The sequence below is a fragment of the bacterium genome, assembly GCA_035380285.1.
Taxonomy (GTDB): Bacteria; Auribacterota; Erginobacteria; order Erginobacterales; family DAOSXE01; genus DAOSXE01.
In genome coordinates, this window is sequence record DAOSXE010000011.1 from 1 (window position 1) to 57312 (window position 57312).

Below are 57312 nucleotides of genomic sequence, written 5' to 3' on the forward strand. Positions count from 1 at the left end.
GAAGTGTCACCTATGTCCTGAGACTAATCTGTTACCTATGTCCTGAACCCGTACCCTATGCTCCCCCCCAGGGGCCGAGGCGGGGGCGCCTCCTTCCTGAACCCCGAACCCTGAACCCTAAGGGGTCCGTGGCGGAGGGGTTTTTCTCTATGCCCTATGCCCTATGCTCCATGCTCTCTGCTCCCCCCAGGGGCCTAGGCGGGGATGTTTCTTACTGAATTCTGAATACTGTATTCTGAATTCTTCCCCAATCAGAGTAATCAGGTGCAAAAATCCCCAGGGGCCGAGGGAGGATTAGCCACAAGAGGCACAAGCGAGCACAAGTGGGAAAAGGGGCGCCCTGAAGATGCCCAGCGGCGGCTAGTGGAAGCACCCTACCGTTTCCCAATCTGTGAAACCTGCCTGCGGCAGGCAGGTCTGTGGACCCTTCCCTAATCTGCGTAATCTTAGTTTCTGAATTCTTCCCCTGAACCCCGAACCCTGAACCCTAGGGGGGCCTGCGGCGGCCTCTATGCCCTATGCTCTCTGCTCTATACTCCCCCCAGAGGCCGAGACGGGGGCGCCTCCTTCCTGAACCCTGAACCCTGAACCCCGAACCCTGAACCCTAGGGGGGGCCGGCGGCGGCCTCTTACTCTCTGCTCTCTGCCCCCTCCCCTACATCCTGGCGGCAGACCAGGGTGCGCAGGCGGTTGATGGCGGCGGCGATCTCGAAGCGGCGGGGACGGGCCAGGTCCCCCCGCAGGTAGGGGGAGACGGCGTCCAGCCCCTCCCGGTCCAGGTCGGCCTCGACCAGGTCCAGGATCTCGGCCAGGGTGCGGCGCCCGTCGATGTAGCGCTTCTGGGCGTAGTAGACGATGTCGGCGATGGCCCGGGTCTGGCTGACGTCGACCAGCTGCTCCACCTGGAAGAGGTCGATGAAGTGGGTGCCGTAGGCGATCTGGCCCCGGCTCTTGGCGCCGACCTTGGCCTCGTGCTTCCCCCGGCGGGGGTCGAAGCCGCGCTGGAGGGGGATACGGGAACGGATGGAACCGAAGCGCTCCCCCCCTTCCCGGGCCCGGCGGGTGGCGAAGTCCGCGGCGATGCGCTTGGCCTCGGCGGTCCGGTCCCGGGGCCGGTACTCGTCCATCATGATCACGGTGTCGGCCACGTCGAAGTAGTCGCCGCTCCCCCCCATGACCAGCACGGTCGAGACCCCGCGCTCCAGGTAGAGCTGGCGGACCCGGTCGAGGAAGGGGGTGATCGGCTCCTTCTCCGAGGCCACCAGGGCCTGCATGCGCTCGTCCCGGATCATGAAGTTGGTGGCCGAGGTATCCTCGTCGACCAGAAGCACCTGCGCCCCCGCTTCCAGGGCCTCGACGATGTTGGCCGCCTGGGAGGTGGAGCCGCTGGCGTCCTGGGTGGAAAAGTCCCGGGTATCGAGCTTGAGCGGAAGGTTTTTGATGAAGGGGCTGATGTCGACGCCGGCGACCGCGCGGCCGTCCTCGGCCCGGATCTTGACCGCGGAGGCGGCGGTGACGACCAGCTCGCGTCCGTCGCCGGGGATGTGGTTGTACACCCCTTTTTCCAGGGCGGTGAGGAGCGTGGATTTTCCGTGATACCCGCCGCCCACGATCAGGGTGACCCCTTCCGGGATCCCCATTCCCCTGACCTCGCCCCGGTTGGGGCAGTCGAAAGCGACCTCCAGCTCGGGCGGGGCCTGGAAGAGGACCGCCTTGGCCGCGGCCAGGGGGCGGTCGTCGATCCCGCTGGCGCGGGGGAGCAGGGCGCCGTTGCCGACGAACGCGGCCAGTTTCCGGTCGCCCAGCCGGCTCCGGACGAAATCCGCGTCCTCGGCCTGTTCCACGAAGCGCCGGAGCGCTTCGGGGTCGAGGTTGCGGTAGCGGAGGACGGCGTCGATCAGGCCGGGGATCTGGTTCATGAAGATCTCCTCCGCTTCCCGGCCGAGAATGGTCCTCCCCCGCGCCGGCAGCCCCACCACGAAGCGGGCTTCCACGAAGTCGGGCCCGATCACCATCGCCGTCCGGGAAAGCACTTCCTGAGACGGCCGGTCGATGGCCAGCTTGCCGCTGTGACCGGTGCCGCTTCGCCCCTCCGAGGCCTTCGGGGCCCGGCGGTGGAAGTAGCGCACCAGGCAGTCCTCCAGGGCGGTTTTACGGACCGGGGTGGAGTGGAGTTCGGGGGGGAACCCGGCTTCGGCGGCGGCGAGCCGGGCCGCGACCTGGCTGGGGGGGGCGAAGGGGTCGGGCTGAACGTAATCGACGGTGAGGCGAAAGGACCCGAAGTCGTAGACCCCCTTGAGATCCTTGTAGAAGCCGTAGGGCTTGCGGTCGATCCGCCGGAGGTCCCGGCGGAGATCTTCGGCGGTCTTCACGATACCCTCCTCGGCGGCCGGGACGCGGACCTTTCTTTTCCCGCCCCGACGGTCACAGCCGGGAAGCGCTTCACCGTTCATCTCCCTTGCGGCGGGGAGCGACCCGGGCGCCGTCGGTCAGGGAGGAGTCGGGGGCGAGAACCACCACATCGCCTTCCTTGAGCCCCTTCAGCACCGCCACTTCATCCGCGTTGCCGATGCCGGTGACCACCGAGGTCAGCCGGACCCGGCCGTCTTCGACCCGGTAGACCTCGCGCTCGGAGCCGGCGCCGCCGAAGAGGGCGGTGCCGGGAACCAGCAGGACCCCGGCGGCGGAGGCGGTGTAGATGCGGACCCGGACCCGGTACCCGTTCCCCAGCCGCCGCCCGTCTTTCTCCAGGCGCCGCAGCTCCCCCGGGGCGAAGGCGACGACGACGTCGACCCGCTGCTGCTCCACTCCCAGCGAGGAGAGCTTGGTGAAACCGCTGGGCTTGACCCGGAGAACGGTTCCCCGCAGCGAACTCTCCCCCACCGTCTCCCCGAAGATCTCGACTTCGTCGCCGGCTTCGATCCGGGCGGCGTCCTCGGTCAGGACCTCTACCGTGACCTGGAGCCGGGAGAGGTCGCCTATCTCCAGCAGCGGCTCCCCCGGCTGCAGCACGGTCTCGTCCCGGACGTAGCGCTTGAGGACCACTCCGTCGATCGGCGACTCCAGAACGGTGCGCTTCAGGCTCCGGTTCACGTAGATGGGGAGCAGCCGGCTGACCGAGTCGAGCGCCTTCCAGGCGAAGGAATCGGCGGTGGTCGCTTCCGTGTCCATGGCCGCCTGGAGGTAGGCGGACCGCGCCTCCCGTTCCATTTTCTGGCTGACGACCTGGCTCTTGTAGACGCGGTCGATGGCCTCCCAGAGCCATTTCAGGTAATCGGTCCGGGTCCGGCTGGCGCGGACCTGGGCCTCGGAAGCCGCGACCACGTTGGCCATCGCCTGCACGACCGCGTCCGCCTCCTTGAGGGCGTCGAGGAGGTCGGCATTGTCGAGCCGGGCCACCACCTGGCCCCGGGTCACGGCGTCCCCCTCCTCCAGGGTGATGGGAAGGACGCGGCCCGGCTGGGGCATGGTCAGCTTGCAGATGTCGGGGAGGGAGGTGCGGGCCCTCTCCTCGACGTAGCTGCGCGCGGTGCCGCGTTCGATCGCGGCGGTCAGGACCGGCGCGCCCTTCCCCCTTCCCAGGACCACGGCGAGAACGATCAGCACCGCGACGGCGGCGCCCAGCTTGATTTTCAGGCCGCCTTTCTTTTTCATGACGCTTCCTCCTCTTTTTGACGCTCGATCCGGGCGTTCGCCCGGGTTCACTCCTTGATGCTCAACGCCTCCACCCAATCCATCGACCTGATGCTGCGCATGACCACCCACTGCGAGATAAACACGAAGAGCGCGGCCAGGACCACGGTGTAGACTACCGAGATCGGCGAGATCACCGCCGGGAAGGCGTAGAAGTCGTTGCGGAAGGACGTCATCATCGCCCCGATGCCCAGGTAGGCCAGGGGGATGCCCGCCAGCGTCCCCGCCATGTTCGTGGCCAGGCTTTCGCGGAAAAAAAGCGCCCCCACCTGCCGGGGGGTGTAGCCGAGCACCCGCAGGGTGGCCACTTCCCTGCGCCGTTCCTCCAGGGAAATGAACGAACCGTTGAGGATGGAGCCGAAGAAGATGACCGCGGCGAAGACGATCATCACCGCCGCCATCGTCATCATCCCCTGGCTGAACTGCCGGGAGAGGACCAGTTTCTCGGCCCGGGTGTCCCCCACTCCCTCGATTTCCGGCATCGCCGACACCTCCCGGAGAAACTCCCGGCGCTCCGGCTCGGAACCGTCGGTCTTGATCTCGATCGTGTCCATGGCGCCGGTTTCGCCCATGATCCGGTTGAGGTAGGAATAATCGGCGTAGACGGTCAGGCCCAGCATGCTCCTGATGATCCCGGCCACCGGCAGGGAGACGGTCCCGGATGCGCCCCGGACGGGAACGACCGCGAGCCGTTCCCCCGCGTTCACCTCCAACTGCTCGGCCAGGCGCTCGGGAACCAGCAGCCCCGAGGGGGGGACGAGCACCCGGCGCCCGTCCGCGGCGCAGGGCACGGTCAGGCTCCCCCCGGGGAGGATGCCGGCGATCGTCCCTTTTTTGGAGTGGTTGCGGTTGAAGAAGGTGCAGTCGAGGTTGAAGACCGGCTCCGCCGCCGCCACCCCGGGCAGGGCGGCCGCTTCCAGGAGCGCGCCCCCTCCCCGGTAGTCCCGCAGGCCCAGGTGGAAATCGGCGCGCATGACCTTGTCGAACTGGAAATCGATCAAAAAGTCGAGGGAATCAACGAACCCCAGGGCCAGCAGGAGGATGAACGCCCCCAGGGCGCCGGCCACCACCGCTCCCGCCGTCCGCAGACGGTTGCGGAAAAGGTTGCGGACCGTCACCCGCTGCAGCGCGGTCAGCCGGTTCCAGAACGAGGGGATTTTTTCCAGGGCGATCGCTCCCCCCACCGCGGGCGGGGGCGGGTGCATGGCCTCGGCCGGCTCCAACCGGGCCACGCTGCGGATCCCCCGCGCGGCGCCCAGCACCGCGAACAGGAGGGCGATCCCCCAGGACAGCCCCCAGAGCCCGGGATAGACGTCGTCGATCAGGATGGGGAACGTGAAGAAGTTGCGGTAGTACCCGGTCAGCGAACTGCCCAGGGCGTGTCCGATCAGGCAGCCGGCGACTCCCCCGGCCAGCCCCACCACCACGCTGAAAAGCAGGTAGTGGCCCAGCAGCGTCCGGTTCCCGTAGCCCAGGGCCTTGAGCGTCCCCACCACCGTCCGCTGTTGCTGGGCCATCCGGGAGAGGAGGACGTTGAGGACGAGGGCGGCCACCCCCAGGAAGAGGAGGGGAAGGATGGTGGCGAGGCTCTGGAGCCCCTGCATCTCCGAGGAGAGCATCATGTTCGAAAACTGGTTGCGGCGCGTCACCGAGGAAAACACCCCGTACGGTTCCAGGCGCGCGGTCAGTTCCTTCAGGGCCAGGCGCCTCTCCCCGGGACCCGAACCGGGCCGGAAAATGCCGACGACGCCGTTGCAGGCACCGGCGAAGTCGAGAGTATCCTCGGCGTACGAGCGCTTCACGAAAAACACCCCGTAGGCGCCGGGTGTGTCCATGAGGGTGCCCGGGGCGGTCAGGTAGATGAATTCGGGACTGATGGCGGTGCCGACCACGCGCAGGGACCGCTGCCGTCCGGCCACGATCAGGTCCAGCGTGTCCCCGGGTCCGAGACCCCGGGCGTCCGCGAACTTCTCGGAGACGATGACCTGGTTGCTGACCCCGGGAGTGAAGTAGCTTCCCGACCTGACCACGATATCGTCGATGGCCGCGCCGGCTTCCTCGGGCATCGACATCAGCAACCCCCCGACGGGTCGGTCCGCGCCGGGGATGACGACCCGGACCGCCGCCGTCACCCGGGTGCGGACCCGGGCGACGTCATCGAGCGAGGCCAGGCGGGCGACCTCGGGCACCGGCGCCTTTTTGACCTCGATCCAGAAATCCGCCATCCGGCAGGCGTCGTAGTAGGCCGCCCGGGACTTTTCCAGGTTGGCGTAGGCGGTGAGCATGGAGACGAAGGAAGCGATCCCGGCGGCGAGGATGGCCACCACCGCGCTTAGCAGCCGCCAGCTCGAAGCCAGGTCGCGGAGCAGTTTGCGGTCGAGAATCCTCACCCTCTTCCCCGGCCTGCCGCCCGTCTCACCATTGCAGCCGGTCGGCCTCTTTCGGACTGTCCCGACGGTCGACCTTGACGATCTTCCCGTCCTGGAGATGGAAGACGCAGTGGGCCAGTTCGGCGATGGCGGGCGCGTGGGTGATCATGACGGTGGTGGTGGAGAATTTCCGGTTGAGGTCCTGGATCAGGGAGAGGACCTTGACCCCGGTTTCCCGGTCGAGGGCGCCGGTGGGCTCGTCGCAGAGCAGCAGCCGGGGCTGTTTGGCCAGCGCTCGGGCGATGGAGACCCGCTGCTGCTGCCCGCCCGAAAGCTGCGCGGGGAAATGCCCGGCGCGGTCCCGGAGGTCGACCAGGTCCAGGGCTTTCAGGGAGGGGATCGGGTCCCGGACCAAGTCGGCGACGACGTCGACGTTCTCGGCGGCGGTCAGCGTGGGGATGAGGTTGTAGAACTGGAAGACGAACCCGACGTTTTCGCGCCGATACAGGGTCAGGGCCGCCTCGGAGTAGCCGGTGATCTCTTCCTTGTCGAACCAGATCCGGCCGGCGGTGGGGCGGTCGACGCCTCCGATCATGTTCAACAGCGTACTTTTGCCCGAACCGGAAGCCCCCAGAACCACGCTGATCCGCCCCCGGGGGATCTCGGCGTCGACCCCGCGGAGGACCGGGACCTCGACTTCCCCCATCAGGTAGGTCTTGGTCACTCCCTCCAGGCGCAGGGCGCACCCGGAATCCGCGGGCGGAGGAGGAGGCGTCGTTTCCGGTTGGACCTGCTCTGGCATCGTTCCCGCGGACAAACGCCGCCTCGGCTCCTCGGGTTAATCCCCGGATTCTTTCTTAGCGCTCTTTTTGGAAGCGTCCGGGGCCGGAACGCTCGCCGGCGCGGCGTCCTTTTTCTTGGCCTCGCCGTAGCCGGGTTTGCGGTAGTCGGTGGCGTAGAAGCCCGACCCCTTGAAGATGATTCCCGCGCCGGTGCCGAGCAGACGTTCCAGCTTCCCGCCGCAGATCGGGCACTTCCTCAGCTTGCGGGCCGTCATCGGCTGAAAAACCTCGAACGTGTGCCCGCAGTCGCGGCATCGGTAATCATAGGTGGGCATCGGTCGCTCCTTGCCTTCGATCCGTCCTGGAGACTTATGTCTTGATACCCGATCGGCGCGAAGAAGGCAAGCTCTATCCCCGGGTCCTTTCCTCTGGCGGGCGGCGGCGGCGGCGGCTATTATTGCAGCCATGGACTCCGCGGCCCTGAAAACCTACCTCGCCGAGCGGGCGGCCCGGATCGACCGGGCCCTGGTCGAAGCCATGCCCGCCCCTACGACCTTCCCCGAGCGCCTGCATCGGGCCATGCTCTACAGCCTGACCGCACCGGGCAAGCGCATCCGTCCCATCCTCTGCCTGGCGGCGGCCGCCGCCTCGGGGGGCCGGGAAGAGGACGCCGTCGCCCCCGCCTGCGCGGTGGAGATGATCCACGCCCACTCCCTCATCCACGACGATCTCCCCTGCATGGACGACGACGACCTCCGCCGGGGCCTTCCCACCTGTCATGTCCGGTTCGGCGAAGTCACCGCCCTCCTGGCCGGCGACGCCCTGATCTCGGCGGCCTACGCCGTCCTGGCTCGGGCTCCCCTGGCCGACGAGACGGTCCGGCGCCTGGTCGCCGCCCTGGCCGCGGCCGCGGGCAGCGAGGGGATCTGCGGGGGGCAGGAAGCGGACATGGCGGCCGAGGGAACGGAAGCCGGCCTGGAAGCCGTGGAGACGATCCACCGCTACAAGACCGGGAGCCTCCTCCGGGCGGCGGTGGTGATGGGCGGAATCGCCGGCGGTGCGGCCCCTTCCCGGCTCCGGGCCCTGGGCGACTACGGCTCGCGCTTCGGCCTGGCCTTCCAGATCCGCGACGACCTCCTGGACGTGACCGGAAACCGCGAACAACTGGGTAAGACCCCGGGCAAGGACGCCTCCAAGTCCAAGCCCACCTACGCCTCCCTTCTGGGAGCCGAGGGCTGCCGGAACGAACTCGACCGGCTGGTCGGCGAATGCGCCCGGGTCCTGGAAGAGTTCGGCACCGAGGCCGACCCGCTGCGGGCCCTGGCCCGGCTGCTGGACGCCCGGGAACCATGAGCCGGGAGGAAGAGCTCATGGAGAAGGGGCTCGACGACGTCTACCGGATCCCGGAGCGCCCCCCATCGCGGTTCGGACGGAAGTTCCCCACCGTTTACTTCCTCGAACGCCTGGCGGAGGCGATCGCGGCCACCGCCCGGCTGACCCGCAAGCCCGGTCTGACCGACCGGGAGTTCGTCCTTTCCTGCCGGCGCCCGATGGAAGCGATGCTCGCCGTGGGCGCCCGTCTCGAGATCGACGGCTTGGAAAACTTCACCGGCCTGCCCGGCCCCTGCGTCTTCATCGGGAACCACATGAGCACCCTGGAGACCGTCACCCTCCCCTGGCTGATCTGGCCCTGGCGGAGGGTGAGCTTCGTGGTCAAGCGGGAACTCATGGGCTACCCGGGGATGGGCCGGATCCTCGCCTTCATGCGCTCCATCCCGGTGGAAAGAACCAATCCGCGCCTCGACCTGAAGACGGTCATGTCCCGCGGGGAAGCCCTTCTCGCCGAGGGATGGGCGGTGGTGATCTTCCCTCAGGCCCATCGCCGGGACCGCTTCGATCCGGGAGCCTTCAACACCATCGGAGTGCGCCTGGCCGCCCGGGCCGGGGTCCCGGTGGTCCCCGTCGCCATCAAGACCGACGCGTGGGCCCCCGGGCGCGTGCTCAAGGACTGCGGGCGCGTCCGGCCCGACCGGCCGATCGTCTTCAGTTTCGGAGCCCCGATCCCCGCCGCGGGCAACGGCCGCGAGGCCCAGCGACGGGTGGTCGGCTTCATCGCCGACGTGCTGGCCCCCTACGGGCTGGCCGAACCCGAACCCGGAGAAACGCCATGAACCGCCGCCGATCCGCCGTTCTCCTCATTCACTGCCCCGACCGCCAGGGGCTGGTCGTCGCCGTCACCGGCTTCATCCAGGAGCATCGCGGCAACATCGTCCATCTGGACGAAGTCGTGGACGGGGATTCCGGAACGTTTTTCATGCGGGTGGAGTGGGAGCTGGAAGGGTTCACCATCCCCCCGGAACGGATCGCCGAAACGTTTCAAACCGCCGTGGCGGCCAAGCTGGCCATGGTCTGGAGCCTGTATTTTTCCGAGGACGTCCCCCGGATGGCGATCTTCGTCTCCCACCTTCCCCACTGCCTCTACGATCTGCTCGCCCGCAGACAAGCCGGGGAATGGCGGGTCGACATCCCCCTGATCGTCGGCAACCATCCCGACCTCGAAGACGTGGCCCGGCGCTTCGGAATCGATTTTTACTGCTTCCCCGTCGACGCCGGCAACAAATCCCGGCAGGAAGCGGCGGAGCTGGAGCTGCTCGAGCGCAACCGGATCGATTTCATCGTCCTGGCCCGCTACATGCAGATCCTCTCCGGCGGTTTCGTCGCCCGCTACCCCAACCGGATCATCAACATCCACCACTCCTTTCTCCCGGCTTTTCCCGGCGCCCGGCCTTACCATTCCGCCTACGAACGCGGGGTGAAGATCATCGGGGCGACCAGCCACTACGTTTCCGCGCAGCTGGACGAGGGCCCGATCATCGCCCAGGACGTGATCCATCTTTCCCACAAGGACCAGGTCGCCGACCTGATCCGCAAAGGCCGGGACCTGGAGAAAACGGTTCTGGCCCGGGCGGTCTGGCATCACCTGCAGCGCCGGATCCTGGTCTTCGGGAACCGGACGGTGGTATTCGACTGAACCGAGGTCTTTGCTCTTTCCTTCCCGGGATCTTTGTCCGATAGTATGCCATGCGCGCGCTCAGGAAAATTCCGGGGGTCCCTCTCCTGCTCCTGGGCGTCTTCTCCTTCCTCCTGCCTTCCTCCGCCCTCTCCTGGGGATCGTGGGAGCACCAGGTCTGCGGGGAGGTGGCCGAACTGGCCCTGCTCCCGGCGGCGCGCCGCCAGATCGATCTCCTCCTCGGCCCCGGCGTACGCCTCAGCCAGGTGGCCAACTGGGCGGACGAGATCAAACGCGCCCGCCGCGAAACCGGTCCCTGGCATTACGTCAACTACCCGCTTCGGGATAGCGAGCCCGGCTTCAGCGTGTACGAGGCCGACGAGGGCAACGTCGTCACCGCCCTCGAGGAGCAGCTGCGCCGCGCCGGCGACTGGACCCTTGAAACCGAAAAGCGGGCCGAAGCACTCAAGTTCGTGGTCCATTTCGTGGGCGATATTCATCAGCCCATGCACTGCGCCGCCGGTGAAGACCGGGGAGGCAATACCGTGGTCGTCTTCTTCGACGGGTCCCGGACCAACTACCATTCGGTCTGGGACAGCCGTTTCAGCGGGTTCCGGGACCGGTCCCCCGAGCTTTTCGCTCTCCGCCTGTGGGAGCTGAGCACCCCGGGCTTCCGGGAGCGCGCCGCCGCGGGTTCCCCCTACGACTGGATGGTCGAGTCCCACGTTCTCGCCCGGGACTTCGCCTACCCTCTGCTGGAAAAAGCCCGCTCCTGCCAGCGCACCCGCCGCCCGGAACTTTCCGGCGTCTGGGCCCGGGCGGCCCGGCCGCTGATCATGCGCCGGCTCTTCGTCGCCGGGGTCAGGCTGGCCGCCGCTCTCAACCGCACCCTGGTTCCGCCCCCCCCCACCCCGGCGCCCCCGCCTCCGTCCCTGGAGAACTCCGCGCCTGATTACGCTGACTAACTCTGATTAGGGGGGTGAATTCAGGGTTCAGGGTTCAGGCCCTCCGCCTAGTCCCCTTAATGGGTCCACAAACCTGCCTGCCGGCAGGCAGGTTTCACAGATGAGAGAAAGAGGATTCAGAATTTTTTCTCTATGCACTATGCGCCATGCTCTATGCTCCCCCCAGAGGCCGAGGAGGGGGCGTCTCCTTCCTGAACCCTGAACCCCGAACCCTAAGGGGTCCATGGCGGAGGGGTTTTTCTCTATGCCCTATGCTCCATGCTTCTCTTCCCCTGAACCCCCTCTTTCCCCCTCTGTGACCTCTGTGGTTCAGTTCCCTTCCCCCTACCTGTGAAAGGCGTATCGAAGCCGGATCAAACTTCCTTGTAGATCCGCCAGACCGCCCAGAGAATGGAAAGAGAGGCGACGAAGAAACAGATCCTCAGAAAATCCTGGCTGACGGAAAAGGAGAAGAGGTGGGACAGGTCATAAAAGACATACACGGCGAAGGTCAGCGTCAGACCCGCCCCCCAGGTCTTTTTCTTGTGGACCAGCAGAGACAGCCCCAGCAACGCGACCAGGACCTCGAAACCGATCGACACGATCTGCACTACATTCACACCGCGCCTCCGATGTTGCGGTTTTCCGCGGGCCGCAGCCAAGGCCGTTTCCCTCGGCCGACTCGGCCCTGGAATTTTTGCACCTGATTACTCTGATTAACTCTGATTGGGGGTGATTCAGGGGTTCAGGGTTCAGGGTTCAGGGTTCAGGGGGGGCATAGAGCATAGAGCCCGGCATTCCCAGGCCGTATTCATCCCCTTAAATCCTCTGTGCCTCTTGTGCCTTTTGTGGCTAACCCTCTCCCCTTCATGATCTTCATGCCCTTCATGGCCGAACTAAGATTACGCAGATTGGGAAATAACGGAGTGCTCCCACTATCTCCACCGAGACACTTTCACCCCGCCTTTAATCCTCTCTAAAATCTCTGTGACCTGTGGTTCAGTTTCCTCCCTCTACCCCCCCGAGATTGCTTCGTCGCCCCGGCTCCTCGCAATGACCTCCGATATCCCGTTCCCCCTGCTCCCCCCAAAAACCTCTCCTTATCTGTGTAAACCTGCCTGCCGGCAGGCAGGTCTGTGGACTCCTCCTTCCTGAACCCTGAACCCCGAACCCTGAACCCTAGGGGGGGCCGGCGGTGGCCTCGTGCCCTATGCTCTCTGCTCCCCCCAGGGCTACTGAATACTGAATTCTGACTCCTGAATTCTATTCCTGCCCCTGAACCCCGAACCCTGAACCCTAGGGGGTTCGTGGCGGAGGGGTTTTTCTCTATGCCCTATGCTCCATGCTCTATGCTCTCTGCTCCCGTATCCTCCGGGCCGGAGGCGGGCTTGGCCTGCCAGGGCCAACGATGCTCGACCTCCATCTGGAGAGCCATGCTCAGGAAAGTCCGGATCAGTACGATCAGCCCCAGGGTGACGACGTTGGCCAGGGTGGGAGCGACCACCACCGTCCGGATGATGTCGCCCGCCACCAGGAACTCCAGCCCCAGGAGGATGGCCCGCCCCAGGTCCTGGCGGTACATTTTGTAGCCCTCGTCGGCGCTGCGCCGCCGGAAGAGAAAGCGCCCGGTCGCCGCCAGGGCGCCGACGACGATGATCAGAACCCCGACCGCGTCGATGCCCGTACCCGCCGCCGCCATCACGTCCCGGTAATAGTGCATGCTTCCTCCTTTTCGATCACTCCGGCGAACGGGAACGCGGAGCCCCGCTCCGGCCCAGCCCCAGGAACCGCTGCAGCCGTTTGAACACGTTTTCCCGGCGCAACGACTCCGAAACGATCTTCTCTCCGATGTCCTTGAGCCCGGCCAGGGCCTGGGCGTTCTCGGACCGGCGTTTTTCGACCAGGTCGGCCAACAGCCCCGGGATCTTCTCGTCCATCCCCAGGAGGGCGGCGAAGGCGTCGGAGCCGAAGCGCAGCACCGCCGCTTCGCCCCGGGCGGTCACGGTCGCGGTGCGGGGGAGCCCGGTGATCAGGCTCATCTCCCCCACCAGCGCCCCCGGACCGAGTTCGAAATCGAGGGGTTCCTTGCCGTCGTACTCGATCCGGCAGGCCAGGGTCCCCGAGGTTATGATCAGGCACCAATCCCCTTCCTCCCCCTGGCGGAAGAGCACCTCTCCGTCGGTGTAGCGCTGCCGACGCAGCAGGGGGGCCAGGGCGGCGGCTGCCTCCTCGCCGACCACGGGGCGCCCGGCCCCGTCGAGCAGGAGGGAGGCCAGGTCGCTGCGGGCCAGGTCCCGGGCGGTCGCCCGCAGGTCGGCGTCCTCCGGGGGCATCGTCCGCTGCCGGTAGACCACGGCCATAAAGTCGTTGAGGAGCTTGTCGCTCATGGGGAACGGAATCTCGATCCCGTTGCGTTTGAACTCGTACCAGATCATCCGGCAGACGTCCCCTTCGATGGGGACCCGGTCCTGGTAGCGGTTGCTCCAGAAACGGAGCACGTAGTTGATGCCGTAGTCCTGGTAGGCGGTGACGTAAGCCGTGGGCGCGGGGCGCTTCATCACCTCCGGAACCGCCCGGACGGCGCTGAGCAGGGCCGCGATCACTTCCCCGGGAGCGTCGGAGTAGCTGGCCCCGACGTCGATCTCGTGCCGCCGCAGGGGGGTGGGGATGGAGAGGTTGCGCACCTCGGAGGAGGAAACGACGCTGTTGGGGATGATGACGGTATGCCCTCCCACCGTACGCAGCCTGGTTTCGCGCCAGTTGGTCATGATCACCTTCCCCTCGCTCTCCCCGATCCGCACCCAGTCGCCCGGAACCACCGAGCGGGTCAGGTGCAGCGACATCCCCGCCAGGAGGTTTCCCAGCACTCCCTGGAGAGCGAAGCCGATAACCGCGGTTACCAGCGCGGTAGAGGCCAGCAGGGGCGAGATGTCGATGTCCATGATCACCCGCATGATCCAGAAAAGAACGCCGACCAGGACCACTACCCGGATGATGTTCCGCAGCAGGGCCGGGACCGGGAACTCCTTTCCCCGGATCGAGAAGGAACGCAGCAAAAGCATCTCCAGGAGGTTGACGGCCAGGAGGGTAGCCCAGAAGAGGTACCAGCCCGCCCGGTAGGAGGGGGCGGGCGGGACGATGCCGCAGCCGGGGAGGACGGCCCGGAAGAGAGGCCAGCTGACGAGGAGCACGGCCAGGGGGAAGACCACCCCGGCGCCGGCCCGGATTTTGCGGCGGACCAGAACCGTGATCGCGGCCGCGGCCAGAAAAGCCAGGCCGAACCCTCCCAGGCCGGAAAGAAGCACGACGATCTTACCGAGCAGGCTCATGGCGCCCCCCTTTCAATTCGAACTCCATCCCCGCCCGGGCGAAAGCCGCGCCCGGGAAAAGCTCCCGGGCTTCCAGCTCCCGGGCCATGAGGATCTCGTCCACGCTCTCGGGAGAGTGGTGAATGATCATGGTCCGGCGAGCGCCGATGACCTGGCCCAGGGCGCAGGCTCCATCCCAGGTGTTGTGCCCCCACCCTTTCCGGACTTCGTACTCTTCCTCGCTGTAGGCTCCGTCGATCAGGGCCAGGTCCGGGTACCCCCCCCGGGTGGCCAGGCTCCGGAACAGTTCCTTCTCTTCCGGGGAGGACTCTCCGTACTCGAAGTCGGTGGCGAAGAGAAAGCTGGAGCCGGTGGCGGGCTCTTCCACCCGGTAGGCGAACCCTCCCCCGGGGTGGTGGACCGGGACCCAGCGCACCCGCAGGCCGCCGTACTCCAGGGGAGCGTCGAGTCCCAACGGGGGAAGATCGATGAACTCGACCCGGGCCGGGGCGGCCGTGGCCGAGACCGGCCAGAACGGCTGGGCCAGGAAGCGGGAGAAGACTTCGGCGACCCCGAACCCGCCCGGACGCGGGGAAGCCACCCTGATCTCCCAGTCATCCCGCATCAGGGGCGGAAAGGCGGGGAACCCGATCAGGTGGTCGAGGTGGTAGTGGGTGAGGAGGATGAGAACCTGGTCGCGGGAGCCTTCCGCCAGGGCCGCGCCCATTTCCCTGAGCCCCGACCCGGCGTCGAGGGCCAGGGCCTCCCCCTTTCCCCCCTCCACCAGGATGGAGGTCGTCTCCCCCCCGTAGAGCATGTACTCCGCCCCGGTGACCGGACTGGTGCCCCGTACTCCGTAGATCCGCACTTTCATGGTTTTCCCCGTTACTTGTTTTCTAAATTCCAGACCCCGTCCCAGGCCCCTTTCCCGGAGGCCAGTTCGCGGCAGCGGGCGAGGTAGACCGCGGCCGCCGGATCGTTCGGCAGCCCTTCGAATATCCCCGCCGCCCCCGCCCAATCCCCGGCCCGGCAGAGTTCCAGCCCCCGGGCAAAGGCCTCCGCCCGGGGGGCGGCGGCGGCGCCGGTGTCGCCCAGGGGTTCGTAGACGCGCACGGGTTCGCGCCGCCCGACCACGCGCAGGTCTCCCAGTTCCCGACCCGGGAAGACCCCGCCGGTTTTTTCCCAGGTGAAGGCCGAGACCATGATGAAGGTCCCGAAAGCCTTGTTCGCCCCTTCCAGGCGCGAAGCCAGGTTGGCGGCGTCGCCGAGCACGGTGTAGTCGAACCGCTCCCGGGAACCCATGTTTCCCACCACCACTTCCCCGGTGTTGAGACCGATGCGCATTTTCAGAAGCGCCCCGTAACGCTCCCGCAGCGTCTCCCGGATCCCGTCGAGCCGCGCCTGACAGCGCACCGCCGCCCGCACCGCCCGAACGGCATGGTCTTCCTGCTCCAGGGGAGCGTTCCAGAAAGCGATGATCGCGTCCCCCTCGTACTTGTCCAGGGTCCCCCCCTCTTCGAGGATGATGTCGGTCATCTCCGAAAGATAGTCGTTCAGAAGCCCCGTCAGCTCCACCGGCCCGAGCTTTTCCGAAAACGTCGAAAATCCCTGGAGGTCGGAGAAAAAGATGGTCAGTTCCCTGCGCTCGCCGCCCAGGGTAAGCCGCCCCGGGTCCTCCAGGAGCTTCTCCACCACCTCGGGGCTGAGATAATGCCGGAACGCGCTCTTGATGAAGGCCTTCTGCCGGCCTTCGGTGGCGTAGCGGTAGACCATGCCCCCGAAGAGGGCGAGAACGGCCCCCGCTTCCGGGGCGACGATGGGCCAGACGTAGCCCGCCCGGTAGGCCGCGAACCCGGCGATCCAGGGAAGGGGCAGCACGACGGCGCAGACGACGACGCTCCGGGACGCTTTGCGGGACCGGGAAACGAGGAGACCGGCGATCAGCGCCAGGACGATCGATCCGGCGGCGGTCAGCGCCGGCGGAGTTTCGCGCAGGAACCCCCCCGCCAGCAGGTTGTCGAGCATGACCGCGTGGACGAGCACGCCGGGAGCGACCGGAGATACCGGCGTCGCCCTCAGGTCGAGAAGACCTCCGGCGCTGAAACCGAAGAGAACGTAGCGGTCGCGGAAAAATTCCGGATCCAGCTCCGGCGGTTCCCCTCCCTGGATCAGGGCCTCGGACCGGATCACCGCCGCCGCCGAGACGGGGCGGTAGACCTCAGTTCCTCCCGGGTAGCGCAGAACCGCCTTGCCCTCCCCGTCCAGCGGTATCCGCGCCTCCCCCAGCCGCAGGACCCCGGCGGCGTAGGCCGGGACCGTTTCCGGAACGGGGACCAGATAGGCCCCCAGCCCCAGGGAAGCGACCGGCTCCCCGCCCAGGAACGCAACCGGGGCCGCCCGGCGGAAGACGGAGTCCTGGTCGGGGAACTCGGTGACGTTGGCCAGCAGCCGGCAGGCCGCGGCGTACTCGGGGATGGGGATCGTCGCCGACCGGAACCGCGGCCGGGAACGGGCCGCGAGCGCTTCCCAGCCTTCGCCCCTCAGCGGCACCCCCGGCAGACCCTCGGGGAAAACGGAGGCGGCCGCCGTGTCCCGGGAGAGGGAGAGCGCCCCCACCACCGGAGGTTGGCCGGCGGCGACGGCTTCGACCAGGCGCAGATCGTCCCCCACGCTCCAGACCGAGGGCTCGGTGTAGAGAACGTCGAGGGCCGCCACCCGGGCTCCGGAGCGTCCCAGAAACGCCAGCACGGCCCCGTAGACCTCGCGGGGCCAGGGCCAGGCCCAGCCGTTCTCGTTCTTGCCCCAGTCCAGGCTCTTCTGGTCGAGCAGGACCAGTCGGATGCGGTCCGTGGCCGGCGACGGCGCGGCAAACAGACGCTCCCGCCAGTCCCAGGTTGCGTCTTCCCAACGCTGGAGGGGGCCGGCCGCTTCCAGGACGACGGCCAGCGCCCCCCCGGCCAGTCCGATCAGGAACCCGGCCGCGAGTTTTTTCCGTTTCCCTCCCGCCACCCGACGTCCTCTTCCCGGGGTCAAACCCCGCCCATGGAGTCTTCGAAGCGCTTCCGCCGCACCGGCGGCGGCGAAACCGGGGGAACCGCCGCCAGCTCGCTCTTGATGTCCTCGATCCGATCCTCGGGGTCCGGATGGGTTTTTCCGAAGCCGAGGTCCCCGGGCTCGACCTCTTTATCCATCTGGGCGAGCATGCTGGCCAGGGCCCGCGGATCGTAGCCGACCCGCTTCAGGATGACGATGGCGCTGGCGTCGGCCTCGCTCTCGGCGGAACGGGCATACCCGCTGTTCATCATGGTGGAGGTGATGTCGCCGATGCTTCCCTCGAAGGCGTCGGTCAGTTCCGCCAGTTCCTCTCCCCCGAAGGACCGCGCCGACTCCGCGGCCAGGATGTTGAGGGCGCTGGTCAGGCGGCCGCTCTTGATCGCCTTGAGGCCGTGCTCGTTCTGGACGTGGCCGATTTCATGGGCCAGCACCGCGGCCAGCTCGTCTTCGTTCCGGCAGAGGCCGACCATGCCCCGGGAGATGAAGATGAACCCGCCGGGGGCGGCGAAGGCGTTGATCTCGTCGGTGTCGAGGAGGAGGAAATGGTAGCCGCCGAAGGTCTCCGGCTTATCCGAAGCCGCGGCCAGGGTCTGCCCCAGTTCGTTGAGGTAACGGTTGGCATCGGAGTCGTCGTAGACGGAGTAGGTGCTGAGGACCGTCGCCCCCACCGCCCGGCCGATGTAATACTCCTGCTCGGGGGTGATGTCCTCGAAGGTCTTCGCCACCGCCTTGGAACTGCGCCGCAGGGATTCGGCCTGCTCGGGGCTCATGGTCCCGGTCGACTCCCCCACGGTGGCGCCGACGTCGCCCAGGCTTTCCAGGGCCTTGCATCCGCCCGCCAGAAGCGGGGCCGCGGCCGCCAGGACCGCCAGCAAACGCAGCGGCGCCTTCATCGAGCACCTCCCCCGATCATGGTCACGCCGCCTTCGCGGAGAAACCGCTCCATCTGCTCGGGGGTGACGACGAATTTCTCCATCCGGTCGATCCAGGTGAAGTCGATCTCCCGGTTTCGCTCCTTGAACTCGGCTTCGATGTCGGAGTTGAACCCCTTTCCGGCCAGGGCCAGCTCGTCCGCCGTGGCCCCCGTGCCCACGTTGCTCCCGCCCGCCTTGATCTCGATCTCTTCGTCGGTCAGGGCCGAGGAGTGGACCCAGCCTTTCCTCCCTCCCGGGAGGGAGACCAGGGACCAGCCCTGGCTTTCCTCGGTGACCGAAACCCGGTCCCCGTAGTTGAGCGTGGCCACGATCTTTCCCAGGAACGAGGGCCGTTCCCTGATCTGGGCTTCCCTCACCTGGATGTTGAGCAAGTCCGCCGCGGCCGAGCCCGCGGACAGAACCGCGGCGGCAAGCGCGCCGCCCACTATGAGCCCTTTCATTCCTGCACCCCCTGCTGGTTGCTGTCGTTCGTTCGAGAAAGACCCCCGGCGATCTTCACCGCCAGGGCCGCCGTCCTGAGACGGCCTTCCGCCGAACCCGCCGCTTCGGCCGCGTCCAGCGCGGCCGCGGCCGCTCTCAGGGCCTCCCGGCCCCGGCCGGCGGCGGCGAAACTGCGGGCGGCGCGGTAGTACCGCTGCGATGCCCGCCCCGGGTCCTCCGCCCGGAGCCAGGCTTCGCCGGACCGGGTCAGGGTCGCGGCCATCCCCGCGTAATCGCGCTCCAGGCGCTGCCGCTCGGCCCGCTCGTCCCAAAACCCGGCGGCCTCGGGCCACCTTCCGCCGGCGGCCGCCGCCCGCGCGGCCAGGGCGCAGTACTCGGACCGCAGCGGCGAGTCCGGGCCCGGGACTTCGATCTTTTCCCAGACCGGCCCGGGAGGGGCGCCGCTCTCCAGGAGTATGCGCACCCGCAGCAGCTTCGTCTCCTCGCGCTGCTCGGGGGTGGGCTCCCCGGCGCCCGCTTCCAGCGCGTCCAGAGCGGCGGTGGCCCGGCCCGGCTCCCCGGCCTTGAGGGCGACTGCCGCTTCGATCAGGCGCAGGGCCGGAGGCGGTCCGCCCAGGCGCTCCGACTCGATCAGCGACTCGTCGATCAGCTTCAGGGCTTCGCCCGAAGCCCCCTGCGCCGACAGGCAGAGCGCCAGGTTGGCGGCGGCATTCGTCACCGAAGCGGGGTTGTCCGTCAACCACGCCCGGTCCAGGGCCCGGCGGTAGAGCCGCTCCGCGTAATCCCGGTTCCCGGCGGCATAGGCGCGGGCGGCGCTCCGGGCCAGAAGCGCGTACTCGGAATCGAGCGGGGGGCCGGGGTCGGGGGTGGAGCCGCAGCCGACGAAAGCGGCGCCGGCCAGGACGCAGCCGACCGCCCGGAGGATCGCCCCCAGCGCCTTCATCGGCCGTCTCCCGGGGATTCTTCCAGATCCAGGGCCCCGGGCCCCAGGAGCCCGGGGTCCCGGGGGTTGGGCTCGACGTAGCTCCGGATCAGCCAATGGCGCTGCACCGCCTCCAGGAGCCGGCGGGCCTCGTCGAGGGAATCGCGCATCTGCAGGACGGTGCCCGGGGCGTCGTCGACCTCGCCGGATATGGTTTCGACCATCCCCGGCAGGGGCGCCGCCGCCTGCTTCAGCTTCCCCGTGATCTCCCGCAGGTCGGCCACCATCTCCCTCACCTGGGCGGCCATCTCCGGATCGGTCAGGACCGCGCCCGCCGGGCCTTCGCCCTCGGCCAGGGACGCGCTGATGCGCCGGAGGTTGGCGATCAACTGCATGATGTCGCCGTCGGGGCGCCCCGCCTCCTCTCCCAGTTCGGCGTAGACCTTGAGGGTGATCCGGGCCTGTTCCATGACGTCCCGGGCCTGAAGTTGGATCTCCTCGAGCGTGGACTGGAGGGTTTCGGTGATCTCCTTGTCCCGGCGGCAGGGGATGAAGGAATCCGGCGCAAGACGTTCCCCCTTCCCCCGGGTGATCTCGATGTAGGCGTCTCCGGCGACCACGAAGGCCTTGCGGATGACCGCCTGCGAATCCTTGCGGATGAAGCGGACGAAGTCCCCCCGGATCTCGATCTTCCCTTCCATGCTCCCGTCTTCCGCCACGGAGATGTCGGGGACGGTCCCCACCGTCGTCCCCAGAATTTCGACCCGGGCGCCGGGCACCAGACCGTAGGAACCGCTCTCCGGGAAAGTCACCCGGTATTTGGTGACCGGCTCGAACCACTTCTGGGCGTTGGCGGCGAAGTAGATCCCGGCCGCCAGCAGGGCCAGGACGAGGATGACGAAGACTCCTACGATCTCGTTGACGTAACGGAATTTGAACTTCTGGGCCATTGTCGTTCCCCCATCGTCAATCCTGAAGCACCAGAGCCGTCCCCTCCAGCCGGTAACTCCGGGAAGGCAGCGTCCCGGGCTCCGGGAGGGTCGCGGGCTCGTCCGTTATCCATACCGCGGCCGCCCCATCCCCGAGCATGCCGGCCACGGCGGAGTGGAACATCCCCCGGTGTTCACTATAAACCCCGGAAAAGGGGTTTTCCAACAGTATGAGACGCGGACGGCCCAGGAAGGCCCGAACCCATTCGTAGCGCCGCAGGCGTTCGGCGGCCTCCGCGGCCGGGCGAACCGGCGGCGGGGGGGGCAGATCGAACCGTGACGAAAGCTCGGCGGCGGCGGCGGCGACGGCCGCCGGGGGTTCGCCGGTATGGTGGCGCGCGGCCAGGGTGATGTTCTCGTCGATGTTGAGGTTGCTGATCCAGGACGAGGCGGCGAAAACCCGTCCCGTCTCCCCCCGCCGGCGGCTGGATTCCGAAGGGTCGGCCTCAGCCCAGTCGCGCCCTCGGAACCTCACCTCTCCCGCCGACGCGAGGACCAAGCCCTGGGCCAGGTCGGCCAGGACGAAGCGGGCGAGGTTGACCCCGCGCCCCACCGTGATCAGGGCCGCTTCGCCGGGGACAAGGCGGAGGTCGACCCCTTCCAGGGAGGTGCCGGGGCGGCCGTCGCCCCGGCAGCAGGCTCCGCGCAGTTCCAGAACCGGGACCGTCTCTTGTGCCCGCGGCTCAGGCATAGGTCAGAACCGAAATGACGGCCATGGTCAGGAAGAGGGCGGTCACCGATTTCACCACCGCCCGGGTCGCGAATATGGGGATCTCGTGCCGGCTGGTCGCGCTCATCCCCTCCAGGCAGCAGATGGTCCCGGTCAGCACCCCCGGGAAAAACGACTTGGAGATAAAATTGGTGACGTCGGCGGGCGTGATCGCCTTGAAGACGCTGCGGGCGAAGACCAGCGGCGATTCCTGCCCCCCTCCCAGGAAAAGGCCGCTGACGAAGCCGCTGACGAAGGAAAACGCCACGAAGAGGACCGAGAGGCAGAAGACGGAGACGGTCACCCCCACCACCCGGGGCCAGACCAGGTAGATCATCGGATCCAATCCCAGGGAATCGAGGAGCCTGATCTCCCCGGAAACGCTCATCGACCCCAGCTCCGTGGCGATGGCGGTCCCGCTGCGGCCGATGACGATGAAGTTGACCAGCAGGGGCCCCAGTTCCCGGATCAGAACCGCCACCAGAATCGGTCCCAGCAGGGCCGACTGGCCCACCCGGGTCAACCAGAGCTGCGCCTGCACCACCACCGAAACCCCGATCAGCAGCGCGATGAAGATGACGAACCGGGAAGCTTCCACTCCGGTGAAGAGGATCTGGCGCGCCAGGACGTCCCGGACGGTCCGTTTCCAGGTTTCGCGGCGGCGGCTTACCAGAAAAACGGTAAGCGCCGTCGCCGCCAGATCGCGCAGATAGCATACCCGGGAAATGGCGGAGACGCCCATTGCTGTCAGTATTCTTCTCATATTCGCTTTCCGCCAAGAATTCTCTGGAAATTATACCCGTTCCCTGAGACGATTTTTTACTAAATTTATTCGCCGCGAAGAAGGTGAGCAGATGCAGTTGGGTCATATGAACTCCCCGTTCTTCCCCCTCGACGAGGAATTCCGGTTCGCGGCCGGCGCCGGGTTCGATTTTCTGGAATTGACCATCGAACCGCCGGCCACCCCGATCGAGGAGCTGGACGCCGGAACCATCCTGGAACTTTCCCGGGAGCACTCCCTGCCGGTTCCGGTCGGCCATAACTCCTGGTACATCCCCTATGCCAACCCCCTGACCTCCGTTCGGGAGGCCTGTCTTCCCTACCTGGAAGCCTGTTTCGACCTCTGCCGGGACGTGGGAATCGACCGGATCAACGTGCATACCAACCTTTCCTATTCGAGCAAACTGCTGAAAGAGGTGATCCGCGCCCACGTCGAATTCCTCACCCTGGCGGCGGCGGCGGCCGGGGCCAGGGACATCCGGCTGATGCTGGAACCGGTCGGGAGCAGGTACGACACCTTCGAGACCATATCCCTGATCCTGGACAGCGTCGAAAACCTCCACCTGCACCTCGACCTCGGACACGCCAACATCACCGAGCCCGACGGGGGCGCGGCCCTGATCGCCCGTTACGGCCCCCGGCTCCTCCACGTCCATGTCTCCGACAACCGGGGGGACGACGATCAGCACCTGCCGCTGGGATGCGGGAGCCTGGAACTGGACCGGATCCTCGGCGCCCTGCGCGAGGCCGGCTACGACGGCACCTTTACCCTGGAGATATTCGCCTCCGACCGCGATTACCTGCTCATGAGCCGCGACATCTTCCTGGCCGCCTGGGAGAAAACCGAAGACTGAACCGAGCCGCCGATAAGGAGAAACCGATGAAGAAGATCTGGATGCTGCTCCCGGCCGCCCTGCTTTCCCTGGCTTCCGCCGGCGACGGCGAAGAGGCCGGGCCACCGTCAACACCGGAGGAAACCGTGAACCGACCCGCCCCGATAACCGCCGTCATCGAGACCGGCAGAGGACCGATTCACCTTGTGCTCTTCGCCGACCAGGCTCCCCTGACCGTAGCCAACTTCGTCAACCTGGCCCGGCGCGGATTTTACGACGGGGGCTCGTTCCACCGCGTCATCGACAATTTCATGATCCAGGGGGGGTGTCCGCTGGGAACCGGCAGCGGCGGCCCCGGGTATACCTTCGCCGACGAATTCTCGCCCGATCTGCGCCACGACCGCCCCGGCGTCCTTTCCATGGCCAACCGGGGCCCCGGCACCAACGGGAGCCAGTTTTTCATCACTCACACCGCCACCCCCTGGCTGGACGGGAAACACACCGTTTTCGGGCGGGTGGCGGGCCCGGAAGATCAGGCGGTGGTCGATGCCGTCCGCAAGGGCGATCGGATCGTCTCCATCCGCATCGACGGCGACTGCGGCGAGCTGATGGAAAAAATGGCCCCGCAGATCGAGAACTGGAACCGGATTCTCGATGCCGTCCGGCCCCCGGCGCCGGGCGATTGAGGAGACCGGGGCGGCGTTGAGGGCCCGGGCGGCAATCGCAGGTATGGTTGCGGCCGCGGTCTGGACCGGACCGGCTCCCCTTTTCGCCGCCAAGCTCAACATCGTCAACCACTACAGCCCGGAAAACAAAAACCGGGAAAAACGGCCTTCGACCGACTATATCATCCTCCACACCACCGAAGGGGCGACCGCCGGGTCCCTGAAGAAAGTCACCCGCAACGGAGAGACGCACTACTTCGTCGACCCCGCCGGGAAAGTCTACCGGATCATCCAGAGAGACCGGATCGCTCTCCATGCCGGGCGGAGCATGTGGAACGGGAGGGCCAACCTCGACGACGTCTCCCTCGGAATCGAGGTGGTCGGCTACCACAACCGCGACCTGACCGCGGCTCAATACGTCGCCCTGAAAGAGCTGCTCCGCCAGCTCCGGAACATCTACCGGATCCCCGACGAGAGGGTCCTCACCCACTCCATGGTCGCTTACGGCCTGCCCAACCGTTGGCACGCGACCTCCCACCGGGGGCGTAAGCGGTGCGGGATGCTCTTCGCCCGCAAAGACGTACGGGTCAAACTCGGCATCGAACGGGCGCCCGACTGCGATCCCGACGTCCGCGCCGGGCGGCTCACGGTCGGCGACCCCTACCTGGCCCGGGTCCTGTACGGCTCCCCCCGGACCCAGGAAGAGGCGCTCAGCCGCTTCGTCGGCGCCGACGCCCAGACCATAGCCAAGGGCCGCAGCGCCTGGGACGTCGCCCGCGACCAGTACAACTCCCCCCAGACCGTCTATATTTTCCCCGACGGAAAGGTCCTGCGGGGGAACGAGATCGTCGCCTGGGGCTCGATCCCGGCCGGGACCCGGGTGATCCTTTCCGACAACCAGCGCGACAACCCTCCCGAAACGATCCGGATCCTGGGGAGGGACGGGTCCACCGCCGCCGAAATCGCGGGGGGCGAATACGCTTCGGCTTCCACTCTCTACCTCTACCCCGACGGCCGCTACCGGTTGGGGAACGATCTGACCGCCGGCGATTTCAAGACGCTCCCCGTCAACACCAGGATACTGCTGGGATATTCGGTCGCGGGCAAGGTCACTCCCGAAACCAGCGCCTTCGACATCTGCGGCCCCGATTGGAACCTGCCCGCCACCATCTACTTTCTGCCCGACGGACGTCTCCTGCCCGGCAACGAGATCGGCGAAAAGAGCATCCCCCGGGAAACGACCGTCTTCACGCGCCGGTGAAACGGCGTCCCGATAAGAACGGCAACGGCCGGCGCGAGGCCGGATCCGACCGGAACGCCTACCTCAAAGCTCACCGCTGCCCCCGGGGGGAACTGGGCCGAACGGTCGCCCGGCGGATGAACCGGCACCATGCCCCGTTGCGGGCCTGGGGGCTGGCCCGCTTCGCTCCTCCGCCCGGGGCTCTGGTCCTGGACATCGGCTGCGGCGGCGGCGCGACCGCCCGCGACATTCTGAGGCGCCCGGAAAACTACTCGGTGATCGGGATCGATCTTTCCGAGGACATGGCCCGGTATTCCCGGCGTCGCAACCCCGGGCGCGGGCGCGCCGCTTTCGTGGCCGCGGCCGCGGACGGGCTCCCCTTCCCCTCCGGCGCTTTCGCCGCGGTCACGGCCTTCGAGACCACGTACTTCTGGGCCGATCTGGTCGAAGCGGCCGCCGAAATCGGAAGGGTGCTGGCCCCCGGCGGAACCCTGCTCATCGTCAACGAACTCTACCTCCACCCGAAATTTTCGGCCGGGGACCGCGAACTGACCGAGCTGATCGGAATGGAGGTATGCACGCCGGAACGGTACCGCTCTCTCCTGGAGAAAGCGGGGTTGACGGTCCTGGGGACGTTTTTCGCCGATTCCGCCCCCTGGATCGCCCTGGTCGCCGGACGCGGCGGAGACGCCGCTTGAACTCTTCCCACGTCCTCTCCTTCGACCCGGAACCGGGCGACGGTGACTGTTGCCGGGGTTGCGACGCCTGCTGCCGGTGGGAAGGGACGGTGTTCTTCCCCCCGGAGAATCTCCCCGGCATAGCCCGATGGCTGGGGATGGACGAACGGGAATGCGCCGAAACCTACTTCGAGCCGGCGCCGGACCGGCGACGCCTCCAGGCGGTCGAAACCGCCGACGGGCGGTGCCCTTTTCTCGGCGCCGACGGCTGCCGCATCTACCCCTTGCGGCCCCCGGCCTGCCGGAGTTTCCCCTACCGTTGGCAGCGCCCGGAACCCGAGCTGATGCGCCAATGCCGCCTCTGGAGAACCCTGCTCTGGCGGGCGGCCCGACGCGGAGACCGCCCCCGGACTTGACACGAGTTCCCCGCACCAACGGATCGTTTCCGGAGCGGGCGTAGGTCGTTAATTGCCGGAGAGGGGGATATCGTCCTCGTGTCCGTAATATACCCTGGTGAAACCCGGGAGATTCCACAAACCGGCCGACGGGCGAAAAATGCCCAAGGTTTTCGCCGCCCCGCCGTAATAGGCCGGAACCGGAACGTCACCTTCCCGGGAAAAATACCTCCGGGTAACCCCTTTGAGGACCCATAAACCATTTGTTCGTCTGAGGATCGCCGGTTCGGCCGTGCCGTCCCCGTCGTAATCCCCGGGGAGGGGAATATCACCGTCCTTTCCGAAGAAAGCGCCGGTGATATTCCGGATGAGCCATAACCCTTCCGGCGGGCTGAACACCGCCGGATCGGCGGTACCGTCCCCGTTATAATCGGCGGAAACGGGTAAATCTCCCTCTTCTCCCCAATAAATCCTCGAAATATCCGCGATGAACCACAAGCCGTTTTTCGACCTGAACACGGCCACATCGGTCGTGCCGTCCCCGTCGTAATCCCCGGGAACGGGAAGATCGGAGTCGATCCCCAAATACCTCGCGGTAATGCCCCTGATCCTCCACATGCCCGTCGAGGGCCGTCTCAAAGCCAGGTCGGTCGTGCCGTCTCCGTTATAATCGCCCGAGGCGGGCAAATCCCCCGGTCGACCGAAATAAACCCGGGTAATGTCTCTCAATAACCACAACCTCTGCTCCGCCCTGAATACACCGATATCGTCGGAACCGTCGCCGTCATAATCCTGGCCGTCAAGAACGAGTCGTTCGAGGACCGGTACCGGGGTCACGGCAACCGTGGGTGTCGCCGAGGGAGCGGGAGTAGAACTGGGCGTCGAACTGGGAACGGCCGTGGGTGTCGCCGATGAAGAAGGAGTAACCGAAGGCGTCGGGGTCTTACGGGCGGTGGGGGTGGTCGAAGGCGTTGGGGTAGCGCTGGGCGTCGAACTGGGAACGGCCGTGGGCGAACCGGTCGGGGCGTGCGTCGGCGAAGGAGCCGGGGAAGGAGTCGTATGGAAGATTTGAAACTGATCGAAAACGACGGAGTCGGTGTCGATCGCCCAGCAGTTCAATTCATGGCCGTCGATTTCCACCAGCATGTGTTCGTGGGTCATTCGGGTGAAAATCGTCCAATCGGTGATTTCTCCGGTCCTGTCATTCAGCCTCGATCCTCCCCCACCGGTAATAATGTGGCAAACCCCGTCCTTGAGGCTCCTTTCGTATTCGTGGATATGTCCGGAAAATACGATATCGACCCCGTGCTCTTCCAGGATCGGGCAGACGTCGTTGATGACCGTGGCGGAGTAGGTGCCCCCCGAAGACCAGCCGGGGATATGAAAAAAGACGAATTTCCACTCGCGGTCGGTGGAACTGACATCATTTACAAACCAGTTCCATTGCCCATGGTCTTTGTCCAACTCCAAGCCGTTGTTCTCCAGAATGGTGAAATGAGCATTGCCGTAGTCGAAACTGTAGTAATACTCATCCCAACCGTTCTCGGGCAGATGGAAGATATCAAGGTACAACTGTGGTTTATGGTTAGCCCAACCTTCATCTACATAGTCGGTCCATTCATGATTGCCCAAGACGGGCCATAGGCAGTAATCCTTGCAGAGATCCGTTTGTTCCGAGAAAAATTTTTCATACTGTCGGATCACCGGCCCGGAATCGACTATATCTCCTACAACCAGATAAAAGGAAGGATCGTCCTCCATGATCTGGCCGGCGACGTAAGGCCAACGGGATATGTATTCAGTCCAATCCATCGTGGTGTCGGCCGCAACCGCGAAACGGAACTTGGTGCTGGTGGCGGAAAAAGTGGTGAAGCTATGGACATCTCCCATGCTCACACCGTCGGCCGAGGCTCGATAATAGTAACGGGTTTCGGCGTTCAGATTATCGAGCAGGGCTTCACATCGGACCATGGGAGGATCGGCAAAGGCAGTCTGATAATTGAAGATCGTCACCTCGGCCGCGGTCTGCCATGCGAAGGAAGTGGCCGACTGCAGACCCCATTCCACTAAACCGTTGCTCACCGTATAGTTCGTCCACCAACAGACCCAGACCGAGTCGGTCGTCATCGATTGGAGAAACGGCCCGAACCAACATGCCGGGCTGGGGGTCGGCAGAGGAGAAAGGGTCGGTACGGGCGTGGGTGACGGATATGCCGTCGGCGCGGCCTTTCGGGGGAGCCCCCAACTTTCGCCGGGAATTCCGGCAACACCGATCATGCCCAAGGCGGCACAGCTCCAGCGGCGATACCGTCCAGTCCTTACCCGGGCATTCAAGCGCCGAGGCCTGATGAATAGCGCCTTTTTTGTCATGTGCATCGCTCAGACAGCGACAAGAACGTCGATCCCGGCCCCTCCTTCGGCTGTCGCCCGTGCAATCGTTTGGGCTCGATTGCCTTGGATATCGATAGTTTAACACGATATTCCGACAAGTCCTACGGCGATCTCACGGCCACGGAACCGGGACGTAGATTTCCCATCTTGAATTTCTGAAAAGACATCCCACGCCCCCCCCGCTCGGAACCGAGCCGGCGGCCGGTCAGCGGCGGCGGGATCGCGGGCCGCCGGAGCGGCGGGGACGGCCCCCCGGGCCCGGGGAAGAAGTCCGGCGGCGGGGGCGGACGGGGGGAGGCAGGGGCTTGAGCAGTTCTTCTTCCGGCTCCCGGCAGACCAGGTTTTCGCCGATGTACTTTTCGATGTCGGGGATCTGAAACGCGTCCTCGTCGCAGGCGAAACTGACCGAAATGCCTTCCTCCCCCGCCCGGCCGGTGCGGCCGATGCGGTGAACGTAGTCCTCCGCGTCCATGGGCAGGTTGAAGTTGATGACGTGGCTGATCCCCTCGACGTGCAGCCCCCGGGAAGCGACGTCGGTGGCCACCAGAACCCGGATGCGGCCGTCCCGGAAACCTTCCAGGGTGCTCAACCGTTTTTTCTGGGGGACGTCCCCGGAAAGCATGGCGGTGTTGATACCGTACTCCTCCAGGGACTCCATCAGCCTCCGGGTCCGGTCCTTGCGGTTGCAGAACACCAGCACCCGGTCGAGGCCGTGGGACTCGATCAGGTTGTAGAGGATCTTGAACTTTTCCCGCGCGGTGGTGATGTAGACCACCTGGTCGATGGAATCCACCACCACCTGCTCCGGCTCGATTTCGACGAACTCCGGCTGCCGGGTCCAACTCCCGATCAAACGCGCGACCCGAGGCGTGAGCGTGGCCGAAAAGAGCATGGTCTGCCGCGAATCCTTGGGCGGCGTCCGGCGGATGATCCGGCGCATATCGGGGATGAACCCCATGTCCAGCATCCGGTCGGCCTCGTCTATGACCAGGTGTTCGACCGAACCCAGATCGACCGCACCCTTTCCCATGAAATCGAGCAGACGTCCGGGGGTGGCGATGATGATGTCGACGGGTTTTCCCCTCAGTTCCGTCTCCTGACGGACGTAATCCATTCCCCCGTATACGGACAGTATCCTCAACCCGGTGTACCTGCCCAAGGTCCTGGCGTCTTTTTCGATCTGCAGCGCCAGTTCCCGGGTCGGAGCCATGATCAACGCCCGGGGCGTCCCGGAGGGAGCCGACGTTCTCGGGCGTTTGAGGAAATCCGCCATGAGCGTGATCAGAAACGCGGCGGTTTTACCGGTTCCCGTCTGCGCCCGGCCGGCGGCGTCCTTGCCCGCCAGGGAGTGGGGCAGAATTTTTTCCTGGATGGGCGTACAGTACCTGAACTCCGCCTCGGCGATCCCGGCCTGCAGTTCCGGAGGCAGATCGAGATCGAGAAACCGGGTCCGCCCCGCCTCCGGGGGCACTTCGGGCAGAGGGGGGAGAGCCTGGGGCCGGTCCTCCTTATTTTCCTCCCGTACCCGGCCGGAACCGGCGCGGGGGCGCCGGGAACGGCGGTTTCGGGAAGAGCGGCCCGGCGAAGCCGGCGCAGATTCGATCGGCGGCGGCGCGGGGGCCGGAACGGGTACGGGGGCGGTTTGTTCCGGAAGAGTGGCCTTCCGGAGCTTGCTCATGATGTTTTTCAGCATGGAGAACCTTGGGCGGGGCGGGGCATTCAGGTCAGTTTGATCGAGCCCATCCCGTGAGCTCCCGAGGCCGGCCCCAGCCCCGAAGTTTCTCCGGGAACGACGATCCGCGACGATTCCCGGCGACGGAGCTCGTTGATCTCCTCCACCATGCGGTCCATCGCCTTCTTGATGGCTCCGGGGAAAGCGGCGGAAGCGCCGGTCAGGTCGGTTGCCTCCAGGCGCGCGGTCAGAGGGAGGGGCCCCGCGGCCGACATGACGTTGGTCTCGGCGATAAATATGGCTTCCCGGGAAGGGTCCTCGCTTCCGTCCGCCTTCACCGGGACCATCTTTCGGACGGTGGCCAGCTTGAGGTCGGAATATATTTCCTCCCGATAGAAACCGTCGGGGTCGATGGTTATTTCGTCGATACTGCTGGGTTTCGTTTCTTCCATTGTCTTCTCCTTGGCGTATGTCCGGCCCGAGTACTATACCCTAAACGCATCCGTATCCCCAACGTCAATTCTCCCGGGGGTACAATACCAGGGAAAGCCAGCGTTCCCCCTGTTCCCCCAGCCGCCAGCGGCTCCCTTCCCTCACCACGATTCTCGGGCCGTTGCGCCCCAGGGCCCGGCCATCGACCCCGGTGACGACCGCGGCGGATTCCTCCAGCGCGGCCAGCTCGGCGGCAGCGGCGTTTCTGCCCTCCAGAACGACGCCGTTGGCCGTACAGGCCAGCGCCACCCCGCTCCCGGCGAATCCCTCGCCTTTCCAGAGGCGGGGATACCGGCGGAACCAATCCGGAAGGCGGGCGGTGCGGGCGGCGAGGGTGAAGGCCCGGGGTGCACCTTTCAGAAACGTTTCGAAATCCGAAGCGGGACGGAACAGCCTCCAGGCGAAGAACCTCAGGGGATCGAGCCCCAGGAGGTTCCATCCGTGGAAGGAACGGTGGGGGTTCTTCATTTTTCTGGAACGCGCCCAATCCCGGAAACGGTCGTTGGCGATCAGCCCGACTTCGAAATGCAGATGCGCCCGGCCCCGGGGAATGCGGGTCGAAGACGACGAGGTGCCGATCACTCCCAGGACGTCGCCCGCGGCGACGGCCTTTCCTTCCCGCAGGGACGGATCGATCGAACCCAGATGGGCGTACAGGGTGTAGACCGGGCCCAGGGGGTCGTCGTGGACAAGGACCACATAGTTCCCGTAGGAGGAGTTGCCGGCGACCCGGTTGACATAGGCGGCGGTGCCCCGCGCCACCGCCCGCACCCGGTCGGCGGGGACCCCCCGGCGGTTGTGCTCGCGGGCGGCGATATCCACTCCTTCGTGGAACGCGGGCAGGAACCGCTTCCCCGATTTCACGGTCCGGTAGGATCCGTAACGAGCCGAATCCGGACTGCCGGCGGCCGTGGGTTGGAGTACGCCGGGATCGCGCCAGAAGAGAAGCCGGTTCTGGCCGGTGGGGAACGTGAACTCGGCCCAGCACCCCCCGGACGGCTCCCCCCAGCCCCACGGTTCCGGGACCTTCGAAAAAACCGCCGCGCCCTTTTCGGGGAGAAACGCCGCGGTCCCCGCCGCCGCCGCCGCTACCAGCGCCGAACCCGCCCACGTGGGTATCCGCAGACGCGTTCGTTTCGATGTTTCTTTTCGATACATGCACAGATTCCCGTTCTTGCCCGGGGGAGCGAAGACGGGTAGTATAGCCCGTTCGCAACCGGGAAAAAAGGACGAACCCATGACTTTGAAAGCGGGCATCATCGGGCTTCCCCGGTGCGGGAAGACCACCATATTCAACGCGTTGACCGCCGCCGGCGCCGCCGAATTTTCGGGTGCGGAAACGAACCGGGCGGTCGTGGAAGTCCCCGATTCCCGACTGGCCCCGCTGATCGAGATCTACCGGCCTCCCAAAACGGTCCGCGCCGCCCTGGAACTGGTCGATATCCCCGGCCTCCAGGCCGGGAGCACCGCCGAGGGGGGGAGGGGCAACCGGCTGCTGGCCCATGTCAAGGACGTCAACGCCCTCCTCCACGTGGTCGCTTTTTTCCGGGACCCCGGGGAGATCGATCCGGCCGGAGACATCGAGATCGTCGACCTGGAGATGGTGACCGCCGACGTCCAGACCGTGCAGAACAAGATCGACCGCCTGGTTAAAAAATCCCGGTCCGGGGACAAGCAGGCCCTGAAGGAGCTGGAGGCATGCCGGAAGGTGCTCGCCTCCCTCGAATCCGGAGTGCCCGCCCGCAAACAGGATCTGGGGCCGGCCGAATTGGAGGCCGTGGCGGAATGCCACCTCTCTTCGCTGAAACCGGTGCTGTATATCGCCAATCTCGCCTCCGTCTCCGAGGCGGATGGGGAACAGGTGCTCCGGCTGGCCCGCCTCGCCCGCGGGGAAGGAGCGGAAATGATCGCGGTCGCGGGGCGCGACGAGGCCGACCTCAGCGAACTCGAGCCGGACGAGCGGCGGGAGTTCATGGCGGAGTTGGGCATCGCCGAATCCTCGGTGGAACGGCTGATCCGAGCCGCCTACCGGCTCCTGGGCCTGATTACGTTCTTCACGGCCGGCCCGACCGAAGTGCACGCCTGGACCTGCCGCAGCGGCGACTGCGCGCCCGTGGCCGCCGGCAAAATCCACACCGACATGGAGACCGGTTTCATCCGCATGGAGGTCATCCGCCACGAAGACCTGGTCGAGTCGGGAAGCGAGGAGGCGGCGGCCAAGGCGGGGAAACGGCGGCTGGAAGGCAAGGAATATCAGGTCAGGGACGGAGACGTCGTTGTCGTGCGTTTCAGCAACTGAACCCGCCGCGGCGCCCCCGCCCCCGGGAAGGCCGTGACCGTTTCCCGCCTCCACTCCAAGACCCGGGAACTCGGGGGGGAAAGCGTCCCCCGCCTGCTCATCCGCTATTCCATTCCCACCACCCTCGGTTTCGCCGCCTTCAGCATCTACAACATCATCGACCGCGCCTTTATCGGCAAGTTCGCCGGAAGCGACGCCCTGGCCGGGATTTCGATCACCTTCCCTCTCTTCATGGTCTGCATCGCCATCGGCATGCTGATCGGCATCGGAGGAGGAACCCTGACCTCGCTGCGGCTGGGGGAAGGGCGCTACGACCAGGCGGAGCGGATCCTCGGAACCGTACTGGCCAGCTTCGTCGTCAGCGGCCTGGTCCTGACCGCGCTCGGACAGATTTTTCTCGATCCGCTCCTGCGCCTTTTCGGCGCCGGGCCCGCCATCATCCCTTTTTCCCGCGCTTATATGCGGATCCTGATGTCGGTGATAACCGTCGACTTCATCGCCATGGGAACCAACGGCATGATCCGGGCCGAGGGGAACCCCGCCATCTCCATGGCCATCCTGGGGACCGGAGCCGTCCTCAACGTCGGTCTGGACTATCTTTTCGTCGTCCGCTGGGGATGGGGCGTCGAAGGCGCGGCTCTGGCCACCGCTCTGGCCAAGACGGTCTCCGCCGTCCTCATCTTCCGCCACTTCATCTTCGGCCGGACCCGCGTGCTCACTCTCCGGCTCCGGAACCTCACGATCGATCCCGCCCTGGCCCGGGCGATGCTGTACATCGGGGCTTCTCCTTTCACCCTTCAGTTCGTCTACAGCGTCTTCGTCGTTCTTACCAACCGTTTCCTCCTCCGCTACGGGGGGGACACGGCCATCGGCGCGATGGGAATCATCCACAGCCTTTTGATATTCCTGATGATGCCCATCATCGGCCTCAACCAGGGCAGCCAACCCATCATCGGTTTCAACTACGGAGCCGAAAACTTCGATCGGGTCCTGGCGGCGCTGAAAGCCTGTCTCTCCTACGCCGGGTTCATCGGCCTCGCCGGCCTGGCGCTGGTGGAGTTTTTCCCTCTCGACCTCGCTTCCATCTTCACCCCGGACCCCGTCCTGCGGGCGACGGCCGCCCGGGGCATGAGGCTGATGCTGGCCATGATCCCCCTGGGGATGTTTCAGGTCGTCATCGCCAACTACTTCCAGGCCACCGGTCGCCCTCTGGTCAGCATCTCCCTCAACCTCCTGCGGATGATCATCTTCTACCTCCCGCTTCTGTACCTCCTCTCCGCCCTCAGGGGGTTGGACGGCGTTTGGATGACCACCCCCGGCGCCGACATCCTCACCTTCTCGGTCGCGGCAGCCATCCTTTTCAGGGAGTTCGCCCGGGTCCGCGCTCTGATCCCGGCGGCGCCCCGGGACCTTCTTTGACCCCGAGCCGGCCCCGGGCGCGCTTGCCCGGACAAGAGACCGGGCTTACACTGTTATGAAACGGTGAACTCCGGATGAACAGCCGACAAAATCATTCTCCGGCCCCGGGCGACGACGACGAGGCTATGGGCGGGACCGTCTTCGAACAGTCATACCGGGTGTTGGCGCACGAAGCCGAGGCCGACGGCCTGGCCTCTCCCCTGGCCCTTCTCGACCGGCTCCAGGATGCGGCCGGAAGAGACGCGGCCCGATTGGGAGTCGCGATGGAGGATCTGCTCCGGGAAGGCCGAACCTGGTTTCTGGCCCGCTCCCGCATGCGGATCGAGCGGCGCCCGGGGCGCTGGGAGCGGTTTACCGTCGCCACCTGGGCCTCGGGCCGGGAAGGCTTGTACTACACCCGCGAATTCGTTTTTTCCGACGACGGCGGGGCGCCGCTGGCCCTGGCCACGACCGACTGGTTCGTCTTCGACCTGGCCCGGGGACGTCCCCTCCGGCCCGGAGTCCTTCCCCCCTTTCCCTGCCGGGAATCGCGCCTGCTCCGGGAAACTCCCCTGGGCAGGATCCCCGGGATCGAAGCCGCCGAACCCGGGTATTCGGTCCGGGTGCGCCCTTCCGATCTGGACATCAACCGGCACGTCAACAACGCCCTCTACGTTCAATGGGCGCTGGACACGATGCCCCCGGCTTTTCGGGAAGAATTCAGTCCTTTCCTGATCGAGGCGGCCTACCGGCAGGCGGCCGGAGCCGGGGAGACGGTGGAATGCGCCGTCTCCCCTCCGGGCGAAGATCCGGTCCCCGAACGCATTCACCGGCTGGCCCGAAAAGTCGACGGGACGGAACTGGCCCGGGTGCGCACGATGTGGGGAAAGCGCCCGGTGCCCCTCAGGGCGTGGCCGGCGGCGGCTCGGTAGCGGCGCCCTCCGGGGCCGGAAGATCCTCCGGGTCTCCCTTGCGGGTAATGACGGCGTTGCCCGAGGCCTGAGCTTCCTTGAGCCAGAAGAGCAGCGTGTAAGTCTGCCATTCGCTGGACCAATCGGTGGTCAGATCGGTCACGGTATCCGCTCCCAGTTCCTCGCTTTTTTCCGTCACCATGGAGGCGGCGGAATTGGTGGAAACGGTGTCGCGGAAGAAGTGGTAGCTCCCGGGATCGGACCGGCTTCCGGTGATGAGCGGCATGCACTCGAAACCCAGGAAGTAGATGCCCCAGATATCGGAGTGGATATGGGCCACGACTTCGGAACCCTCGGCGGTGAGCCGGCGCCCGGTGAGATCGTCCGTGGTCTGAATGCTGGAACACCCGCCTGCGATCAGAACGGCGGCGGCCACAACGCGCTTCATGCTCACTATCTCCCGGTTACGCCGTGGACCCGATTCTTGTCCTCCCGGCACCGATTTATGCTAGCATAGCCGCCGGAAGTTGCATCCGATAAAACCTCCCGGCTCCGGAGAAAATCAGGAGGGAAGCTCCTGGAAGCATGAACGGCGGCGCGCACAGGAAAAAACGGATTTTCGGGGCGGCCGTGGCTCTGGCCGTGCTGCTGGGCGTCGGGGTCGCCGTCTTCGTCTCGGTCCGCGGCTGCGGAAACCGGGCGGGCGGGGAAAGTTCAAGCGACCGGGGGGAACAAGACGATTTCTACCGGGCCGAAGGCGGTCTTTGGAAACTGGAAACGCCGCTGCCCATCCTCAGGGAACAGAAATACGTCAGCAGCGAACGGGAACTGGCCGACTACCTGGTCTATGAGGGGCTCCCGGGAGAAACCGTGGTCGTGATCGAGGCCGAGGGCCGCTGGAAACGAGTCGAAGTCCGGGAGGGGAACCGGCCGGGAAGCGCCGGGTGGGCCGATGCCCATCGCCGGCGCGCCGAAAAACTGTGAACTCCCCCTCCTCGCCGGGAAACCCGGCTTCTCGTCCCATCACCGCTTCCATGCTCTACAGCCTGCTCCTGTGTCCCCGCCGTCTCGACCTCGACCTGCACGAAGATCCGGCCCGGCGCGACCCGGAAACCGCCTTTCTGAAACTTCTTTGGGAACGGGGCTCCGTTTTCGAGAAAGAAACGTTGGCGGCGATGGCAGCCCCCTGCCTCGATCTCAGCCCCTGGAACGGCGAAGAGAAGGAACGGAGAACCACCGCCGCCATGACCGCGAAAACGCCTTTGATCTACTCGGGTCGGATCCGGGGACAGGGGCTGCTGGGCGAACCCGACCTCCTGCTTCGAAGCGGCGGCGGGTACGCCGCCGGGGACATTAAAAGCGGGACGGCCGCGCGCGGCGAGGAGACGGGAGAAAACGGGAAGCTGAAGACGCCGTATGCCGTCCAGTTAGCCCTCTATACCGATATTCTCGAAGAGATGGGGGCGGCCGCGGCCGAACCGCCCTTCGTGCTCGATGTCCGCGGCCGCAAGGTCGCCTACGATTTGAACCTCCCGCGCGGCCGCCGCCGACCCCGGAGTTTCAGGGCCGACTACCTCGAAGCCCTCGATCGAGCCCGGGCGATTATCGCGCGACCCGGCGCGACCCGGCCGGCCCTGGGCTCCGTCTGCAAGCTCTGCCATTGGAAGAGCCTCTGCGCCCGCCAGGCCGAGGACCTCGACGATCTGACCCTCATTCCCGAACTGGGGCGCCGGCTCCGTGACGCCATCGGGCCCCGCTACCCCACGGTCGCGGCGTTGGCCGCCGCCGACCTGAACCCGACGGACGGCGGGATACCGGGCCTGGGGAGGCGGAGGCTGCGCAAATTCCAGGAACGCGCCCGGCTGCTGGCGCAACCGGACGCCCGCCCTTACCTGACCGCCCCTTTGCCTCCGCGGCGCGGCGACCGCGAGATATTTTTCGATATCGAAGTCGACCCCCTCCGGGACGTCTGCTACCTCCACGGTTTTCTGGAAAGAAAGGAGGGAGGGCGGACGCGCTTCACGCCTTTCCTGGCCCCCACTCCCGCCTCCGGGGATGAAAAGCGGGCTTTCGCCGGGGCCCTCGACTATCTCCGGCGGCGGGAGAGTGCCGTGGTCTATTACTATTCGAAGTACGAACGGACCTGGTGGCGAAAGCTGGCCGAGCGCTACCCCGACGTGGCCGATCGGGAGGAGATCGACGCCGTCTTCTCGTTTCCCGGCGCCGTCGATCTCTACTTCGACGTCGTCAAACCATACACCGAATGGCCCACCCGCAGCTATTCGATCAAAGACCTGGCTTCATACCTCGGTTTTTCCTGGAGGGACGCTTCTCCTTCCGGCGCCGCGTCCATCGAGTGGTACCACCGGTGGATGGAGAGCGGGGATTCCTGCATCCGCGACCGGATTCTGGCCTACAACGAGGACGACTGCCGGGCGCTGGCGGTGCTGCTCGACGGCATATCCGCCCTGAAACCCGGGCCCGGCGGGGAACCCTTCGCGGGGAGGGAGACTTCGTGACCGAAAACGCGTCGCGCACGGTCCTGTTCGTCTGCACCGGGAATATCTTCAGGAGCATGAGCGCCGAACTGGCCTTCAACTCCTGGAACCGCGGCAGTCCCCTCTGGCGGGCCGCATCCGCCGGCATCGTCGCCCTCCCCCAGGCCGTGCGCCCCGCCATTCGGGAGCGCCTGCTCTCCCACGGCCTCGATCCTGGCGGGCACCGCCAGCGGCGCCTGGATCGGGAGATGCTGGGGGAGGCCGATCTCGTCGTCGCCATGGGAACGGACCACCGGCGCTACCTGGACGCCGCCTACGGGTATTCGGCCCCGCTCTTCAACCAGGTCGCGTACGGGGCTCCCCGCCACCTGCCCGACGTGGAGGAGGCGGTGCCGGGATGGGAAGCCGATCCCGCCGGAGTCGACCGGTACGTCGGAAAGGTGGTCGACCATATCGTCGCCGCCATCCCTGCCTTTACCCGGAACCTCGGCGGCTACCTTCCCACCCCCGCGGAAGCTTCGCGGTTGTCCGGGAGAACCCGTCCGGGTATACTCGGCGAGGAAGGGGAGGCGACGAAGTTTCGAGGCCGCGACGGCAACAGGCAAGGAGGCGAGCGATGAAGACAGGCGCCGGCAGCCACGTCATCGTGGCGGTCCATATCACCGACCGGATCAAACACGCCATCGAAGTCCAGCAGATCCTGACCGCCTACGGGGCCCACATCAAGACCCGTATCGGTCTGCACGAAACCGACGGCGGGGCCTCTTCCCCCAACGGGATCGTCATCCTGGAGATGGTGGGGGACGACGACAAGCGCTTCGGGATCCTGGAAGAGCTCAACACCGTGGACGGGGTCGAGGCCAAGGTCCTGGTCTTTTCCCACTGACCGCGCCTCCCCGCGTATGTACATCTGCGTCGATTTCGACGGAACCATCGTCGACTACCGCTTCCCCGCGATCGGGGCCCCGGTCCCCGGAGCCATGGAATGGCTGAAACGCTGGACCGAACTCGGGGGCCGGATCATCCTCTTCACCATGCGCTCCGACGGGCCGGACGGAAGAATGCTGCTTTCGGCGGCGGTCGGCTTTCTCGAGGAGCGGGGGGTGAAACTGTACGGGGCGAACGTCAACCCCGATCAGGCGGCATGGAGTTCCAGCCCCAAGGCCTACGGCCACTGCTACGTCGACGACGCCGGCTTCGGCTGCCCCCTGGTCCGCCCCCCCGGGTTCGCCCGCCCCTGCGTGGATTGGTCGGTGGTCGGTCCCGCGATCGAAGCCCGGCTCCTGGCTCGGAGGCGGCATGAGCCCCCGGAAATCCCTCCGGACGCCGGCCAACGCCCGTGAAGGTCAGTTTCGGCCCAGCCGTTCTTTGAGGATACGGTTCACTTCCCGGGGGTTGGCTTTTCCCCGGGTCGCCTTCATCGCCTGCCCGACCAGAAACGCGATCGCTTTGTCCTTGCCCGAGCGCACCTCTTCGGCCGGGCCCGGGTTGTCGGCGATCACCCGGTCGACGATTCCCTCGAGTTCGGCGGCGTCGCTGATCTGGACCAGGCCCCGTTCCCGGACGATGTCGGAAGCCGAGCTGCCGGCGGAGAACATCTCGGCGAAAACGGCTTTGGCCGTCTTGCCGCTGATCGTCCCCCGGACGACGAGGGAGAGAAGTTCGGCCAAGCCTTCCGGAGAGACGGGGGATTCGGCGATCCCCTTCCCCGCTTCCTTGAGTTTGCCCAGCAGCTCCACCATCACCCAGTTGCTCGCCGTCTTGGGGTCGGCGAGCCGGGCCGCCGCCTCGAAATAATCCGCCAGTTCTCTTTCCGCGGTCAGAACCCCGGCATCGTACGCGGGGATCCCGTATTCGCGCGCGAACCGTTGCGCCCGAGCCGCCGGCAGCTCCGGGAGCTTCTTCCTCTCCTCCTCCAACCATGCCGGGTCGAGGACGACCGGCACCAGGTCAGGGTCGGGGAAGTAGCGGTAATCGTGCGCCTCCTCCTTGCTTCTCATGGAACGGGTTTTCCCCGATTCCGCGACGAAGAGGCGCGTTTCCTGAACGACGGCTCCGCCCTTGTCCAGTATCCGGCGCTGGCGGCGCTCCTCGTACTCCAGCGCTTTCTCCACCGCTTTGAAGGAGTTCATGTTTTTGATCTCGACCTTGACGCCCAGCCCGCGTGAGCCGGCGGGGCGCAGGGAAATATTGGCGTCGCACCGGAAGGAGCCCTTTTCCATATCGCAGTCCGAAACCCCGGCATAGCGCATGACCCCGTGTATGGTTTTCAGGTACTCGTGGGCTTCGCGCGGCGTGCGCAGTTCCGGCTCCGATACGATCTCCAGCAAGGGGACGCCGGTGCGGTTGTAATCCACCCCGCTCCCGCTCCCGTCCTCGAAGTGGACCAGTTTCCCCGCGTCTTCTTCGAGATGGGCCCGGGTGATCCCGATCCGCCTGTCCGCGTCATCGACGGAGATATCGATCCAGCCCGGACCGTTCAGGGGCCGGTCGTACTGGGAGATCTGATAGGCCTTGGGCAGATCGGGGTAATAGTAGTTCTTCCGGTCGAATTTGCTGAACGAGGCCGTCCGGCAATTGAGCGCCAGCCCCGCCCGCACCGCGAGTTCGACCGCTCGGCGGTTCAGCACCGGCAGAACGCCGGGGAGCCCCAGGCAGACCGGACAGACCCGGCTGTTGGGCTCCCCTCCCCATCCGACCGGGCAGGAACAGAAGAGCTTCGATTCCGTCTTCAGTTGGACGTGGACCTCCAGGCCGATTACCGTCTCCCAGGAGTTCATCCCCTCGCCTCCTCGCCGGGTCCGAGGACGGGGGACCGAAGATGGTGCCGGGTGCGGCCCTCGAAGAACCGGGCGACGTCCAGCAGCCTTGGCTCCTCGAACGCGGGGGCGATGATCTGGAGCCCTACCGGGAGCCCGGCGCCGTCGAAACCGCAATTGATCGAAATCGCGGGCAGACCGGCAAGGTTGACCCCGATCGTGAAGATATCGGAAAGATACATCTGCAGGGGGTCGGCGGTCTTTTCTCCCAGCCGAAAGGCCGTGGTCGGCGACGTCGGCATGAGAATGCAGCCGCAGGTTTCGAACGCCCGGTCGAAATCGTCCTTGATCAAGCGCCTGACCTTGAGCGCGCGCGCGTAAAACGCTTCGTAATACCCGGCGGAAAGCACGTAGGTCCCCAGCATGATCCTCCGCTTGACCTCGGGGCCGAACCCCTGCGCCCGGGTCTGCTGGTACATTTCGATCATCCCCTCCCCGGCCCCGGAACGGATGCCGTACTGCACGCCGTCGAACCGGGCCAGGTTGGAAGAGGCCTCGGCGGTGGAGATGATGTAGTAACAGGCCACCGAGTCGGGCAGACGCGGCAGCCGGATCTCCACCAGTTCCGCGCCGGCATCGCGGTAGACGGCGCAGGCCTCCCGGAAACGCTCTTCCACCTCCGCGGACATGCCTTCGGAGAAACACTCCGCCGGGACCCCCAGCCTCATTCCCTCGAGGGTCGGCGGCGGTTCCCGGCGGCAGGACGGAACCGGCAACGGCGCCGAGGTCGAGTCCCGGGGGTCGGGGCCGGCCATGACCTCCAGGGCCAGAGCGACGTCTTCGACCGAACGGGCGAAGGGGCCGATCTGATCGAGGGACGAAGCGTACGCGATCAGGCCGTAGCGGGAAACCCGCCCGTAGGTCGGCTTCAATCCCGCCACCCCGCAGAGCGAAGCCGGTTGCCGGATGGAGCCGCCCGTGTCCGAGCCCAGGGCCAGGGCGCACTGCCGGGAAGCCACCGCGGCCGCCGCCCCCCCCGAAGACCCCCCCGGAACCCGGCATGGATCCCAGGGATTGCGCACGGGCCCGTAGCTCGAGTTTTCGTTGGAGGACCCCATGGCGAATTCGTCCATATTGAGCTGGCCGAGAAAAACCGCGCCGGACGCGCGCAGGCGCGCGACCACGGTGGCGTCGTACGGCGCGGCGTAGCCCGCCAAAATGGCCGAACCGCAGGTTACTTCCCTGCCTTCGACGCAGAGGTTGTCCTTCAGACCGACCGGGACTCCGGCCAGCGGACCCGGGTCTTCACCGGAAGCCACTCGTTCGTCGATCCGGTCCGCCGCCGCCAGGGCGCCCTCCGGATCCAAGCGCAGAAAAGCCCGAACGGTTCCGTCGACTTCCCCGATCCGTTTCAGGGCGTCGAGGGCCGCCTCGCGGGCCGAAAATTCGCCGGCGCGGACTCCGGCGGCGATTCGGGAAGCCGTCATTTCGTGAATCTTCATGGCGGATTCAATCGGAAAGCACGGGGGGGACCAGAAAAAAACCGTCGCGGGTCGCCGGGGCGGCGGCAAGGAAGGCTTGGGGGCCGGATCCGGAAGCGGCGATGTCCTCGCGCATGACGTTGCGCAGGGGGAGAACGTGGTCGAGAGGTTCGATTCCGTCCACGTTCAAAGCGCCCAGTTTCTCCATGTATTCGAGGATGGAGTTAAGCTGACGGCCGAAGACCTGTTTCTCCTCGGCGGTCACCGCCAAACGCGCCAGGCGCGCGACCTTTTCGACTTCCTCCCGAGTTATTCCGCCGTCGTTCACCGCTCGCTCTCCGGACCGTGGGAAGCCAGAGCCCGCACCAGGCGAACATAGTCCCGAGGAGAAAGCTGCTCGGGCCGGGCGGCGGGATCGATGACGGCTTCCCGACAAGCTCGATCGATTTGGCCGGCAGTATATCCCAACCCCGAAGCCCGCTCCAGGGTATTCTTGATCATCTTCCGGCGTTGGGCGAAAACGGTTCTGGCCACGGCCGCCAGGGGAACCCTCAAGTCCCCATCCGCCTCCGGAAGGGGGGCGGCGTCGAGAACCACCACCGCGGAATCCACTCGCGGAACGGGGAAAAAACTGCGGCGATCCACCTTGAATGCCCGCCGGGCGCCCCCGAAAGCCCCGGCCATGACCGAGAGGAGCCCGTACTCCTTGTTCCCCGGCGGAGCGACGATCCTGGCCGCCGCTTCTTCCTGGACCATGCAGACCGTTCGCCGCACCGAAGGAAAGTCGCGGAGCAGGCGGAAGAGCGCCGCCCCGGCCAGGGAATAAGGGAGGTTGGAGACCACCTTCAAGGGGCGCCGGCCCGCCGCCCGCAGGATACGCTCGGGGTCGACTTTAAGAAAGTCTTCCCGGATCAGGGTGAACCCCGTTCCTTCCGGGCAGAAGACGCCGAGAAGGCGGGCGATCCCCCGGTCGCACTCCACGGCCACCACCGGACAGATCTTCCTCATTTCCACGGTCATCGTCCCCAGCCCGGGACCGATTTCGAGGACGGTTTCGGAGTCCGCGAGTCCGGCTTCCTCCAGGATTCGTTCCAGCACGCCTCCGTCGGTTATGAAATTCTGCCCGCGGTCCCGGGAGAGACGGAGACCGTTCTCGGCCAGCACGGCGGAGAGGTAGCCCCGGTCAAGGAGCGGATTGTCCGCTTTCAGCGGGGAGGACATAGGCGGCGCGGCGCAGCGAATCCAGCCAGCGGTCCTGGATCTGCCGCCGTTGGGTTTGGTAGAGTTGGTCCGAAATGGACTGCCAGACCGATTCCAGCGGCTTGCGGCTCGCCTGCTTGCGGCCGGTGACCTTGACGATCTGAAAGCTCCCGGGTCCTTCGATGATCCCCGAATATCCCCCCACTTCGATCCCCTCCACCCCCCGGGCCAGGTCCGAGCGCATCTCCGAGACACTCAGGTACCCCATGTCGCCGCCGGAATCGGCGGCGGGCCCGAGGGAGTAGTCCCGGACCACTTCCGCGAAATCGGCCCCGGAGGCGATCTTCTCCGCGGCTTCGACGGCCCGGCCGCGCGCGGCGGCGCGGGCCGCGGGATCGTCGGGGGCCGGGACCAGGATCATGCTGATCCGGATCTGTTCCGGAGTGGTGAATTCCTGGGGGTGGTCGCGGTAATAATCCATGACTTCGCGGGGAGTGACGTTGACCCGGGAATTCACCTCCCGGTAAACCAGTTCGCTCATCTTGATCCGCTCCGTCAGCCGTTTCCGGAAGGAGTCCTCGTCGAAACCCTCTTCGGCCAGGGAGGCGAGAAAATCTTCTTCGGACGGGAACCGATTCATCGTCTCCCGGTAGTCACGCTCCACTTCGAGGGGATCGACCTGAATATCTTCCCGGCTTTCTGCGGCGATCAGCATCAACTGTTCGTCGATCCAGCCGTTGATGGCGTCGTTGCGGGCCATTTTCTTCAGGGTCGAGAGCTGGCTGGGAGGCGCGCTCTCTTCGTATTGCGAATAGAGCGGGGCCAGCCGCCGCTGAAGTTCGGTGGTGGTCAGTATCCGGTCGTTGACCCGGGCTTCGATTTTTTCTTCCGTTTCCGCGGCGGCGGCCGACGCCGTCAGCGCCGCCGCCGCCGCCAACCACAGTATCGTTTTGCCCGTCACTTCCCGGAGGCCCCGGGGACCGGCAGCGCCAGGGTGCGGAGCAGGTCGTTGTCGACCCGGGGCGGATATTTGCCTTCCAGGGATGCGCGCACTTCGTCCAGGCGCGCTTTTCTTTTTTCCACCTCCAGGCGGGCCATGGCCTCGTCGCGGGATTCTTCGAACGTCTTGACCCTGGGTTCCTTCCGGTCGGTTACCTTCACCAGGAAATAGCCGTATTCGCTTTCGATGGGGCCGGCGAACGTATCGGTCTCCATGGTCCACACCACGCTCTCCAATTCCGTCGGAAGCTGTCCCGGCCGGAAATAGCCCAGATCCCCGCCGCGGGAAGCGGCGGTGCCCTTGGAGACGGCGGTGGCCAGTTCTCCGAAATCGCCTCCCTCCTGAAGTTGCCGCAGAACCTCCTGAGCTTGGGCGCCGGCGGTGCTCATCTCCTCGCCTTCGCCCGGAACCAGGAGCATGTGGCTGACCCTTATCAACTCCGGCACTTCGAACTCGGGGCGGTGGCTCCGGTAATAGGCCTCGATTTCCTCTTCGCGGGGACGGGGAATGGACAGGACCTCTCGGTTGAGATAGGTTTCGACCAGAAGCCGGTCCTGGAAATCCCGCATCTCCTGCTGGAAGGAATCCTCCTGGTCCAGCCCCTCGCGACGGGCCTCCTGGAGTATGAGCTTTTCCAGGATCATATCGTCGAGAAGTTCCTGGGGCGAAGCCGGTTTGAATTCTCCGGCCATGGCCTGGTGGGCGTTCCATTCGTTGGCGAACTGGTCCGGGGTGATCGTTTCTTCGCCCACCACGACCAGCGCCGGGCCCTCCGGTTTCGACCCGCCGCAGCCTCCCAGGATCAGGACGATCCCGGCCCCGATCCCGGCGAACCAATAGAGCGATTTCATGATCCGTTCCTCCTTGCGTGACTACGCGTTATCGTGCGGTGCGGCATTATACCCGTCCGGAGGAGTACGATCAAGTCTTCCCCACGACGGCCCCCGCCAACCAGCGCAGAAAGCGGATAGGCTCCAGGGGGCGCCGGGGGGGCGCCACCACCGCCAACACCTTCCCGTCCTTGCGGAATACGTACCTTCCCCGGTCGGTATCGACGGTATCCGCCCCCGCCCGGGCCGCCGCCAATCTCAGCTCGGTCTCGGCCTTCATGGCTTCCGCCTCGGGAGGGATCGGGCCGAATCGATCGCGCAGTTCGGCTTCCCACTCCCGCAGTTCGGGAAGCGTGCGGATCCGGGACCAAGTCCGGTACATCTCCACCCGCTCCCGCTCGCCGGGGATATAGCCGTCCGGAAGCCAACCGGGGCATTCGAAGACGATGCGAGCGGGCGGGGGTCCCTCTCGCCGTTCCCCCTTGAGCGTCTTCACGCTTTCATCGAGGAGCCGGCAGTAGAGTTCGAATCCGACGGCGGCGATGTGCCCGTGTTGTTCCCGGCCGAGCAGGTTTCCCGCGCCGCGGATCTCCAGATCGCGCAGGGCCAGGCCGAAGCCGGCGCCCAGCCGGGAAAATTCTTCGATGGCCTGGAGGCGGCGGCGGGCCACGGCGGTGAGCGGAACCGTTCCCGGGTAAAAAAAGTAAGCGTAGGCGCGGCGGTCGAGCCGGCCCACCCTTCCCCGGAGCTGGTAGAGGTCGGCCAGGCCGAACCGCTGGGCGTCCTCCACGATCAGGGTATTGGCATTGGGAATATCGAGGCCGCTTTCGATGATGGTGGTGCAGACCAGGATATCGATCCCGCCTCCGGCGAAAGCCTCCATGACCCGGGCCAGGGCGGTTTCCCCCATCTGCCCGTGCGCGACGGCGGCACGGGCTCCCGGAACGGAGGCCTTGACCCGGGCGAGCACCGCGGAGATGTCCTCCACCCGGTTATGCAGATAATAAACCTGCCCCCCCCGACGCAGTTCCCGGGTCAGGGCGCGGCGGATCTTCTCGGGATCGTAAGGGACGACCGAAGTGCGGACGGAGAGCCTGTCTCCGGGGGGAGTGGCGATGGTGGAGAGCTCGCGGATCCCGGTCAGAGCCAGGTAGAGGGTGCGGGGTATGGGCGTGGCCGTCAGGGTGAGAACGTCCACCAACTTCCGCATCCGTTTCAGCTGCTCCTTGTGCCTGACCCCGAACCTCTGCTCCTCGTCGACGACCACCAGGCCCAAGTCCTTGAACGCCACGTCCTTCTGCAGGAGCCGGTGAGTTCCGATCACGATATCCACCGCTCCCGACGCCGTCCCGGCAAGGACCTGTTTGCGCAGGTCGGGTCCGACCAAGCGGCTCAAACCCTCGATCCGAACCGGGTAATCGGCCATCCTCTCCCGGAACGTCCGGCAGTGCTGCTGCGCCAGAACGGTGGTCGGGACCAGCACCGCCACCTGCTTTCCCCCCATAACCGCCTTGAAAGCCGCCCGGACCGCCACCTCCGTCTTCCCGTAACCGACGTCGCCGCACAAGAGCCGGTCCATGGGCCGGGGGGCCTCCATTTCCGCTTTGACCTCGGCCAGGGCCCGTTCTTGGTCGGGGGTTTCCTCGTAGGGAAAGGAAGCTTCGAATTCGCGCTGCCAGTGAGTGTCGGGTCCGAAGCCGTGTCCGGGAAGATGCCCCCGCGCCGCCTGGACTTCCAGCATTTCCTGGGCGAGGCGGGCTATCGCCTTTTCCGCCGCCGCCCGGGCGCGTTTCCACCTCCCCGAGCCCAACCGGTCCAACCGGGGAGTCATTCCTCCGATCCCGGTATAGCGGCTGAGGAGGTCGGTTTGGGAGGGGGGAACGTAGAGCCGGGCGCTCCCGGCGTAGCGGATCGCCAACCGCTCCCGCGGCACCCCCCCGATTTCGACCATCTCCGTTCCCAGGTAGCGTCCCACTCCGTAATCGAGGTGCACCACGAAATCGCCGGGCTTGAGTTCTTCCGGCCGAACGGAGACTTCGCCGCCGACGCTCCGACGGCGTGGCGCCAGGTAGCGGTAACGGGCGAAGATCTCGCTGTCGGGGACCACGACCAGCCCCCCTTTTTCCCACATGAAACCCCGGGCCAGGTTGCCGCGACGATATTCCAGGCCCGGGTCGGGATGTATCCCGCGAGCGGCCAGAAGCTCCTGCAGCCGCTCTTCCTCCCCCCGGTTGCGGGCCACCGCCCACACCCGCAGGCCTTTCCGCAACCACGCTCCGACCGCCTCCAGGAGCGGGAACTTCTCCTCCCCGGCTCCGGGGGCATACGCGTAGGGATCGAGTCCGGAGAAACCGAAACCGCCGGGGCCGCCGGCGCCCAGGGCGTTGAAGATTATTTCGGAAAATTCCCCCCGGCCGGACAAGGTCATCTCCGCCGCCGCCGGAGGGACCGGCGACGGCCAGACCAGCAGGCGGTCCCGATCCAGATAATCGAAGATCGTCGCCGAGCCCGCTCCGATTCCATCCAGGGCCATGAGGGCGACGCCGCCGATTTCCCGGGTCGAACGCTGCGTCTGGGGAAGAAACGTTTTGAGACTGTCGATCTCGTCTCCGAAAAAATCCACCCTTACCGGCAGTTCGGCATCGATCGGATAGACGTCCAGGAGACCTCCCCTGCGGGCGAACGTCCCGGGTTCGACAACGGGGTCGTCGTGCGCGTACCCCGCTTCGACCAGCCACTCCGCCAGCCCTTCCGGGCCGAGTTCCTTCCCCGGGGAGAGAACCAGGGTCCGCTCCTCCAGCGAGCGGGGAGGGGGAACCGGCTGGCGGACCGCGGCCAAGGTGGCCGCGACGGCCGGGACGGCGCCTTCCCGCAAGGCCTTCAGCACCGCGAGCCGACGGCCGGCGGTCTCGGTCGAAACCGGAAGTTCGTCGTCGGGGAGGGTTTCGAAAGCGGGGAAGATCGCGACCCCGGAACCGGAAAAGGTCGCCGCCGCGGCGACGAATTCGGTCTGGTCCCGTTCGTTGCCGAAGAGCGCGATCCAAGCCCGCGGAAAGTCGCGGGCGGCGGCGGCCATCAGAAACGCGGCGGCGGCGGGGGGACAACCCGGGACCGAGCCTCCACGGCGGCTACGCCACAGCTTCAGGAAACGGCCGTATTCTCCGGTCGACTCGGCGCCCCCCGTCATGAAGCGAGCGACCCTGCCGGTGCGGCCCCGGGGCTCACCCGGCCCCGGATTCGAGCTTGAGGAGGTTGAGAAGACCGCCGGCCAGGACGATTTCCCGCTCCCGCGGACTGAGGAGCAGTACGGTCCGGATGCTCCGGCCCTGCCCGGGGAAGTCCACGGTTATCGGCGCTCCCGCCTCGGTCTCTTCCCGGAGAGCCGGGAAATTCGCCTGAGCTCCCGGCGGGGGCAGCGTCTCGGCGTCGGCGGCGCTCAGAACCAGAGGGAGAATTCCGAAGTTGATCAGGTTGGCTCGATGAATCCGGGCGAAAGACCGGGCTAGGACCGCCCGCACTCCCAGGTAGCGGGGCGCCAGGGCCGCGTGCTCCCGGCTGGAGCCCTGCCCATAGTTCTCTCCGCCGACGATGACCCCGGCGGCTTCATCACGGCGCGCCCGGTCGGCCGCCGCGACGAATCCGGGGTCCAAATCCCGGAACACATACCGGGAAATCTTCTCGATATTGGAGCGCAGAGGCAGGATCCGGGCACCCGCCGGCATGATGTCGTCGGTGGTCACATTGTCTCCGACCCTGGTCAGTATCCGCCCCTCCAGAGAAACCGGAAGCCGTTCGCCCAGCGGAACCGACGATATATTCGGTCCTTTGACCACCTCGACCGTTTCCGGATGCGCCGAGGGGGGGACGATCATGGAATCGTCGACGGTCACGGGCGAGGACGCGGGCAGGACCGGCGGGGTCCCCGCCTCGCGCGGGTCCACGATCGCTCCCCGCAGTGCCGAAACCGCGGCCGTCTCGGGCGAAACCAGATAAACTTCGGCGTCCGCGGTCCCGCTGCGTCCCTTGAAGTTGCGGTTGTAGGTCCTCAGGCTGACCCCCCGGGAGGGGGGCGCCTGGCCCATCCCGATGCAGGGGCCGCAGGCGTTTTCCATGATCCGGGCCCCCGCCGAAATCAGCTTGTCCAACCCCCCGTCCCGGGCCAAGCGGCTCATGACCTGGCGGGAACCGGGGGAGATGACCAGGCTCGTCCGGGGCGGGACTACCTTTCCCTCCAGCACCGCGGCCGCGGTGGCCAGATCCTTCCAGGAAGAATTGGTGCAGCTCCCGATGCAGACCTGGTCCACTTCGATCCCGGCCAACTCCCGAACCGGACGCACCCGGTCCGGGGAGTGGGGGCATGCGGCCAGCGGTTCCAGGGAATCCAGGTTCAGGAGGAGCCGGGCGGCGTAACTCGCCGAAGGGTCGGGGTTCAGTTCCGTCCAGTCTTCCTCCCTTCCCTGCTCCGCCAGGAATTCCCGGGTCCGGCGGTCCGAAGGGAAAACGGAAGTCGTCGCCCCGGTTTCGGCGCCCATGTTGGCGATGGTGGCGCGCTCGGGGACGGAGAGGCTCTCGACGCCCGGGCCGGTGTATTCGAGAATCTTCCCGACCCCGCCTTTCACCGAAAGTTCCCGCAGTACCGCGAGAATGACGTCTTTGGCGCTCACCCACGGCCGGAGGCTCCCTTCCAGGCGGATCTCGAAAATCTCGGGCATGAGCACGGAGTAGGGGCGCCCGGCCAGCGCCGCCGCTATCTCCAGGCCCCCGACGCCGATGGCCAACATCCCCAGCCCTCCCCCGGTGGGGGTATGGCTGTCCGACCCCAGGAGCACGGCTCCGGGACGGCCGAAACGCTCGAGATGAATCTGATGGCAGATCCCGTTGCCGGGACGGGAGAAATAGAGCCCGTAGCGGGACGCGAAGGTCTGCAGGAACCGGTGGTCGTCGGCGTTTTCGAACCCGCCCTGGAGGGTGTTGTGGTCGACGTAGCTGACCCCCAGTTCCACCTTGACCCGGGGCAGACCCAGGGTTTCGAATTCGAGATAGGCCATGGTCCCGGTAGCGTCCTGGGTCAGCGTCTGATCGACCCTGAGCGCGACTTCACGACCCGCCTTCATCTCTCCGCCGGCCAGGTGCCGGGATATGATTTTTTCCGCGATCGTCAGTCCCATGTCCGCGTTTCCTCTCCTTGTTTCCGCCGCTGGCATCGGCCGTAGTATTGTAGCCCAGATCGCCTCCCGATCCAGTCCGGAATCGGGGATTGTTTTTCGGAGGTCGCGGCGGCGGTCAGGAAGGGGATACCAGCGCCGCCGCCAGGATCGCGCGCAGCTCTTCCAATTCGTAGGGCTTGTGCAGGAACCCGGCCAGCCCCATCCCCTGGAAGCGCTCGGTGGCTTCGGCTTCGTTGTAGCCGCTGCAGAGCACGACCTTGACCCCCGGGTCCAGGGAACGCAAAGCCTCGAAGGTGGCGAAACCGTCCATCCCCGGCATGGTCAGATCGAGAATGACGCAATCGAAGCCATCCGGGGAGCGGCGGAAGCGTTCCAGCGCTTCCCGGCCTCCGGAGACGGTTACGGCCTTCATCCCCAGCTTTTCCAGAAACGCCGCGCAGACTTCGAGGACGATGGCTTCGTCGTCGACCACCAGCGCGGTTCCCGGCAGGGTCTCCGGCAAAACCTCTCCGGCGACGGCGGGCGCGGCGGGAATACGGCTCTTCCCCGCTTCTTCCGGAGCGGCGGGGAACAGGACCCGTACCGTGGTTCCCGCCCCCGCCCGGCTTTCCACGAAAATAGCCCCGTGGTGGCCCCGCACGATCCCCAGGACCGCCGCCATGCCCAGGCCCCGGCCCGTGAATTTCCGCGTGAAGAAGGGATCGAAGAGGCGCTGCAGGGTGTCGTCGTCCATCCCGCAGCCGGTATCGGCGACTTCGAGCCAGACGAACTTTCCCGGAAGGGGTTTTTCGGTCAGCCGGCTGGAGCGCAGGTACGTCCCGTCGCAATCCATCTCGCCGGTGCCGAGACGGATGGTTCCCGGACCGGCGCCGATGGCCTCGGCGGCGTTGGTGAGCAGGTTGACCAGAACCTGGTGCACCTGGCCGGAATCTCCCAGGATCGGGGAAAGCCCCCCTCCCAGGCGGCAATCGATCTCGACGCCCGCGGGGACCGCCCTCCGGAGCATCTCCATGTTCCCGGTGACCAGCTCGTTGAGATTGAGCGGGGAGGGAAATACTTTGCCCCCGCCCGAATAAGCCAGCATCTGCCTGGTCAGGTTCGTGGCCCGTTTCACCGCTTCCACGGCGGCCTGCAGGCGGGGGCGGAGCGGGGACTCCGGTTCCAGATCGCGCAACCCCAATTCCAGGTTCCCCATGATGGCGGCGAGGAGGTTGTTGAAGTCATGGGCGATGCCGCCCGCCATCACCCCCAGGCTTTCGAGTTTCTGGACGTGGAAAAAACGCCGTTCCATCTCCAGGCGCTCTTCCTCGGCCAGGTTGCGCTCTTGGTTGACGATCGAAAGCGCCACCTGATCGGCGAGCTGGCAGGCGAAGGTGACCTCATCGGGAGTCCAGCGGTGGGGTTGGCGGACGTGTTCGAGGCAGAGGACTCCGAGGTTACGCCCGGAGGCGCGGATGACCGCGTCCAGCATCGAGGTGATCTGGAGCGGCTTGAGGTAGCTCTCCACGTAGCCCGCGGTCCGGGGGTCTCGGAGGGCGTCGTCGGCGTCGAGATACTTGCTCCGGCTCAAGGCTTCGAATTCGTCGCGGTATTCGCGGCGGGTGAGGACCATCCCCGCCGAATGGCGGCCGATCTTGGATTCGTAGAGGTCCAGGCACATCAATTCTTCTTCCATGTCGTCGAAGAGCCAGACGCCGGCCCTGGCCACGCCCACCGCCTCGGCGGCCAACTCCGTGAGCTGAAGCGAAAGTTCCCTCACTTTGCCCGAGGCCAGATGGGGAGAGACGGAAAGCCGGGCCACCACGTCCTGCTGGCGCTGGCTGCGCTCATAGGCGGCCAGGAGCTCTTCTTCGGCGCGCTTGCGCTTGCTGATGTCGGTCAGGACCATGAGGACGCAGTGCTGGTCGGCGATCTCGATCATATCGGCGGAGAGCAGCGCCTGGCGGACGGCTCCTCCCTTGGTCCGCACCTCCACCTCCTCGTTGCGGGGAGGGCTGCCCTCCTTCAGCGCCTGGAGCAACCCGGCATACGCCGATTCCTCGGCGAAGATGCCCAGCCGCTCGTAACTCTGCCCGATGATCTCGGACCGGGAATACTCCAGGGTGGAGCAGAACATCTCGTTGACGTCCAGAAACCGGCCGTCCTGAAGACTGGAAACGGCCATCAGCACCGCGCTGGAGTTGAAAGCGCGGGCGAAACGGTCTTCGGACTGTTGGAGGAGGGAGAAATCCTTGCAGACGACGAAGCAGGCGGGACGGTTGTTCCAGAGGCCCGGGGTGGCGGTGGTTTCGACCGGTATCACCCGTCCGTCGCGGCTTTCCAGATGCCTCAGCGAAGACGGGCTCTTCTCCTCGATCATCGTCCGGGCCAGCGCGGCGTCGTCCGCGCCCGGGGGGATGGAAGGGCAGAGGGAACCCAGCCCCCGTCTCCGCAGTTCCTCCCGGTGATAGCCGAGCCGGCGGACGACCGTCTCGTTGACGTGCTGGATTCTCCCGTCGCAGTCGAGTACGAAGAGAAAATCTTCCACCGAATTGAAGAAGATTTCGAAGTTGAACCGCGCCTGGTCGGCGCCGCGGCGGACCATATAAAACCCCCCGAGCAACGCGACGATCAACAGGGTGATCGCGATCGGGAGGACGCAGGCTTCCCGGATTTCCGCCTGCCAGGGCCCGGCGCCGATATCCATCCCCAGCACCGCCGTCACCTTTCCCGTTTCGGGGTCGAGAAGAGGCACCAGGGCGCTTACCCATGTTCCCCACCGGTCCGAAACCGGTCCTTCCACCGCCTCCTCCCCCCGGGAAAAAACATCGAGAAGAATTTTCTGAGCCTCCGGATACCGTTGTCCCGGAGGAGAATAATCCGGGGACGTCGGCGGCTCGGAATCGACGAAGAAAAACACCCCCTTCCCGGGCCATTCCCCCATGAGATAAATGAAACGATAGCGGGGGTTGGCGGAACGGACCATGCTCAGCCTTTCCTTGAGCCGCCGATAATCGGGGGAATCCAGATCCCGGTCGGAGGCCGTCAGGTTATCCACCAGGTTCCAGTTGACGGCGTTGGCCACCATCCTGGCTTCGGTGAGAATATCGTCGCGCATGTGGGCGTCTTCCCGGCGCGCCACCCGCCAGGTGGCCAGCGTGCCCGCGAGCATGACCGCGGCGACGGCGATCCGGAACCAACGGCCGTAAGCCCGCGTCCCCGAATCGGCGGCGGGCGGAGCCGGAACCCCTTCCCCGCTTCGATCCGGCCCGGGATTGTCGCTCCGAACAGCTTCTCGGTTCCCCCCCGCCCCGCTATTCATCCATCTCCTCCGATAAGGCGTAACCGGCTCCGATATCCCGGCTTAAGGCAAAAATATTTTGACGCCTCGTACTTGTAGTATAACACGAACCCCGATGGGCCGCCACCCGGCGGCGCCCCGGAAAGGCCGGAACCCGGAGCGGGATATCAAACCCGGAGCCGGGAGAGGAACTCCTCGAAGCGGTCGATCCCCCTCATGATGTTTTCCAGGGAATCGGCGAACGACATGCGGATATTGGTATCCCAGCCGAAAGCGATCCCCGGAACCACGGCGATCCGGGCTTCCTCCAGAAGCCGGTCCGCCAGTTCCAGGGAGCCGAGGCCGAATGCGGAAATATTGGGAAAGGTGTAGAAGGTCCCGGTCGGGCGCACGCAGGTTATGCCTTCGATCCGGGAAAAGCGGTCCATGATCGCGTCCCGGCGACCCTCGAAAGCGAGGCGCATCTCCTCGACGCACCCCTGGTCTCCTTTCAAGGCGGCCAGCGCCGCGTACTGGGTCATGGTGGCGGGGTTGGATGTGGAATGGGATTGAAAGGAGCTGATCGCTTTCGCCACCGGTTCCGGGGCGGCGAGGTACCCGATTCTCCAACCGGTCATGGCGTAGGCCTTGGAAACGCCGTTGACGACGATGGTATGGTCTTTGATCTTCGGCGAGAGGGAGGCGATGGACACGGACCGGAATCCGTCGAAAACCAGGTGTTCGTAAATCTCGTCGCTGACGACGATCAGTCCCCGGCTCACGGCCAGGTCGGCGATTTTCTCCAGGTCCTCGACCGGGTAGATGCCTCCGCTGGGGTTGCAGGGGCTGGCGACCACGATGGCGCGGGTCCGGGGGCTGAGCGCCGCCTGCAGGGCCTCGAAGTCGAGACGGTAGCCCTGGTCTTCCCGGGAGTCGAGAAACACCGGGACCCCTCCGGCCAACCCCACCTGTTCCGGGTATGTCACCCAATAAGGGGATGGAATGATCACCTCGTCCCCGGGATCGAGCACGGCGGTGAAGGCGTTGTACAGGGAATGCTTGGCCCCGCAGGAGATGACGATCTGGGAGGCGGAGTATTCCAGCCCGTTTTCCCGCAGGAATTTCTCCCGGACCGCTTCCACCAGTTCCGGCATTCCCTTGGCCGGAGTATAGCGGGTCTTGCCCTCCTCGATCGCCCGGCAGGCCGCGGCCCGGATGAAGGCGGGGGTGTCGAAATCCGGTTCTCCGGCGGCGAAACTGATCACGTCGATTCCTTCCTTCTTCATGGCCTTGGCTTTGCCGGTGACGGCCAGCGTCAGGGAAGGACTGATTCGGCTGAGTCTTTGAGAAACTTTCATAGGTTATTTCTTCCGGTAGAATTCGGAGATTATCCGTTTGAAATCGTTTCGCTGTATCTCCAGGATCGCGATTTCGCGTTCGAAATTTTCCCGCGAATCCGAGGCATGGGCGACGTTCTCGTTGATGCTGTGGGCGTACATCTTTCGGATCGTAGCCCAGCGGGCCTTGGTCGGATCGGTCGCTCCCAGCACTTCCCTGATACTGGAAATCGCGTTCGGCCCCCGGTAGAGCAGAGCCAGGCATTTTTCCGGTCCGGGCGCCCGCCGAGCGGCGGCGCCCCGGGCGCGGCGGGGATCGACCCCGGACATGGTTTCGATGATACGGTCGAATTCTGCCCGGCCCATGAGCTTCTTAAGGATGTTCACCATCTTCATCAGGTCCGTTTCGGGTATTTCGAAATCGAAGGTCTCGGCCAGGGCGTGTTTGAGGGGGGAAAGGACCCGGTTTTCCATCCGCTCCGGGAGTTCTTCGGCCACCGGTTGATAGAACTTTTCGGCCTGGGCCACGCTCATCTGGATGATCTTGGCCCCCACGATCTTCAAGCCGGTCCGCGAGATGATGTCGATGACGTTGCCGGCGACGCTGCTGGGCCCCTTGAAATTACCGGGTTTGAGCATGACCAGGGTGGTTTCGGTCGTTACGGAGGGGGGGAAACAGCAGCAGCGGCTGAGAATGCCGCCGTCCCGGTCCGAATAGCGCGCCCAGAGCCGGAGGTACGCCTCTGCCTCGGAGATCTCGGGGATGATGAACACCGCCGGCTCGAAATAACGGACCCTTCCCTGCTGGTCCTTGATATAGTCCCCGTAGGTGTCCCGGACCGTCTCCCCCAGGATCGAATCCCGGCTGATCGGCCCCACCACGTGCTCCCGGAGTTCGGCGATGGCGTTTTCTCCCCGGAAAAGCAGAACCAGGACCCGGGGCTTGAGGCCGCTCTCGTCCCGGGTCAGCCAGTGCTCGCGCATGTAGCCGCGGATATGCTCCCGCACCATCCGGGCTTCCGGCGATCCCTTGATCCCGATCAGACGGCATTGTTTTTCCACCAGTTCGCGGCTGGGGGCGAACATCCGGGCTGCCACCAATTCGCAGGTGGTGAGCGACAGAAGCCTGGCGATCACTCCGCCGGTGCGCGATTTTTCGATGGTATAGGGATTGATCCACACCGCCGCAAGTTGAGCCGACATCTCCTACCTCCGAATTCTCCGGCCGGCGGCCGTCGGAACGGCCGGGCTATGCGAAACAAGCAGGATAATCGCTATCCTGCTTGCTTGCTGGAACCGCCCCCCGGAGCCGGGGGGCCTGGATCCGGTCACTTCTTCTTGGGAAGAATCTTGTACATGCCGGTTCCGCAGGTCGGGCATTTTCCCTTCATGGCGGAACGGCCGTTTTTCATGGTGACTTCTTTGGCCTCGGCCATGGGCCTTTTGGCCTTGCATTTAACGCAATAACCTTCCATCCGATCCTCCCGGTTAAGGTTGCTGACTGTTCAAATTATGCTGATGGCGGCTCCCGCAGTCAACACGCATTTAGCGGCGTCAGAAACGGAAATGAGCCCGCGCGCCGAACGTGAGGTAGTCCTTGTCGAAATCCTCGATGCTCTTGAGCTGGTCCACGAAGTAGTAGGCGTCCACGTCCAACCACAGCGGCCCCAGGGGGAGTTGAACTCCCGCCTTGAAGTGATAGGAGAGATCGGACCATTCTCCGTCGCTTCCTCCCAGGGGGTCGTCGTATTTGATGTAGGTCTTGTTGATGCCGACCCCGACATTGACCAGGTCCCCCAGGAGATTGAGGATCGCCGTGCCCATGGGCGTGACCTGATAGTCTATGGACCCGCTGCCCGGGTAATAATTGAGAATGGCTTCCGCCCCGAGAAAGGTCAGAAACTGGACCCGCAGGGATACGAGATAGGAGAGATAATCTTCGTCGATCTTCCAGTCGTCGTTTTCGATCGACCCCAGCATTTTGTTGTAGAACACTCCCGCACCCAAGCCGGCTTCGACCTGGGACCAGGCGCCCGCGACGGGAAGGAACAACGCCGCCGCCAGGCAGACAGAGCCCAAGATTCGTTTCATCCTCACCTCCCTGATTCGGTGCTCGGACGTCGGTTCAACTATACGATACGCCCGGGCGGGGGGCAAGCCTCAAGGGGGGGCGGTTCATTCCCGGCCGGCGCGGCGGATGAAGCCGGCTCCCGCCACCAGGTCTTCCCGGTAAAACACCGCCAGCTGGCCCGGAGTTACGGCTTCCTGGGGACGGTCGAACCTGACCTCCCCTCCCCCGGCCTCCCTCGGAACGAGTTCGGCCGAAGCCGCGGGGTGGGTGTTGCGGATCTTGACCGACACCCGTAGGGGTGCGGACGGCCGGGGAATGGAGACCCAATTGATCTCCGAAACCGTCATCCGTTCGGCGAGCAGCTCCTCCCGGCTCCCCACCACGAGCCGGTTGGAGGAGGCGTCGATTCCGGTGACATAGAACGGCCCCCGCCCCGCCAGGTCGGGGCCCAATCCTCTTCTCTGGCCGACGGTAAAAAAGCATATTCCCGGATGGCGGCCGAGCACGGTCCCGCTTTCGTCGACGATATCTCCGGGACGGGCGGCGTCCGGGATCAGCCTCCGCACCATCGCCCGCAAACCGCCGCCGGCGGTGAAGCAGGCTTCCTGACTGACCGGCATCGGTTCGAATCCGGGCAGGAGCCGCTTCAATTCGGACGCGGCCCGGGCGTCGCTGAACGTGCCCAGGGGAAAGACCAGGCGCTTCAGCTGCTCCTGGCGCAGGAGACCCAGAAAATAGCTTTCGTCGCGTTCCGGAGAACGGTTTTTCTTCAATACCGCCCGTTCCCCGTATTCCAGCCG

The 57312-nt window shown here is 65.8% G+C and carries 52 protein-coding genes (1 of these 52 only partly in view); 17 read left to right on the top strand and 35 right to left on the bottom strand.

Annotated features, from left to right (window positions below; genetic code table 11):
* Positions 1–629: 629 nt before the first annotated feature.
* The 5 genes from PLZ73_05505 to PLZ73_05525 form a co-directional block, all read right to left on the bottom strand.
* Positions 630–2372, bottom strand: coding sequence for an ABC-ATPase domain-containing protein (locus PLZ73_05505; GenBank protein ID HOO77328.1), 1743 nt, complete (start codon positions 2370–2372; stop codon positions 630–632).
* 70 nt (positions 2373–2442) lie between these two features.
* Positions 2443–3654: an efflux RND transporter periplasmic adaptor subunit gene (locus PLZ73_05510; protein HOO77329.1), complete on the bottom strand. Its 1212-nt coding sequence runs from the start codon at positions 3652–3654 to the stop codon at positions 2443–2445.
* 47 nt (positions 3655–3701) lie between these two features.
* Positions 3702–6083, bottom strand: coding sequence for an FtsX-like permease family protein (locus PLZ73_05515; GenBank protein HOO77330.1), 2382 nt, complete (start codon positions 6081–6083; stop codon positions 3702–3704).
* 25 nt (positions 6084–6108) lie between these two features.
* Complete coding sequence (locus PLZ73_05520; GenBank protein HOO77331.1) at positions 6109–6864, bottom strand: ABC transporter ATP-binding protein; 756 nt, start codon at positions 6862–6864, stop codon at positions 6109–6111.
* 36 nt (positions 6865–6900) lie between these two features.
* Entirely contained in the window at positions 6901–7179 is a 279-nt protein-coding gene (locus PLZ73_05525) for a zinc ribbon domain-containing protein (protein HOO77332.1), read from the bottom strand.
* A gap of 130 nt (positions 7180–7309) precedes the next feature.
* On the opposite strand from PLZ73_05525, the gene PLZ73_05530 reads away from it, so the two are divergent.
* From PLZ73_05530 to PLZ73_05545, 4 genes are read left to right on the top strand one after another with little or no spacing between them, the layout of a single operon-like run.
* The gene (locus tag PLZ73_05530) at positions 7310–8197 is read left to right on the top strand and encodes a polyprenyl synthetase family protein (protein HOO77333.1); all 888 of its coding nucleotides are present in this window, start codon (positions 7310–7312) and stop codon (positions 8195–8197) included.
* 17 nt (positions 8198–8214) lie between these two features.
* Positions 8215–9015: a lysophospholipid acyltransferase family protein gene (locus tag PLZ73_05535; protein ID HOO77334.1), complete on the top strand. Its 801-nt coding sequence runs from the start codon at positions 8215–8217 to the stop codon at positions 9013–9015.
* Positions 9012–9875, top strand: coding sequence for a formyltetrahydrofolate deformylase (gene purU, locus PLZ73_05540; protein HOO77335.1), 864 nt, complete (start codon positions 9012–9014; stop codon positions 9873–9875). The genes PLZ73_05535 and purU overlap by 4 nt, the downstream gene beginning before the upstream one ends.
* Positions 9876–9925: 50 nt before the next feature.
* Positions 9926–10819, top strand: coding sequence for a S1/P1 nuclease (locus PLZ73_05545; protein HOO77336.1), 894 nt, complete (start codon positions 9926–9928; stop codon positions 10817–10819).
* Between the two features lie 353 nt (positions 10820–11172).
* Here the strand turns inward: PLZ73_05545 and PLZ73_05550 are convergent, their stop codons facing one another.
* The 11 genes from PLZ73_05550 to PLZ73_05600 all read right to left on the bottom strand — a co-directional run bounded on the left by PLZ73_05550 (position 11173) and on the right by PLZ73_05600 (position 21919).
* Positions 11173–11418, bottom strand: a complete 246-nt coding sequence (locus PLZ73_05550) for a hypothetical protein (GenBank protein ID HOO77337.1) — start codon at positions 11416–11418, stop codon at positions 11173–11175.
* 713 nt (positions 11419–12131) lie between these two features.
* On the bottom strand, positions 12132–12518 hold the full coding sequence (locus PLZ73_05555; GenBank protein ID HOO77338.1) for a DUF1622 domain-containing protein: 387 nt from the start codon (positions 12516–12518) through the stop codon (positions 12132–12134).
* A 16-nt stretch (positions 12519–12534) separates the two neighbouring features.
* On the bottom strand, positions 12535–14127 hold the full coding sequence (locus tag PLZ73_05560) for a mechanosensitive ion channel (protein HOO77339.1): 1593 nt from the start codon (positions 14125–14127) through the stop codon (positions 12535–12537).
* Entirely contained in the window at positions 14111–14980 is an 870-nt protein-coding gene (locus PLZ73_05565; GenBank protein HOO77340.1) for an MBL fold metallo-hydrolase, read from the bottom strand. Before PLZ73_05565 ends, PLZ73_05560 begins: the two co-directional genes overlap by 17 nt.
* Positions 14981–14991: 11 nt before the next feature.
* Entirely contained in the window at positions 14992–17115 is a 2124-nt protein-coding gene (locus tag PLZ73_05570) for an adenylate/guanylate cyclase domain-containing protein (protein ID HOO77341.1), read from the bottom strand.
* Between the two features lie 20 nt (positions 17116–17135).
* On the bottom strand, positions 17136–18053 hold the full coding sequence (locus tag PLZ73_05575) for a M48 family metallopeptidase (protein ID HOO77342.1): 918 nt from the start codon (positions 18051–18053) through the stop codon (positions 17136–17138).
* Positions 18050–18535, bottom strand: a complete 486-nt coding sequence (locus PLZ73_05580) for an SH3 domain-containing protein (GenBank protein ID HOO77343.1) — start codon at positions 18533–18535, stop codon at positions 18050–18052. Before PLZ73_05580 ends, PLZ73_05575 begins: the two co-directional genes overlap by 4 nt.
* A complete protein-coding gene (locus tag PLZ73_05585; GenBank protein ID HOO77344.1) occupies positions 18532–19479 on the bottom strand; it encodes a hypothetical protein in 948 nt (315 codons plus the stop codon). Before PLZ73_05585 ends, PLZ73_05580 begins: the two co-directional genes overlap by 4 nt.
* Positions 19476–20408, bottom strand: coding sequence for an MlaD family protein (locus tag PLZ73_05590; protein HOO77345.1), 933 nt, complete (start codon positions 20406–20408; stop codon positions 19476–19478). The genes PLZ73_05585 and PLZ73_05590 overlap by 4 nt, the downstream gene beginning before the upstream one ends.
* Positions 20409–20424: 16 nt before the next feature.
* On the bottom strand, positions 20425–21138 hold the full coding sequence (locus tag PLZ73_05595) for a hypothetical protein (GenBank protein ID HOO77346.1): 714 nt from the start codon (positions 21136–21138) through the stop codon (positions 20425–20427).
* Complete coding sequence (locus tag PLZ73_05600; protein ID HOO77347.1) at positions 21131–21919, bottom strand: ABC transporter permease; 789 nt, start codon at positions 21917–21919, stop codon at positions 21131–21133. The genes PLZ73_05595 and PLZ73_05600 overlap by 8 nt, the downstream gene beginning before the upstream one ends.
* Before the next feature lie 106 nt (positions 21920–22025).
* Between PLZ73_05600 and PLZ73_05605 the strand changes: the two genes are divergently transcribed.
* From PLZ73_05605 to PLZ73_05625, 5 genes are read left to right on the top strand one after another with little or no spacing between them, the layout of a single operon-like run.
* Complete coding sequence (locus PLZ73_05605; GenBank protein HOO77348.1) at positions 22026–22790, top strand: sugar phosphate isomerase/epimerase; 765 nt, start codon at positions 22026–22028, stop codon at positions 22788–22790.
* A gap of 26 nt (positions 22791–22816) precedes the next feature.
* Positions 22817–23455, top strand: coding sequence for a peptidylprolyl isomerase (locus tag PLZ73_05610; protein ID HOO77349.1), 639 nt, complete (start codon positions 22817–22819; stop codon positions 23453–23455).
* A complete protein-coding gene (locus PLZ73_05615; protein ID HOO77350.1) occupies positions 23424–24695 on the top strand; it encodes an N-acetylmuramoyl-L-alanine amidase in 1272 nt (423 codons plus the stop codon). Before PLZ73_05610 ends, PLZ73_05615 begins: the two co-directional genes overlap by 32 nt.
* Positions 24692–25372 (top strand): class I SAM-dependent methyltransferase, encoded by a 681-nt coding sequence (locus tag PLZ73_05620; GenBank protein ID HOO77351.1) that lies wholly within the window; start codon positions 24692–24694, stop codon positions 25370–25372. The genes PLZ73_05615 and PLZ73_05620 overlap by 4 nt, the downstream gene beginning before the upstream one ends.
* Positions 25369–25767, top strand: coding sequence for a YkgJ family cysteine cluster protein (locus PLZ73_05625; GenBank protein HOO77352.1), 399 nt, complete (start codon positions 25369–25371; stop codon positions 25765–25767). The genes PLZ73_05620 and PLZ73_05625 overlap by 4 nt, the downstream gene beginning before the upstream one ends.
* A gap of 48 nt (positions 25768–25815) precedes the next feature.
* On the opposite strand, the gene PLZ73_05630 is transcribed toward PLZ73_05625, so the two are convergent.
* The 4 genes from PLZ73_05630 to PLZ73_05645 all read right to left on the bottom strand — a co-directional run bounded on the left by PLZ73_05630 (position 25816) and on the right by PLZ73_05645 (position 31459).
* Positions 25816–27873, bottom strand: a complete 2058-nt coding sequence (locus tag PLZ73_05630; GenBank protein HOO77353.1) for a metallophosphoesterase — start codon at positions 27871–27873, stop codon at positions 25816–25818.
* A 469-nt stretch (positions 27874–28342) separates the two neighbouring features.
* The gene (locus tag PLZ73_05635) at positions 28343–29815 is read right to left on the bottom strand and encodes a DEAD/DEAH box helicase (GenBank protein ID HOO77354.1); all 1473 of its coding nucleotides are present in this window, start codon (positions 29813–29815) and stop codon (positions 28343–28345) included.
* A 41-nt stretch (positions 29816–29856) separates the two neighbouring features.
* Positions 29857–30261, bottom strand: a complete 405-nt coding sequence (locus PLZ73_05640) for a cytoplasmic protein (protein ID HOO77355.1) — start codon at positions 30259–30261, stop codon at positions 29857–29859.
* Between the two features lie 64 nt (positions 30262–30325).
* The gene (locus PLZ73_05645) at positions 30326–31459 is read right to left on the bottom strand and encodes a M23 family metallopeptidase (GenBank protein HOO77356.1); all 1134 of its coding nucleotides are present in this window, start codon (positions 31457–31459) and stop codon (positions 30326–30328) included.
* A 79-nt stretch (positions 31460–31538) separates the two neighbouring features.
* Here PLZ73_05645 and ychF point away from each other — a divergent pair, with 79 nt between their 5' ends.
* The 3 genes from ychF (at position 31539) to PLZ73_05660 (ending at position 34930) form a co-directional block, all read left to right on the top strand.
* Positions 31539–32600 carry a redox-regulated ATPase YchF gene (gene ychF / locus PLZ73_05650; protein ID HOO77357.1) on the top strand — a complete coding sequence of 354 codons (1062 nt, stop codon included), beginning with the start codon at positions 31539–31541 and terminating at the stop codon, positions 32598–32600.
* A gap of 33 nt (positions 32601–32633) precedes the next feature.
* The gene (locus tag PLZ73_05655) at positions 32634–34019 is read left to right on the top strand and encodes an MATE family efflux transporter (GenBank protein HOO77358.1); all 1386 of its coding nucleotides are present in this window, start codon (positions 32634–32636) and stop codon (positions 34017–34019) included.
* 74 nt (positions 34020–34093) lie between these two features.
* On the top strand, positions 34094–34930 hold the full coding sequence (locus PLZ73_05660; protein HOO77359.1) for a thioesterase: 837 nt from the start codon (positions 34094–34096) through the stop codon (positions 34928–34930).
* Here PLZ73_05660 and PLZ73_05665 read toward each other — a convergent pair.
* Positions 34902–35357: a hypothetical protein gene (locus PLZ73_05665; GenBank protein HOO77360.1), complete on the bottom strand. Its 456-nt coding sequence runs from the start codon at positions 35355–35357 to the stop codon at positions 34902–34904. The genes PLZ73_05660 and PLZ73_05665 overlap by 29 nt on opposite strands.
* A gap of 137 nt (positions 35358–35494) precedes the next feature.
* On the opposite strand from PLZ73_05665, the gene PLZ73_05670 reads away from it, so the two are divergent.
* From PLZ73_05670 to PLZ73_05690, 5 genes are read left to right on the top strand one after another with little or no spacing between them, the layout of a single operon-like run.
* Positions 35495–35893 carry a hypothetical protein gene (locus PLZ73_05670; protein ID HOO77361.1) on the top strand — a complete coding sequence of 133 codons (399 nt, stop codon included), beginning with the start codon at positions 35495–35497 and terminating at the stop codon, positions 35891–35893.
* Positions 35890–37428 carry a TM0106 family RecB-like putative nuclease gene (locus PLZ73_05675; protein ID HOO77362.1) on the top strand — a complete coding sequence of 513 codons (1539 nt, stop codon included), beginning with the start codon at positions 35890–35892 and terminating at the stop codon, positions 37426–37428. The genes PLZ73_05670 and PLZ73_05675 overlap by 4 nt, the downstream gene beginning before the upstream one ends.
* On the top strand, positions 37425–38027 hold the full coding sequence (locus PLZ73_05680) for a hypothetical protein (protein HOO77363.1): 603 nt from the start codon (positions 37425–37427) through the stop codon (positions 38025–38027). The genes PLZ73_05675 and PLZ73_05680 overlap by 4 nt, the downstream gene beginning before the upstream one ends.
* Positions 38024–38293, top strand: coding sequence for a hypothetical protein (locus PLZ73_05685; protein HOO77364.1), 270 nt, complete (start codon positions 38024–38026; stop codon positions 38291–38293). Before PLZ73_05680 ends, PLZ73_05685 begins: the two co-directional genes overlap by 4 nt.
* Positions 38294–38309: 16 nt before the next feature.
* A complete protein-coding gene (locus tag PLZ73_05690) occupies positions 38310–38750 on the top strand; it encodes a hypothetical protein (GenBank protein HOO77365.1) in 441 nt (146 codons plus the stop codon).
* 3 nt (positions 38751–38753) lie between these two features.
* On the opposite strand, the gene gatB is transcribed toward PLZ73_05690, so the two are convergent.
* The 14 genes from gatB to mnmA all read right to left on the bottom strand — a co-directional run.
* Positions 38754–40187, bottom strand: a complete 1434-nt coding sequence (gatB, locus tag PLZ73_05695) for an Asp-tRNA(Asn)/Glu-tRNA(Gln) amidotransferase subunit GatB (GenBank protein HOO77366.1) — start codon at positions 40185–40187, stop codon at positions 38754–38756.
* Positions 40184–41668 (bottom strand): Asp-tRNA(Asn)/Glu-tRNA(Gln) amidotransferase subunit GatA, encoded by a 1485-nt coding sequence (gene gatA / locus PLZ73_05700; GenBank protein ID HOO77367.1) that lies wholly within the window; start codon positions 41666–41668, stop codon positions 40184–40186. The genes gatB and gatA overlap by 4 nt, the downstream gene beginning before the upstream one ends.
* A gap of 7 nt (positions 41669–41675) precedes the next feature.
* Positions 41676–41975, bottom strand: a complete 300-nt coding sequence (gatC, locus tag PLZ73_05705; protein ID HOO77368.1) for an Asp-tRNA(Asn)/Glu-tRNA(Gln) amidotransferase subunit GatC — start codon at positions 41973–41975, stop codon at positions 41676–41678.
* Positions 41972–42868, bottom strand: coding sequence for a 16S rRNA (adenine(1518)-N(6)/adenine(1519)-N(6))-dimethyltransferase RsmA (rsmA, locus tag PLZ73_05710; GenBank protein HOO77369.1), 897 nt, complete (start codon positions 42866–42868; stop codon positions 41972–41974). The genes gatC and rsmA overlap by 4 nt, the downstream gene beginning before the upstream one ends.
* Positions 42831–43808, bottom strand: a complete 978-nt coding sequence (locus PLZ73_05715; protein HOO77370.1) for a peptidyl-prolyl cis-trans isomerase — start codon at positions 43806–43808, stop codon at positions 42831–42833. The genes rsmA and PLZ73_05715 overlap by 38 nt, the downstream gene beginning before the upstream one ends.
* Positions 43805–44698: a peptidylprolyl isomerase gene (locus PLZ73_05720; protein HOO77371.1), complete on the bottom strand. Its 894-nt coding sequence runs from the start codon at positions 44696–44698 to the stop codon at positions 43805–43807. Before PLZ73_05720 ends, PLZ73_05715 begins: the two co-directional genes overlap by 4 nt.
* Before the next feature lie 70 nt (positions 44699–44768).
* On the bottom strand, positions 44769–47864 hold the full coding sequence (gene mfd / locus PLZ73_05725; GenBank protein HOO77372.1) for a transcription-repair coupling factor: 3096 nt from the start codon (positions 47862–47864) through the stop codon (positions 44769–44771).
* Positions 47865–47898: 34 nt separating this feature from the next.
* The gene (locus PLZ73_05730) at positions 47899–49845 is read right to left on the bottom strand and encodes an aconitate hydratase (GenBank protein ID HOO77373.1); all 1947 of its coding nucleotides are present in this window, start codon (positions 49843–49845) and stop codon (positions 47899–47901) included.
* A 115-nt stretch (positions 49846–49960) separates the two neighbouring features.
* Complete coding sequence (locus PLZ73_05735) at positions 49961–53146, bottom strand: PAS domain S-box protein (GenBank protein HOO77374.1); 3186 nt, start codon at positions 53144–53146, stop codon at positions 49961–49963.
* 146 nt (positions 53147–53292) lie between these two features.
* Positions 53293–54462 carry a pyridoxal phosphate-dependent aminotransferase gene (locus PLZ73_05740; protein HOO77375.1) on the bottom strand — a complete coding sequence of 390 codons (1170 nt, stop codon included), beginning with the start codon at positions 54460–54462 and terminating at the stop codon, positions 53293–53295.
* 3 nt (positions 54463–54465) lie between these two features.
* Positions 54466–55644 carry a nucleoside-diphosphate kinase gene (locus PLZ73_05745; GenBank protein HOO77376.1) on the bottom strand — a complete coding sequence of 393 codons (1179 nt, stop codon included), beginning with the start codon at positions 55642–55644 and terminating at the stop codon, positions 54466–54468.
* A 125-nt stretch (positions 55645–55769) separates the two neighbouring features.
* Positions 55770–55916, bottom strand: coding sequence for a DUF5679 domain-containing protein (locus PLZ73_05750; GenBank protein HOO77377.1), 147 nt, complete (start codon positions 55914–55916; stop codon positions 55770–55772).
* Positions 55917–55995: 79 nt separating this feature from the next.
* Entirely contained in the window at positions 55996–56532 is a 537-nt protein-coding gene (locus PLZ73_05755) for a hypothetical protein (GenBank protein ID HOO77378.1), read from the bottom strand.
* Between the two features lie 84 nt (positions 56533–56616).
* Positions 56617–57312: the 3' portion of a tRNA 2-thiouridine(34) synthase MnmA gene (gene mnmA, locus PLZ73_05760; GenBank protein HOO77379.1), read on the bottom strand. The gene runs 381 nt beyond the window's last position; the window shows 696 of its 1077 coding nt (coding positions 382–1077); the start codon falls outside the window, past its right edge; the stop codon is at positions 56617–56619.

Excerpts from the sequence above, each read along its gene's own strand:
- rsmA (HOO77369.1), bottom strand. The coding sequence starts at position 42,868 with ATGTCCTCCCCGCTGAAAGCGGACAATCCGCTCCTTGACCGGGGCTAC.
- PLZ73_05565 (HOO77340.1), bottom strand. The coding sequence starts at position 14,980 with ATGAAAGTGCGGATCTACGGAGTACGGGGCACCAGTCCGGTCACCGGG.
- PLZ73_05605 (HOO77348.1), top strand. The coding sequence starts at position 22,026 with ATGAACTCCCCGTTCTTCCCCCTCGACGAGGAATTCCGGTTCGCGGCC.
- PLZ73_05640 (HOO77355.1), bottom strand. The coding sequence starts at position 30,261 with ATGGAAGAAACGAAACCCAGCAGTATCGACGAAATAACCATCGACCCC.
- PLZ73_05645 (HOO77356.1), bottom strand. The coding sequence starts at position 31,459 with ATGTATCGAAAAGAAACATCGAAACGAACGCGTCTGCGGATACCCACG.
- PLZ73_05510 (HOO77329.1), bottom strand. The coding sequence starts at position 3,654 with ATGAAAAAGAAAGGCGGCCTGAAAATCAAGCTGGGCGCCGCCGTCGCG.
- PLZ73_05660 (HOO77359.1), top strand. The coding sequence starts at position 34,094 with ATGAACAGCCGACAAAATCATTCTCCGGCCCCGGGCGACGACGACGAG.
- PLZ73_05685 (HOO77364.1), top strand. The coding sequence starts at position 38,024 with ATGAAGACAGGCGCCGGCAGCCACGTCATCGTGGCGGTCCATATCACC.
- PLZ73_05615 (HOO77350.1), top strand. The coding sequence starts at position 23,424 with ATGCCGTCCGGCCCCCGGCGCCGGGCGATTGAGGAGACCGGGGCGGCG.
- PLZ73_05545 (HOO77336.1), top strand. The coding sequence starts at position 9,926 with ATGCGCGCGCTCAGGAAAATTCCGGGGGTCCCTCTCCTGCTCCTGGGC.
- PLZ73_05575 (HOO77342.1), bottom strand. The coding sequence starts at position 18,053 with ATGAAGGCGCCGCTGCGTTTGCTGGCGGTCCTGGCGGCCGCGGCCCCG.
- PLZ73_05720 (HOO77371.1), bottom strand. The coding sequence starts at position 44,698 with ATGAAATCGCTCTATTGGTTCGCCGGGATCGGGGCCGGGATCGTCCTG.
- PLZ73_05525 (HOO77332.1), bottom strand. The coding sequence starts at position 7,179 with ATGCCCACCTATGATTACCGATGCCGCGACTGCGGGCACACGTTCGAG.
- PLZ73_05730 (HOO77373.1), bottom strand. The coding sequence starts at position 49,845 with ATGGGACTGACGATCGCGGAAAAAATCATATCCCGGCACCTGGCCGGC.
- gatA (HOO77367.1), bottom strand. The coding sequence starts at position 41,668 with ATGAAGATTCACGAAATGACGGCTTCCCGAATCGCCGCCGGAGTCCGC.
- PLZ73_05735 (HOO77374.1), bottom strand. The coding sequence starts at position 53,146 with ATGAATAGCGGGGCGGGGGGGAACCGAGAAGCTGTTCGGAGCGACAAT.
- PLZ73_05630 (HOO77353.1), bottom strand. The coding sequence starts at position 27,873 with ATGACGACCGACTCGGTCTGGGTCTGTTGGTGGACGAACTATACGGTG.
- PLZ73_05670 (HOO77361.1), top strand. The coding sequence starts at position 35,495 with ATGAACGGCGGCGCGCACAGGAAAAAACGGATTTTCGGGGCGGCCGTG.
- PLZ73_05610 (HOO77349.1), top strand. The coding sequence starts at position 22,817 with ATGAAGAAGATCTGGATGCTGCTCCCGGCCGCCCTGCTTTCCCTGGCT.
- PLZ73_05740 (HOO77375.1), bottom strand. The coding sequence starts at position 54,462 with ATGAAAGTTTCTCAAAGACTCAGCCGAATCAGTCCTTCCCTGACGCTG.
- PLZ73_05755 (HOO77378.1), bottom strand. The coding sequence starts at position 56,532 with ATGAAACGAATCTTGGGCTCTGTCTGCCTGGCGGCGGCGTTGTTCCTT.
- ychF (HOO77357.1), top strand. The coding sequence starts at position 31,539 with ATGACTTTGAAAGCGGGCATCATCGGGCTTCCCCGGTGCGGGAAGACC.
- mfd (HOO77372.1), bottom strand. The coding sequence starts at position 47,864 with ATGACGGGGGGCGCCGAGTCGACCGGAGAATACGGCCGTTTCCTGAAG.
- PLZ73_05560 (HOO77339.1), bottom strand. The coding sequence starts at position 14,127 with ATGAGCCTGCTCGGTAAGATCGTCGTGCTTCTTTCCGGCCTGGGAGGG.
- PLZ73_05635 (HOO77354.1), bottom strand. The coding sequence starts at position 29,815 with ATGAGCAAGCTCCGGAAGGCCACTCTTCCGGAACAAACCGCCCCCGTA.
- PLZ73_05520 (HOO77331.1), bottom strand. The coding sequence starts at position 6,864 with ATGCCAGAGCAGGTCCAACCGGAAACGACGCCTCCTCCTCCGCCCGCG.
- PLZ73_05590 (HOO77345.1), bottom strand. The coding sequence starts at position 20,408 with ATGGCCCAGAAGTTCAAATTCCGTTACGTCAACGAGATCGTAGGAGTC.
- PLZ73_05555 (HOO77338.1), bottom strand. The coding sequence starts at position 12,518 with ATGCACTATTACCGGGACGTGATGGCGGCGGCGGGTACGGGCATCGAC.
- PLZ73_05585 (HOO77344.1), bottom strand. The coding sequence starts at position 19,479 with ATGAAGGCGCTGGGGGCGATCCTCCGGGCGGTCGGCTGCGTCCTGGCC.
- purU (HOO77335.1), top strand. The coding sequence starts at position 9,012 with ATGAACCGCCGCCGATCCGCCGTTCTCCTCATTCACTGCCCCGACCGC.
- PLZ73_05600 (HOO77347.1), bottom strand. The coding sequence starts at position 21,919 with ATGAGAAGAATACTGACAGCAATGGGCGTCTCCGCCATTTCCCGGGTA.
- PLZ73_05535 (HOO77334.1), top strand. The coding sequence starts at position 8,215 with ATGGAGAAGGGGCTCGACGACGTCTACCGGATCCCGGAGCGCCCCCCA.
- PLZ73_05580 (HOO77343.1), bottom strand. The coding sequence starts at position 18,535 with ATGAAAGGGCTCATAGTGGGCGGCGCGCTTGCCGCCGCGGTTCTGTCC.
- PLZ73_05665 (HOO77360.1), bottom strand. The coding sequence starts at position 35,357 with ATGAAGCGCGTTGTGGCCGCCGCCGTTCTGATCGCAGGCGGGTGTTCC.
- PLZ73_05745 (HOO77376.1), bottom strand. The coding sequence starts at position 55,644 with ATGTCGGCTCAACTTGCGGCGGTGTGGATCAATCCCTATACCATCGAA.
- PLZ73_05595 (HOO77346.1), bottom strand. The coding sequence starts at position 21,138 with ATGCCTGAGCCGCGGGCACAAGAGACGGTCCCGGTTCTGGAACTGCGC.
- PLZ73_05690 (HOO77365.1), top strand. The coding sequence starts at position 38,310 with ATGTACATCTGCGTCGATTTCGACGGAACCATCGTCGACTACCGCTTC.
- gatB (HOO77366.1), bottom strand. The coding sequence starts at position 40,187 with ATGAACTCCTGGGAGACGGTAATCGGCCTGGAGGTCCACGTCCAACTG.
- PLZ73_05750 (HOO77377.1), bottom strand. The coding sequence starts at position 55,916 with ATGGAAGGTTATTGCGTTAAATGCAAGGCCAAAAGGCCCATGGCCGAG.
- PLZ73_05530 (HOO77333.1), top strand. The coding sequence starts at position 7,310 with ATGGACTCCGCGGCCCTGAAAACCTACCTCGCCGAGCGGGCGGCCCGG.